This window comes from methane-oxidizing endosymbiont of Gigantopelta aegis (genome assembly GCF_016097405.1).
GTDB lineage: Bacteria > Pseudomonadota > Gammaproteobacteria > Methylococcales > Methylomonadaceae > Methylomarinum.
The window spans coordinates 1,189,831-1,247,501 of the sequence record NZ_JAEHGD010000001.1; the positions used below are offsets into that span (position 1 = coordinate 1,189,831).

The 57,671-nt window shown below is 44.5% G+C and carries 54 protein-coding genes and 5 pseudogenes (1 of these 59 running past the window's edge); 34 read left to right on the forward strand and 25 right to left on the reverse strand.

The features are described 5' to 3' along the window. The 7 genes and pseudogenes from JEU20_RS05970 to fba all read right to left on the reverse strand — a co-directional run. A pseudogene (locus tag JEU20_RS05970) lies at positions 1-937 on the reverse strand (FecR domain-containing protein); the annotation flags it as partial. Between the two features lie 363 nt (positions 938-1,300). Beyond that, complete coding sequence (locus JEU20_RS05975; protein ID WP_214657289.1) at positions 1,301-2,173, reverse strand: DUF7281 domain-containing protein; 873 nt, start codon at positions 2,171-2,173, stop codon at positions 1,301-1,303. After that, entirely contained in the window at positions 2,170-4,965 is a 2,796-nt protein-coding gene (locus tag JEU20_RS05980; protein WP_198244195.1) for a hypothetical protein, read from the reverse strand. The genes JEU20_RS05975 and JEU20_RS05980 overlap by 4 nt, the downstream gene beginning before the upstream one ends. Then, entirely contained in the window at positions 4,962-5,564 is a 603-nt protein-coding gene (locus tag JEU20_RS05985) for a condensin complex protein MksE (protein WP_198244197.1), read from the reverse strand. Before JEU20_RS05985 ends, JEU20_RS05980 begins: the two co-directional genes overlap by 4 nt. After that, positions 5,561-6,805, reverse strand: coding sequence for a hypothetical protein (locus JEU20_RS05990; protein ID WP_198244199.1), 1,245 nt, complete (start codon positions 6,803-6,805; stop codon positions 5,561-5,563). The genes JEU20_RS05985 and JEU20_RS05990 overlap by 4 nt, the downstream gene beginning before the upstream one ends. 37 nt (positions 6,806-6,842) lie before the next feature. Further along, positions 6,843-8,096 carry a glutamate-5-semialdehyde dehydrogenase gene (locus tag JEU20_RS05995; protein WP_198244201.1) on the reverse strand — a complete coding sequence of 418 codons (1,254 nt, stop codon included), beginning with the start codon at positions 8,094-8,096 and terminating at the stop codon, positions 6,843-6,845. Positions 8,097-8,112: 16 nt separating this feature from the next. Beyond that, complete coding sequence (gene fba, locus JEU20_RS06000) at positions 8,113-9,135, reverse strand: class II fructose-bisphosphate aldolase (RefSeq protein ID WP_198244203.1); 1,023 nt, start codon at positions 9,133-9,135, stop codon at positions 8,113-8,115. A 433-nt stretch (positions 9,136-9,568) separates the two neighbouring features. Between fba and JEU20_RS06005 the strand changes: the two genes are divergently transcribed. From JEU20_RS06005 to JEU20_RS06015, 3 genes are read left to right on the forward strand one after another with little or no spacing between them, the layout of a single operon-like run. Then, positions 9,569-10,633: a hypothetical protein gene (locus JEU20_RS06005; RefSeq protein WP_198244205.1), complete on the forward strand. Its 1,065-nt coding sequence runs from the start codon at positions 9,569-9,571 to the stop codon at positions 10,631-10,633. Further along, entirely contained in the window at positions 10,633-11,061 is a 429-nt protein-coding gene (locus JEU20_RS06010; RefSeq protein ID WP_198244207.1) for a hypothetical protein, read from the forward strand. Before JEU20_RS06005 ends, JEU20_RS06010 begins: the two co-directional genes overlap by 1 nt. Next, positions 11,058-13,535, forward strand: coding sequence for an EAL domain-containing protein (locus JEU20_RS06015; protein WP_198244209.1), 2,478 nt, complete (start codon positions 11,058-11,060; stop codon positions 13,533-13,535). Before JEU20_RS06010 ends, JEU20_RS06015 begins: the two co-directional genes overlap by 4 nt. 98 nt (positions 13,536-13,633) lie before the next feature. Here the strand turns inward: JEU20_RS06015 and JEU20_RS06020 are convergent, their stop codons facing one another. Beyond that, entirely contained in the window at positions 13,634-14,038 is a 405-nt protein-coding gene (locus JEU20_RS06020; RefSeq protein ID WP_198244211.1) for a DUF4332 domain-containing protein, read from the reverse strand. A 233-nt stretch (positions 14,039-14,271) separates the two neighbouring features. Here JEU20_RS06020 and JEU20_RS06025 point away from each other — a divergent pair, with 233 nt between their 5' ends. The 11 genes from JEU20_RS06025 (at position 14,272) to JEU20_RS06075 (ending at position 23,338) form a co-directional block, all read left to right on the forward strand. Next, positions 14,272-14,835 carry a hypothetical protein gene (locus JEU20_RS06025; RefSeq protein WP_198244213.1) on the forward strand — a complete coding sequence of 188 codons (564 nt, stop codon included), beginning with the start codon at positions 14,272-14,274 and terminating at the stop codon, positions 14,833-14,835. Next, complete coding sequence (locus JEU20_RS06030) at positions 14,835-15,590, forward strand: COG4648 family protein (RefSeq protein WP_198244215.1); 756 nt, start codon at positions 14,835-14,837, stop codon at positions 15,588-15,590. The genes JEU20_RS06025 and JEU20_RS06030 overlap by 1 nt, the downstream gene beginning before the upstream one ends. Then, a complete protein-coding gene (locus JEU20_RS06035) occupies positions 15,587-16,213 on the forward strand; it encodes a hypothetical protein (protein WP_198244217.1) in 627 nt (208 codons plus the stop codon). The genes JEU20_RS06030 and JEU20_RS06035 overlap by 4 nt, the downstream gene beginning before the upstream one ends. A 4-nt stretch (positions 16,214-16,217) precedes the next feature. Next, a complete protein-coding gene (locus JEU20_RS06040) occupies positions 16,218-18,524 on the forward strand; it encodes an MMPL family transporter (RefSeq protein ID WP_198244219.1) in 2,307 nt (768 codons plus the stop codon). Between the two features lie 87 nt (positions 18,525-18,611). Further along, positions 18,612-19,310, forward strand: a complete 699-nt coding sequence (locus JEU20_RS06045; RefSeq protein WP_198244221.1) for a hypothetical protein — start codon at positions 18,612-18,614, stop codon at positions 19,308-19,310. Continuing rightward, positions 19,307-20,512, forward strand: coding sequence for a hypothetical protein (locus tag JEU20_RS06050; RefSeq protein ID WP_198244223.1), 1,206 nt, complete (start codon positions 19,307-19,309; stop codon positions 20,510-20,512). The genes JEU20_RS06045 and JEU20_RS06050 overlap by 4 nt, the downstream gene beginning before the upstream one ends. Then, entirely contained in the window at positions 20,499-21,041 is a 543-nt protein-coding gene (locus JEU20_RS06055; protein WP_198244225.1) for a GTP-binding protein, read from the forward strand. Before JEU20_RS06050 ends, JEU20_RS06055 begins: the two co-directional genes overlap by 14 nt. After that, positions 21,042-21,701: a hypothetical protein gene (locus JEU20_RS06060; RefSeq protein WP_198244226.1), complete on the forward strand. Its 660-nt coding sequence runs from the start codon at positions 21,042-21,044 to the stop codon at positions 21,699-21,701. 19 nt (positions 21,702-21,720) lie between these two features. Continuing rightward, a complete protein-coding gene (locus JEU20_RS06065; RefSeq protein ID WP_198244228.1) occupies positions 21,721-22,083 on the forward strand; it encodes a roadblock/LC7 domain-containing protein in 363 nt (120 codons plus the stop codon). A 16-nt stretch (positions 22,084-22,099) separates the two neighbouring features. Next, positions 22,100-22,576: a PAS domain-containing protein gene (locus tag JEU20_RS06070; RefSeq protein ID WP_198244230.1), complete on the forward strand. Its 477-nt coding sequence runs from the start codon at positions 22,100-22,102 to the stop codon at positions 22,574-22,576. 15 nt (positions 22,577-22,591) lie between these two features. Continuing rightward, a complete protein-coding gene (locus JEU20_RS06075; protein ID WP_198244232.1) occupies positions 22,592-23,338 on the forward strand; it encodes a phosphate/phosphite/phosphonate ABC transporter substrate-binding protein in 747 nt (248 codons plus the stop codon). Between the two features lie 10 nt (positions 23,339-23,348). Here the strand turns inward: JEU20_RS06075 and ampD are convergent, their stop codons facing one another. After that, positions 23,349-23,927, reverse strand: coding sequence for a 1,6-anhydro-N-acetylmuramyl-L-alanine amidase AmpD (gene ampD, locus JEU20_RS06080; protein WP_198244234.1), 579 nt, complete (start codon positions 23,925-23,927; stop codon positions 23,349-23,351). Between the two features lie 69 nt (positions 23,928-23,996). Between ampD and nadC the strand changes: the two genes are divergently transcribed. Together nadC and JEU20_RS06090 are read left to right on the forward strand one after the other, a co-directional pair. Then, on the forward strand, positions 23,997-24,833 hold the full coding sequence (nadC, locus tag JEU20_RS06085) for a carboxylating nicotinate-nucleotide diphosphorylase (protein ID WP_198244236.1): 837 nt from the start codon (positions 23,997-23,999) through the stop codon (positions 24,831-24,833). Next, on the forward strand, positions 24,826-25,335 hold the full coding sequence (locus tag JEU20_RS06090; protein WP_198244238.1) for a flavin reductase family protein: 510 nt from the start codon (positions 24,826-24,828) through the stop codon (positions 25,333-25,335). The genes nadC and JEU20_RS06090 overlap by 8 nt, the downstream gene beginning before the upstream one ends. A 104-nt stretch (positions 25,336-25,439) precedes the next feature. On the opposite strand, the gene JEU20_RS06095 is transcribed toward JEU20_RS06090, so the two are convergent. The 3 genes from JEU20_RS06095 to JEU20_RS06105 all read right to left on the reverse strand — a co-directional run bounded on the left by JEU20_RS06095 (position 25,440) and on the right by JEU20_RS06105 (position 27,423). Next, positions 25,440-25,859 carry a hypothetical protein gene (locus JEU20_RS06095; protein WP_245395126.1) on the reverse strand — a complete coding sequence of 140 codons (420 nt, stop codon included), beginning with the start codon at positions 25,857-25,859 and terminating at the stop codon, positions 25,440-25,442. An 80-nt stretch (positions 25,860-25,939) separates the two neighbouring features. Next, positions 25,940-26,767: an SDR family oxidoreductase gene (locus JEU20_RS06100; RefSeq protein WP_425356683.1), complete on the reverse strand. Its 828-nt coding sequence runs from the start codon at positions 26,765-26,767 to the stop codon at positions 25,940-25,942. Beyond that, positions 26,767-27,423 carry a DUF4124 domain-containing protein gene (locus JEU20_RS06105; RefSeq protein WP_198244241.1) on the reverse strand — a complete coding sequence of 219 codons (657 nt, stop codon included), beginning with the start codon at positions 27,421-27,423 and terminating at the stop codon, positions 26,767-26,769. Before JEU20_RS06105 ends, JEU20_RS06100 begins: the two co-directional genes overlap by 1 nt. Before the next feature lie 190 nt (positions 27,424-27,613). Here JEU20_RS06105 and pyrE point away from each other — a divergent pair, with 190 nt between their 5' ends. The 5 genes and pseudogenes from pyrE to JEU20_RS06130 form a co-directional block, all read left to right on the forward strand. Beyond that, complete coding sequence (gene pyrE, locus JEU20_RS06110; protein ID WP_198244242.1) at positions 27,614-28,252, forward strand: orotate phosphoribosyltransferase; 639 nt, start codon at positions 27,614-27,616, stop codon at positions 28,250-28,252. Between the two features lie 104 nt (positions 28,253-28,356). After that, positions 28,357-29,736, forward strand: a pseudogene (locus JEU20_RS06115) (dynamin family protein); the annotation flags it as partial. Positions 29,737-29,864: 128 nt separating this feature from the next. Then, a pseudogene (gene istA, locus JEU20_RS15840) lies at positions 29,865-31,403 on the forward strand (IS21 family transposase); the annotation flags it as partial. Further along, the gene (gene istB / locus JEU20_RS06125) at positions 31,397-32,137 is read left to right on the forward strand and encodes an IS21-like element helper ATPase IstB (protein ID WP_198244246.1); all 741 of its coding nucleotides are present in this window, start codon (positions 31,397-31,399) and stop codon (positions 32,135-32,137) included. The pseudogene istA and the gene istB, both read left to right, overlap by 7 nt. A 67-nt stretch (positions 32,138-32,204) precedes the next feature. Further along, positions 32,205-32,792 (forward strand): annotated as a pseudogene (locus JEU20_RS06130) (dynamin family protein); the annotation flags it as partial. Between the two features lie 739 nt (positions 32,793-33,531). Here the strand turns inward: JEU20_RS06130 and trmB are convergent. From trmB to aroG, 3 genes are all read right to left on the reverse strand, one after another. Next, on the reverse strand, positions 33,532-34,218 hold the full coding sequence (gene trmB / locus JEU20_RS06135) for a tRNA (guanosine(46)-N7)-methyltransferase TrmB (RefSeq protein WP_198244248.1): 687 nt from the start codon (positions 34,216-34,218) through the stop codon (positions 33,532-33,534). Positions 34,219-34,222: 4 nt separating this feature from the next. After that, positions 34,223-35,200: a sulfur carrier protein ThiS gene (gene thiS, locus JEU20_RS06140; RefSeq protein WP_198244250.1), complete on the reverse strand. Its 978-nt coding sequence runs from the start codon at positions 35,198-35,200 to the stop codon at positions 34,223-34,225. A 129-nt stretch (positions 35,201-35,329) separates the two neighbouring features. Continuing rightward, complete coding sequence (aroG, locus tag JEU20_RS06145) at positions 35,330-36,400, reverse strand: 3-deoxy-7-phosphoheptulonate synthase AroG (protein WP_198244252.1); 1,071 nt, start codon at positions 36,398-36,400, stop codon at positions 35,330-35,332. A 166-nt stretch (positions 36,401-36,566) separates the two neighbouring features. Here aroG and JEU20_RS06150 point away from each other — a divergent pair, with 166 nt between their 5' ends. From JEU20_RS06150 to JEU20_RS06175, 6 genes are read left to right on the forward strand one after another with little or no spacing between them, the layout of a single operon-like run. Beyond that, on the forward strand, positions 36,567-37,370 hold the full coding sequence (locus tag JEU20_RS06150) for a DUF3450 domain-containing protein (protein ID WP_245395129.1): 804 nt from the start codon (positions 36,567-36,569) through the stop codon (positions 37,368-37,370). Beyond that, on the forward strand, positions 37,367-38,695 hold the full coding sequence (locus JEU20_RS06155; protein ID WP_198244254.1) for a MotA/TolQ/ExbB proton channel family protein: 1,329 nt from the start codon (positions 37,367-37,369) through the stop codon (positions 38,693-38,695). Before JEU20_RS06150 ends, JEU20_RS06155 begins: the two co-directional genes overlap by 4 nt. Further along, a complete protein-coding gene (locus tag JEU20_RS06160; RefSeq protein WP_198244256.1) occupies positions 38,695-39,219 on the forward strand; it encodes a MotA/TolQ/ExbB proton channel family protein in 525 nt (174 codons plus the stop codon). The genes JEU20_RS06155 and JEU20_RS06160 overlap by 1 nt, the downstream gene beginning before the upstream one ends. Positions 39,220-39,224: 5 nt before the next feature. Further along, positions 39,225-39,638, forward strand: a complete 414-nt coding sequence (locus tag JEU20_RS06165) for an ExbD/TolR family protein (protein ID WP_198244258.1) — start codon at positions 39,225-39,227, stop codon at positions 39,636-39,638. Between the two features lie 59 nt (positions 39,639-39,697). Next, positions 39,698-40,273: an energy transducer TonB gene (locus JEU20_RS06170; RefSeq protein ID WP_198244260.1), complete on the forward strand. Its 576-nt coding sequence runs from the start codon at positions 39,698-39,700 to the stop codon at positions 40,271-40,273. Beyond that, positions 40,270-41,451, forward strand: coding sequence for a tetratricopeptide repeat protein (locus tag JEU20_RS06175; RefSeq protein ID WP_198244262.1), 1,182 nt, complete (start codon positions 40,270-40,272; stop codon positions 41,449-41,451). The genes JEU20_RS06170 and JEU20_RS06175 overlap by 4 nt, the downstream gene beginning before the upstream one ends. 145 nt (positions 41,452-41,596) lie before the next feature. Here JEU20_RS06175 and JEU20_RS06180 read toward each other — a convergent pair whose 3' ends face one another. Then, positions 41,597-42,109, reverse strand: a complete 513-nt coding sequence (locus tag JEU20_RS06180; RefSeq protein ID WP_198244264.1) for a hypothetical protein — start codon at positions 42,107-42,109, stop codon at positions 41,597-41,599. Positions 42,110-42,360: 251 nt separating this feature from the next. Here JEU20_RS06180 and JEU20_RS06185 point away from each other — a divergent pair, with 251 nt between their 5' ends. Next, positions 42,361-42,963, forward strand: a complete 603-nt coding sequence (locus tag JEU20_RS06185) for a peroxiredoxin (RefSeq protein WP_198244266.1) — start codon at positions 42,361-42,363, stop codon at positions 42,961-42,963. Between the two features lie 223 nt (positions 42,964-43,186). Here the strand turns inward: JEU20_RS06185 and JEU20_RS06190 are convergent, their stop codons facing one another. The 6 genes from JEU20_RS06190 to JEU20_RS06215 form a co-directional block, all read right to left on the reverse strand. Beyond that, entirely contained in the window at positions 43,187-44,677 is a 1,491-nt protein-coding gene (locus JEU20_RS06190; RefSeq protein ID WP_198244268.1) for a methyl-accepting chemotaxis protein, read from the reverse strand. Positions 44,678-45,283: 606 nt separating this feature from the next. Beyond that, complete coding sequence (locus JEU20_RS06195) at positions 45,284-45,820, reverse strand: DUF2058 domain-containing protein (protein ID WP_198244270.1); 537 nt, start codon at positions 45,818-45,820, stop codon at positions 45,284-45,286. 21 nt (positions 45,821-45,841) lie between these two features. After that, on the reverse strand, positions 45,842-47,521 hold the full coding sequence (locus tag JEU20_RS06200) for an FAD-dependent oxidoreductase (protein WP_198244272.1): 1,680 nt from the start codon (positions 47,519-47,521) through the stop codon (positions 45,842-45,844). 10 nt (positions 47,522-47,531) lie between these two features. Beyond that, a complete protein-coding gene (locus tag JEU20_RS06205) occupies positions 47,532-48,797 on the reverse strand; it encodes an HDOD domain-containing protein (RefSeq protein WP_198244274.1) in 1,266 nt (421 codons plus the stop codon). An 82-nt stretch (positions 48,798-48,879) separates the two neighbouring features. Further along, entirely contained in the window at positions 48,880-49,656 is a 777-nt protein-coding gene (gene speD / locus JEU20_RS06210; RefSeq protein ID WP_198244276.1) for an adenosylmethionine decarboxylase, read from the reverse strand. Between the two features lie 32 nt (positions 49,657-49,688). After that, complete coding sequence (locus JEU20_RS06215; protein WP_198244278.1) at positions 49,689-50,105, reverse strand: OsmC family protein; 417 nt, start codon at positions 50,103-50,105, stop codon at positions 49,689-49,691. A gap of 319 nt (positions 50,106-50,424) precedes the next feature. Here JEU20_RS06215 and crp point away from each other — a divergent pair. Then, positions 50,425-51,077 (forward strand): annotated as a pseudogene (crp, locus tag JEU20_RS06220) (cAMP-activated global transcriptional regulator CRP). A gap of 11 nt (positions 51,078-51,088) precedes the next feature. Next, positions 51,089-51,577, forward strand: a complete 489-nt coding sequence (locus JEU20_RS06225; protein ID WP_198244280.1) for a YchJ family protein — start codon at positions 51,089-51,091, stop codon at positions 51,575-51,577. Between the two features lie 23 nt (positions 51,578-51,600). On the opposite strand, the gene JEU20_RS06230 is transcribed toward JEU20_RS06225, so the two are convergent. Together JEU20_RS06230 and speA are read right to left on the reverse strand one after the other, a co-directional pair. After that, positions 51,601-52,461 (reverse strand): NAD(P)-dependent oxidoreductase, encoded by an 861-nt coding sequence (locus tag JEU20_RS06230; protein ID WP_198244282.1) that lies wholly within the window; start codon positions 52,459-52,461, stop codon positions 51,601-51,603. A gap of 1 nt (position 52,462) precedes the next feature. Continuing rightward, positions 52,463-54,289: a biosynthetic arginine decarboxylase gene (speA, locus tag JEU20_RS06235; RefSeq protein ID WP_198244284.1), complete on the reverse strand. Its 1,827-nt coding sequence runs from the start codon at positions 54,287-54,289 to the stop codon at positions 52,463-52,465. A 152-nt stretch (positions 54,290-54,441) separates the two neighbouring features. On the opposite strand from speA, the gene nudE reads away from it, so the two are divergent. The 4 genes from nudE (at position 54,442) to ubiK (ending at position 57,000) form a co-directional block, all read left to right on the forward strand. After that, positions 54,442-54,993, forward strand: coding sequence for an ADP compounds hydrolase NudE (gene nudE, locus JEU20_RS06240; RefSeq protein ID WP_198244286.1), 552 nt, complete (start codon positions 54,442-54,444; stop codon positions 54,991-54,993). Between the two features lie 21 nt (positions 54,994-55,014). Next, positions 55,015-55,863 carry a polyamine aminopropyltransferase gene (gene speE / locus JEU20_RS06245; protein ID WP_198244289.1) on the forward strand — a complete coding sequence of 283 codons (849 nt, stop codon included), beginning with the start codon at positions 55,015-55,017 and terminating at the stop codon, positions 55,861-55,863. Between the two features lie 284 nt (positions 55,864-56,147). Beyond that, positions 56,148-56,714 (forward strand): MarR family winged helix-turn-helix transcriptional regulator, encoded by a 567-nt coding sequence (locus JEU20_RS06250; protein WP_198244290.1) that lies wholly within the window; start codon positions 56,148-56,150, stop codon positions 56,712-56,714. A 19-nt stretch (positions 56,715-56,733) separates the two neighbouring features. Further along, complete coding sequence (gene ubiK / locus JEU20_RS06255) at positions 56,734-57,000, forward strand: ubiquinone biosynthesis accessory factor UbiK (protein ID WP_198244292.1); 267 nt, start codon at positions 56,734-56,736, stop codon at positions 56,998-57,000. Between the two features lie 83 nt (positions 57,001-57,083). Here the strand turns inward: ubiK and typA are convergent, their stop codons facing one another. After that, positions 57,084-57,671, reverse strand: partial view of a translational GTPase TypA gene (gene typA / locus JEU20_RS06260; protein ID WP_198244294.1) — the 3' end only. It continues 1,227 nt past the right edge of the window; only the last 588 of its 1,815 coding nucleotides appear in the window; its start codon lies off the right edge, out of view; the stop codon is at positions 57,084-57,086.

Genomic DNA, 57,671 nt, shown 5'->3' on the forward strand with positions numbered 1-57,671 from the left:
GGCTGCCCCCCCCGGTTAAGGCGGCACCACCTAAAATAATCGGATTGGTGCTTTGGCCGGTAATGCCGCTGTTGGTCAGTTCAAAATTAAAAATGGAATCGAAATCTTCCCCGACCTGAATATCGACAATTTTCATTTCCAGCATCACCTGCACCTGCGGTTTGTCCAGTTCCTCAACCAGTTTGGTGATTGCTTTTAACATTTCGGCATCACTGCTTCTGACCACCAGCAGGTTATGTTCTTCATTGAGGGTAATGTAGGTCATGGTGCGTTGACCCAGTAACTTGTTCAGTTGTTTTTCATCGATCTGCTTATCGCCACGCTTGCCCGCTAAAGTTTCCAGTTGCTCCACTGTCAGTTCTTTCGTGGCATTGGCGAATTGGTTGCGCCCACCCAAGGCGGATTGCCCACCAAAAGCACCTCTTTGACGCCCGCCGATCCGGCCTCCAATTCGACCGCCACGACCGGCCTGCCGACCTCCGCGGCCACCTCTACGCCCCGCCCGTCCACTCCCGGCACCACCTGCACCGCCGACATCAATACCGCTGCCGAAAGACACGAAAACCCGATTACCATACAAATCCTGTATAGCTGAAGCGATAGCCATAACATTAGGATTGTGCAGAGTAAATACCCGAATGTCGTCATACTGGCCAACAACCAGATCCTTGCTGTATTGCTCTTTGGTCATAATGCGGTAAATTCCACGGCCTTCTTTGTCTTTGCGGTACCATAAGCCACTGATCCGGCACATGGCTTTAATCGCTTCTTCCAGTGTGACATGACGCAAAAATATACTGATGCTTTTGCTTGCTGCCTCAGGGGTGGCGACAATATTGGTGTTTGATTCTTCTGCCAGTACGCGAATAATGTCTTTCAGCTTGGTATGCTTGAACTCCAGCTCGGTAATCCGATAAGCTTTTACATTAAACGGCATCACGCACAACATAACCATAAACCAGAAAACAATAGTATTTTTCACGTATCCGTTTAAGGCTGCTCAGCCCTTTTGAAAACTCTTAAATAAAAAACTGCGGCATGTTGCCATGCCGCAGCCAACTAGTCTTAATAAGTTCGAAACACACTTCTACAACAGCGATCCATGACACATCCTTGTACCATTGACTTACCCTTGCAGCGTCCAGCTTTTTACATAACGTAAGCGTAATTTGTTATCAGGGAAATCAGAAAATATTGTAAACGGAAAAATAGCACCTTAACCAAGGAATTTTTCCTGAAAACAGTAGGAGAATTTCCTACTACTTTTGGGGTTAACAGACTTATTTGGGGCAATGCGCTGTTATAGCCAAACCGCCTCTTGCTCCAAGGACTTGCCTAGCCGTTGGGAAAGACTGGCAAGTTGTTGAAACTTCTCATCCATAGCGCCGATTGCTTGCAGTTTATGACAAGCATTTTCAAACAAGATATGGGTTTTAGCCCAAACTGCTGAGTCACCAAAGGTTTGTAGCTTTTCCTGCCAATTTGCCATCCAGTAAAAATCGGCCTTGGTTTCAGGGTGAATGGATTCCAGCAAGCGGACATAATTTGACAAGCCCACGCCATCGTAATCCGGGAACAAAACAAGCTGCGAACTGCGGGGACGTTCTGCCAGCCATTGCAGCAGGATATCCGGCAGTTGCCCGGCATAATAAATCAGACAGCCCTCGAAACTGTTTTCCAACCAGTCACAGCGGTCAAACAAGGCTTGATTTTCAATCAATAGCAGAGGTTTTTTGCATTGCCAGGCTTGTTTGGTGCTTACTTGTAATGCCGCTAACCCAAATTGACGGGTCATTGTGGCAACATTCAGTTGATCTTTGCCATTCGACCAGATGACGCCATCATCCCAGGCTTTCATCAATAGATAATAGGCATCATGTGTAGATTTGCCTTTTTTACTGTCAGCGTGAAGACCGACATTGCGGCTGCGGTTTGGAATATCAACGGGCAGCTCGGCTTCTGTCAACGGCTGATGCCGGGCAAGATAGTCTGCCAGCGCCGTGACATTGCTGGCGCGATAAAGGGTGCTGCGGCCTTGTTTGCTGATTTCAATCAAACGAGTCTGCTGCGCGAATTGTTCCAATGCCTTGCGCTGCCTGGCCGTCAGCTCGGATTTCATCAGCACCCCTGAGTTGTTCAGCAGCCGCTGGATGATGTTGACTAAGGCATTCATGCCTGGGTCTCGTCGATCGGTTCCAGAATCTGCCAGTTCAAGCGGCTGATATAATTTTTACCGTTTTGCGTGCCGATGGGTACACAGTAGCGGGCGGTGATTTGCGGCTCAGGGGAGGCAAAAATCAGGGAAAAACCAAACTCATTCGCAGTTTCAATTAAATTGCGTTGATTAGCTTGGTCTAATGAGGCCGCTTCGTCCAGATAACAGGCGGTTTTGATACTTTTTCTGGCATCTTGCATTTGATTGAGCATGGCGAGCCCGGTGATAAGCTTGGCCATCAAGACGGTTCCGTTTGATGCTGCACTGTCCAAATCGTCAAATTCAGCGGCCGCTTGGTTTTGCTTACCGATCACAAAAACCAGTCGGAACAGATGCTCGACCTTCAGGCTACCGAGTTTTTCTCCCTGTTTGATTAACAGATCCTTAGCCTTGTTGAGTGCTTTGTCATCCAACACTGTATTATGGTCGAACAAGTCAAACGAGTCGCCAGAATCGACCTGTTCAGACGTAGAAATCAAGGTGCGAATCGCATTGACAAGGGTTTCTTCTTCGCGCGGCTCTATTTTGAAGACTTTCAGGTCGGACAGTTGGCGACGATTGATAATTTTATTGAAGTCGGCCATGCGCCGTTTCAAGGTTTCCAGACTATCTCGCAAATCACGCAGAATGGCGGCAACCTGGACAACGGCCGAACGCGCCTTGCGCTCAATGGCTGCCTGCTCCTGCTTGAGCTGGGTAGTGTAATTGAACAGCGCTTGCAGCTCTTGCTCTGGATCGTCCTGAATCTGGAATTTGTTAATTCCTTCATGATGGAGCTGATTTAGACCGTCAGCCAATACTTTATCCAGATCATGCAATTCCTGACAATTCTGGTTATAGCGCTCGATTTGATCGGCCAGTTGTGCGATGTCAAAGGCTGCGTTTTCCATATAAGGCAGATGTGGCCGCCGCTCGAGATGAGTAAACAATGACGTGTGATCTTTTCGTTGCTGACGGGCTTTATCGATACGCTGGTGTTGCTGCTTGAGCATTTCTCGCGCTTTTTCGACACGGGATAATTCGGCATTGATGGTGTCGAGTTGTCGATCAAACTGCCGCTCTTCCTGCTGTAGTTGTTGCAGTTGATTTTCAAGCTCGGTAAGACGGGTTTGCCGCTCGTCGTGGCTGTTTTGCAATTGCTGAAATTGTTTGTATTTCTCGATGGTTTGTCGACATTCATCAAGCCGCCGGTCAAACTCGGCCAGCTTTTCTTGTTCTTGCTCAAGATGCTCAATCGTTTCCAGCGTTTTTCTCAAACCAGCTTCCTGTTGCTGTAATTCTTTCAGTTCGGCCTGTAATTCGTCGGCAGTTTTGATATGCAGATTAGCCTCCAGTTGGGATAAGTCGATGACCAAGCCGGCCATTTCCAACCGATCACCGTTTATATACTGGCTGAGCTGGCGACCTGCCTGCTGTAGTTGTTCCTCATCCAGCAATTGCACAGTATCGTCTGCCGCCACAGCCGAGCTTAATAGCGGCTTGGCCAATAAGCGACTCAAGGCATCGAAGCTTTCGGTCGACAGCGATTTTTGCAATTGTAGGAATAAGTTGTTATCGAGTGTTTCCAGTTGCCGTTGCACGCTGTTTTGCTCTTTCTGACACTTGTCAATCTGGCGACGAATGACATTTGCATCCTGTTGGTCTTTTGCCTGCATCAATCGTGCGACCAACTGGTCGCGCTGTGCTTGCAGTGTTTGTTGCTCATCTTGTAATTGAGCCAGATCTTTAATGTAAGTAAATTCCAGTTTCAAGTCCTGGTAGCGCTGTTCGGCCTGCTGTTGTGCTTTTTGCTCTGTTCTGACATCAGCCTGAACCTGATAAATTTGCTTCTGTCGCTCTTTGAATTCTATCTGCTGTTCCTGCAATTGTGTCCGTGCTTTAGACATCTCGGCACATTGCCCGTTGAAATAATCTTCCCATTGGCTCAGCATCTTTTCAATCAGCGGTTTTAACACAATGATTTTGCCGCGCAAACGTTTACGCTGCTGCTGCTTTTGCTCCAGTTCAGCAATCAAAGCCTGATTGCGGGAAACGGCATCAAACTGGGATTTGTCATAATTGACGTCAGCGAATGATTTATCCCATTCTTCTTTAAAATTAATGCTACGGTCGAGCAAATCGTTTTTGTAGATTTCCAACAAGTAGGATTTCACCTGCCGACTATCGAGGCTGTCTAGCCGTAAGGTGCGCGTTAAAATGCGTTGATAGGTGCCCGCCTGAGAAGTAAACATGAGCGGGAAAACGGTCAAATCCGGCTCTTCCGAGCGCTGCTTTTGGCGATTGCCATACAACAAGGCTCGTAAATCATGCGATTGATAGATGCGGGCCGATTTACCGCGCGCCAGCAAATGTTCGATCAACTTAGGCTGAGTTACCAGTGTGTTGTCTTGTTGCCGAAAATCATCGACATCCAGGCTTCCCTGGTAAGCGAAGTATTCATAGTCGTGGCTCAGGCCCTTGCCGACGCAACCGATAACGACCATGCCGGCTGGCAATAATACTTCCAGCAGAATATAGGCGCTGTTATCGGGAAAATAGAACTTTCGCGAGCTGTCGATTGAATGTGCACCAAAATCCATCAAGCGCCGGTCAATAATCAGTAAAAACTGCAATGCATTGATGAGGCTAGTCTTGCCGGTGTTATTTGGCGCGATGATGGAAACAGACTGATCCAGCGGTAATTCTGCCCGACTGTAACCGGCACTGTTCAGTAAAACCAGTTTTTGAAAACCATAGTGCGCCAGACTCATGCCTTGTCCCCCTGAAATTCATCCTCGTCTTCTAATTCATCTTCATAGCTTGTTTTCAGTGTTGGCATCAACTCAGGCTTATCGGCCTCTGCCAATTCTTCAAATAAATCCAGATAACGATGAACGGCCGGCAATAGCCAATAGCTGTCATCATCAAACAACACAAAACCGACGCGAACCGCACGATCCAAAGTATCTTTCAAGGCTTGGGTGTCTGACATTTCTTCGACTTCCAAAATGGCATGGTAATGCTGACAAAGCGTTTGCAATAACGCATTATCGATACGCCATTGCTGAAACTGAAACAGATGCAAGCCCTGGTCTGCCTGGTATTCGAATAACAGCATCAAGAATAAGGCAATGCGTTTACTCAGTTTGTTGATATTCGAGCTAGCCTGTTCGGTTTTGAAATAGGCAAAGCCCCGGCCATCCATCACCACAGTAAAACCCAATGCGGAAAACAACTGTTGATACTGTTCATAGAGATTTTCCAGTTCTGTCCACAGCTCGATATCTTGCAATCGATTGATGTGCGCGCCGGAACTTAGTGTTTTGAACAAAGCTTGCAGTTGCGTTAATTGTGTTAGATCAATCGTCATTCAGACTCCATAATATGGCTATGTAATTTAAGCCTGACCTGTTTCAAGGTATGCTGAACCGGGTTTGGATTAGGCGTGGCGTTAATATCCGGCAGTCGAATCAGTTTGTGATAAAGTTTCAGCAAAGTGGTATCCTGATAATCAGCATAGTATTGCAACAACCAGTCCATTAAATCTGGAACCGGTAATGATTGATATAAATGCCGTTGAATAGCGTCTTCGTCAACCTGTTCCAGTGTGACTAACAGCGGCTCATAGGATTGTTCCGGAAAAGAGACCGTTTTAGCCTGATAGCCTCGGGCCTGTTCCATCAGAGTCAACAATTCAGGGCCAACCGCAATGGACAGGCTGCGTTGTTTACGCCAGACCGGTACGCACTGACTGGGAAAGCTGCGATTGAGACCTTTTTTTCGGACTTCCCCAAGTAACTGCCCGATGGCAGCGCTTAAATGATTGTGCCGCCGAACTTCTTCACGTAATGGCATTAAGGTGTTGGTGGCCTGTTTTAACGCGAGCCGGCCTTGTTGGCGAATATCTTTCACCCGAAATCCCACTTGCCGCAGCATCTGTTGATGGCTGTATAAACCGCCTTGCGTAGTCAGGGTTTGCACTAATTTATCCAGCACCGACTCTGCCCTTTCCAACAACGGATAAAAGGTACCGCCAGCGCCGGAATCCATCAAGGCCTCCATCGGCAGTACATAATGGTCATAGGCTTCCAGCACTTCCCGATAACGCTGCGCCAGCGGCATACTCTCATTACTGGATTTGGCGCGCTCGGCAATGGCTTGAATGGCATGACTGTCGCGCTCCAAGGCCTGCAAAATTTCGCGTAACTGTTTGTCGATGCGAATGGCGCCACTTTGCAAGGCGGCCATGTCTCGCTCATCCATCGCCTGTTGCATCTGCGCCAGTCCGTTCTGAATATCATTGATTCTAACTTTTAAAATTTCCGGCAAACCAAGTTCGTGTTCATGCAACAGGCTACTGACAAACTGACTGACAACATCGTTAATTTGTAAACTGTCGCTGTGCGACAGTCTGACCAGCAGTTCGCTGTTGATAAGCTGTTGTAGGCGTTCGATGCCCTGTTCCCGGCTGGAATCCGGGTAGGCTTTTGCCAGCAGGCTCAATACTTCATCCCGCTCAAAGGCGATATGTTCACGTCCTAAGGCCACCAGATATTCAATAATCTCCCAGTGTTTATCCAGGGCGCGAACCAGACTGCGTGGATTGATCATAGTGGGCCGTTAATTTTTGAAGATTGTATTCACAGTCTCATTGCCGTAAATGGCCATTGCCATACGCCACCCATTTATAGGTGGTGAGCTCATCCGGACCAACCGGACCGCGGGCGTGGAGCTTGTCGGTACTGATGCCAACGACCGAGCCTAAGCCATAATCGCCGCCACCGGAGAGGCGAGTTGAGGCATTGATTAGTACCGAAGCAGAATCGACCTGCTGTTCAAATTGCCAGGCTTTATCAAGACTGCCGGTTGCAATGCTGTCGGTATGACCCGAGCCATAGTCGTTGATATGCGCAATCGCCTGTTCAATATCGGTGACGATTTTGACTGCCAGAATGGGAGCCAGATATTCTGTTTGCCAGTCTTCTTCTGTCGCCGCCGCGATACCAGACAGGATTCGCCGGCTTTTCTCGCAACCGCGCAATTCGATACCCTTGTCACTAAAAGCCGTATGTAATCGCGGTAACAGCTGTTCGGCACAGGCTTGATCAATCAATAATGTTTCCAGCGCATTACACACCTGCACGCTTTGGCATTTGGCATTGATGGCCAAAGCAATTGCCTGCTCGGGTTCTGCGTCTGCCGCAATATATAAATGGCAGATGCCATCATAATGTTTGATAACCGGAATACGGGTGCCTGCGGCGATACGCTTGATCAAGCCTTTGCCACCACGTGGAATCAGAACATCGATATAATCATCCATTTGCAGCAGTTGATCGACTGTTTCATGGCCAGATTGACGGATAATTTGAATCGCGTGTTCAGGCAGCCCTGCCCGTACAACACCTTCAATCATGGCATCGGCTAATAGAATATTGGTTTGTAGGGCTTCCGAGCCGCCGCGCAAAATCAGTGCATTACCACTTTTGATACAGACGCCAGCCGCATCGGTGGTGACATTGGGCCTTGACTCGTAAATTATGCCAATAACGCCGAGTGGTACCGATTTTTTATACACGCGCAATCCGGCCGGATTGGTATGGCCGTGTAACACACGATTTAATGGATCCGGCCTGGCAGCAACTTTTTGCAGTCGTGATACGATATATTGAAAGGCCTTTTCATCCAGGCTCAACCGTTTAAGCATGGCCGCAGGCAATCCGGCTTGCCGGGCCTTGTCTACCTCCTTGGCATTGGCCATTAAAATGGCCTGTTTTTGTTGTTGTAAGGCTTCGGCCATATAGCTGAGGGCACTATTGCGCTGTGCCTCGCTGGTCGTCGCTAATTGCCTGGCGGCAGACCGGCTTTGTTGAGCGATGGTTTCGATCGGGTTTATTGTCATGGTATCGATTTTATTTTCAGGATGAATAACGCGAACGCATTTTGGCTAATGAGAAAGGTTTGATTTTAGTCGCATGGCCGGCGCTACCAAATGCTTCAAAACGCGATTGACATAAGTCTTGCATGGCATCGCGGGCAGCCTGGTAAATTTTACGTGCATCCAGTTCGGCCGCATGCGCAGGTTGCGCAACAAATTGCCGGATGGCGCCGGTGGAGGCCATTCTAAGATCGGTATCAATATTGACTTTACGCACGCCATATCGAATACCGGCGACAATTTCTTCGACCGGAACGCCATAGGTTTCCGGAATCTGGCCGCCATAGCGGTTAATAATTTTCAGCCATTCCTGGGGTATTGAACTGGAACCATGCATGACAAAATGCATATTCGGCAAGCGCTGTTGCAGCATTTTCAGGCGACTGATGACCAGCACTTCCCCGGTCGGCGGCTTGCTGAATTTGTATGCGCCATGGCTGGTGCCGATAGCGACAGCTAAGGCATCAATCTGTGTTTGCTCGGCAAAGGCAACCGCCTCATCGGGATCAGTCAACAGGCGTTGGTAATCATCGCTTGATGTTTGATCAATATGCTCCAGCGAACCGAGACAACCGATTTCGCCTTCGACAGACACGCCACAAGCATGCGCCATGGCGACGACTTGTTGAGTAACGCTGACATTGTATTCAAATGAGGCCGGCGTTTTCATATCGTCTAGTAACGAGCCGTCCATCATCACCGAGCTGAAACCGGCCTGTATCGCTTGTGCGAAAATGGCAGGTGTCGGCCCATGATCGCGATGTAAAACGACCGGAATATGCGGATACTGTTCTATGGCAGCAAGCACCAGGTGCCGCAAAAACACCTCTCCGGCATAGCGGTTGGCACCGGCTGAAACCTGCATAATGACCGGACTACTTGAAGCATCCGCAGCCTGCATAATAGCTTGCACCTGCTCCATATTGCTGATGTTAAAAGCGGGAACAGCAAAATCATTTTCAGCCGCATAGTCCAGTAATTGTCGTAGTGATATCAATGCCATATATCGTTTCCATCATGAGTGTTAGCTAAGTTTCTCAGCCCGAAAACCCGCAGGCGAGATTACAGACACCTTGTACGTGTATCTACTCACCCCCTCTAAAAAGCAGGTGTAGGTTGTTGATTTATCAGGCTTGCATAACAGGGATGTTATGCAGAACGACATGGATGTATTCACGTGTCCTGATAAATCAATGACCTACTCCGGCTAAAACACAACCGGGTGAGCAGTTACTTGTACGTTTAATATACCATCAAGTTATTGTGTTATATAGGCTTTTACAGAGTTTCGAGCAATTCGATTCAATATCGGCTGAATGGAAAACGGGAAAACGCCGTGTTGCTTGTAATTCAACCATTACACACCATGTCAGCATAGAATTTTTGGAATTTACCGTCTATAGTAAAATCAACACCGATGAGATATTGCATTTTATATGACCCATAGACAATCACTGAAAACAATATTCCGGTGCACTATTCATAAATTATTAGCGCCTTGCCTGTGCTTATTTTTTTGTCTGTCCCAACAAGCCAATAGCTACACCTTAGGCAATGGCTATACCATCGGTTCTTGGACATTCAGCGGCTATGCGGTAGTTGAACTTGTCGCCCCAATCCATCAGCACCAGGCTGTTGATTTATCCCTGGATGATCTGGCCATGTTTGGACAAGGACGATTCAATCGCTATCTTAATCCGTTTTTTGAGATTGAATATGTTAATCAACCCCTTTGGACAGAAGGCCAGGGCGCTTTTACGCACGCGGGAAAGTTTGATTTAGAGCGCCTTTATAATGACATCCTGATTTCCCATAACCTGACGCTGCGTATCGGAAAAATGCTGGCGCCTGTGGGGGAATGGAACCAAATTCATGCCAGCCCTTTGGTGGCGACAACAATACGCCCATTGACTACCTATTTTAATTTCTCGGAATTTATTTCCGGTTTTTCTTTACTTTACTCGCCACAATCACAATGGCTACCCAATATTGACCTTTATTATCAACCCTGGACGGAATTGTTACCCAAAACTCGCGAACAACGCCCGATTCGCTATAAAAATATCACGGGCATCAATTTACACTATGGCGATGAATTTTCCGGTCAAATCGCATTATCGATGCAGCATGCTGAATTAACCACTCGCCGCGAACGACAAACCTTATTCACTGTCGACGGCTTTTACGATTTCGATTATGTAAAACTCAGCACGCAACTTTTTTATGCCTCTATTTATGGCTCGGAAAGCCGGCGTCGGTATAATCATGAATGGGGCGGCTATCTGCAATGGGTCGCACCTGTCACCAATAGGTGGTCAGTGGTTGGCAGGGGCGAAACCTTCAGTCAACGCGACGCCCTTCAATCGCAACAAAATGTTGTTCTAGGGGTTAATTTTCGTACCCAGAATTCACTGGTCTGGAAGCTGGAATATGTGTTTCATTGGGGAGCCAATCTGGGCATAAACGAAGGTGTATACAGTTCTGTCGGGGTGATGTTCTAATGCGTCCACTCGTTTTATTTTTAACCCTATTAGTTGCCCCTTCCGTTTCTGCTTTAGATGCCAAGATTCTTATTATCGCTCATTTACCGGAAACCCTTATCTTACCGGCATTGCCCAAGGAAAAAATTAAAAACATTTATTTACTCAAACAGCGCGCTTGGTCTGATGAAGCACCTATTATTGTCGTCAACAGACCCTCAGACAGTCGTTTGCGCCAACAGTTTGAACACAAATTAGGACTCAACAGTAAAAAATATGCCTGGTATTTAAAAAAAATGTATTACAAAGGTATCCCATTACCGATAATTCAGAATTCCAAAAAGGCTGTCTTATCCTTTGTCGAACAGGTTCCCGGTGCCATTGCCTATATTGAAGGTAGCCTGCCGGATGAATACCCACACATAACAGTCCTAGGCCAGCTGCAATGATTAAACGCACAATATCCCGCCAGCTCTTTTTAACCTATGGCAGCATTTTTTTAATTGTTTTAGGGTGTTTATTTGGTGCGGCTTCCTTTGAATTGTCTAAATATCTAAAAACCCGCGCATTTGAAGAGCTCCACCTTCTCGCGACAACGCAACGCCAGAAATTGGAATCGACATTAAGCCAATCACTGACCAACCTTAAATCCTGGGCCAGTCTGGTCGTCATGAATGACTTGCTGACAGAAGATGCCGACCTTAGAATTACCCACAGTTTGGAAACCTTTAAAAAATTGCACCACTTACCTGGACATCTCTATGCCCTGTCCCGTTCGGGAAAATTAATTGCCTCAGACCACCGGGTTACTGGGCTAGAAAATTTAAAAAAATACCTCATCGCAATACAAAAAAAACAGCCTTTGATCGATAAACACCTCGACCCCATTACCCATAAACCCATTATTGCTTTATGGCAACCGGTATACGGCAGTTTTGGTTCGAATGCACCGATAGGTTACCTGTTTATGACGTATCCCTGGTCAACCATTGCCGCACAACTGCAGATATCAATCCCCCAAAACCATCTATTGCTATTCAATCATGCTGACGATATTATCCTGAATGGCGACAAACTCCCCAATCAGGCCGCTGTCGATTTACTTAAAGCCGTGCTGCATCATAAAGCCGGCCAACACAATAATACAGCTATGCCAGAAATATCTATTGGCAATGAGGACTATTTTGTCGTCAGTCTGGACAATACGGCAAATACCCCGTTGACTAACTTATGGCACTGGGTTTTACTCGCTGATAGCAGCCGTTTTTATGCCCCCATAAAACATCTATTGACCATCACACTGATTATTGCGGGTATTACCATTTTATTGGTATTGATTATTATTCTGGTCACCAGTCGTAAAATCAGTCAGCCGCTTCAAGCCTTAACCCGAACCGCGGTTGAAATTTCAACCACTTTAGATTTATCCAAACGTGTTCCCCTTGCTGGCAATAATGAAATTTTTCAACTCGGCACCGCTTTTAATGAGATGTGCCTGAAGCTGGAAAAAAGCTGGGCAGCCAAAAACCGCATAACGCGTGAATTACATGCGATCAATCAATCGCTGGAGCAAAAAGTTGCCGAAAGAACCGAACATCTGGCCTGGCAAGCCACTCATGATCCATTAACAAAATTACCCAACCGGGCGTTACTGTCTGAAAGATTGGAACAAGCGATTCTTAGAGCACAACGTAATCGAGAAATGTTGGCCGTTATTTTTATTGACCTTGACGGTTTTAAGGCTATTAATGACAGCTTTGGTCATCAAACAGGGGACTTTTTACTCATTGAAATCGCCCGGCGTTTTGTATCCATCATTCGCGAGCCCGATACGATTGCCCGCCTTGGCGGCGATGAATTTGTCATTTTGATGCATATTGAAAAACCCGATAACCTTACCGCGCCCTTAGAGCGTATAACACAATTGATTAACCAGCCGATTATCACCAAATCAGCACAACTTAAGGTGTCTCCGAGCATCGGCGTGACTATTTTTCCGGATGACCCGTCTGATTCGGAAGCGCTGATCCGCCATGCAGACCAAGCGATGTATGAAGCCAAGCAAAAAGGCCGCAATCAGGTGCAATTTTTTAATGCCAAAATGGACGGTTTAATCCATTCTGAGCTTGCATTGCGCCAAGAGATTAAAGTCGCTCTGGAAAGCAATCAATTCGTTTTATTCTATCAACCGCAAATTCATCTCGACAGCGACAAGGTGATTGGCGCAGAAGCCTTGATTCGCTGGAATCATCCAAATAAGGGAATGATATTTCCCGATGAATTCATCCCGGCTATCGAGGACAGTGAGCTTATGATAGAACTGGGGCGCTGGGTGATTCAACAGGCCTGTCAACAACTGCAGCAATGGAATAAACAGGGTTTAATCTTAAAAATCAGCGTCAATATCGCATGCTGCCATATTCAGCATCCTGATTTTTTTAAAGAGTTGGTACAGTTTTTGGAAAGCCACCCCGATGTTAAACCGGAACAACTCGTATTGGAAATCACCGAATCTGCGGCTATCAAAGATTTTGACATCGCAAAAAACATGCTGCAAAGTTGTCACGATTACAATGTTCGCATCGCGCTCGATGATTTTGGCACCGGTTTTTCTTCACTGACCTATCTAAGACAGCTTCCCATTTCCTTTATCAAAATTGACAAAAGCTTTGTCATTGACATGCTGAATGACCCTGACGATATGGCAATCGTTAAAGGTACAATTGGCTTAGCCGAAAGTTTCGATAAATTGATTATTGCCGAAGGGATAGAATCCGAAGAACACAGCGATATTTTGAAAATGATGAACTGTACCTTTGGGCAAGGCTATGGCATTTCTAAACCTTTAAGCAACGAAGAGTTCTTGCGATGGATTAAGGCAAGACAATCGGCATCTGATGATATGCCAATTGCCCTGCCATAGATGCGCAAAAAGTTGTATCACCTAAGCATCTTTGGTTCGGTCTTTTTTTGGCCACCCCCTTCCATCTTTATTCACGATTTTGTATGGCTTCTAAGGTTTTAATAATTGATAGCACGAGGTAATTGTTTTGCCTGAGCGACCCAGTCTTCGACTTGCGAAACAGATGGAATTTTACGCACCAGGTTTTTTTCCTCATTAATTTCTGCCATTTTAGTCTGTAGATTTTCGGAGTTGCGCTGAGCCAGTTCTGGAACGGTATCGACACCTGCGCATTCTAGTAAATCAGCATATTGAGTGCTAATGCCTTTAACCCGCGCTAAGTCTGCCCGATTTGTCCAATTCAGAATCAGTTTTTCGCTGATACCCGTTTTTTCGGCGATATCCTTACGGCCTTTTTTTTCGCCGCAGGTTTCTAAAAGTGCTTCAACCGAGTTAATACCAGCCTGTTCGAGTTTAGAGGCATACCCTTCGCCGATGCCTTCAATTGCAACAAGTTTTGTCATTTTTTATCCCTTGAGTTAAGTATGTATAAAACTCTAACATTAAACATTAGTTGGTTTAGATCGGCAACCCTTGCTTTGTTTAAATACCCTATCTCATTTGTTATTAAAGGATCAATATGTTTGAATTATCTATTCACACCATGGACCAAAATATATTCTCGCTTTAGCTGTTTGAGCGATTGTCCCTGGCCATCACACCCGCTTTCTTTATCTTCCGACAAGGAGGTTTTGCTATGAAATTGTTTATCCGCAGCCTGATTTTGTTATCGATAGCCATGCTATTGACGGCCTGTAATAAAACCTTGAAACCTGATGAATTACCTGCTCATATCGTTGTCGGTGACGATTACTATACCCAATTTGTGATCCGCTATGAAAAAGGAGTACATTTGACGACCAATTTCCGCCGTGGCGCATCTATTCCGGTCAATACCAAAGTAAGGCTGTTGAAAATAAAGTCAAAAACTATAGAGGTACAGCCAGAGAATATGTCTAAGCCTTTGTTGATCAAAAATGTCAAAAAACACACCGGTGATGATATTTTTGCTGCATTTGACAAGTTATTTGCTAAACGCAAAGTGAATTTAAGGCAATTCAACCGTCTGGAACGCCGCCATATTAAAGAAGGTTCGGTCGGCAAAGGCATGCGTAAAAAAGCCGTACTGGTCGCTATTGGCTATCCGCCGATCACCGAAACACCTAATCTGGATATGAATATCTGGACCTATTGGAGTGGCCGCTTCAACCGCTTCCGTGTACATTTCCGCAATGGCAAAGTCTATAAGATCGTTGATTGATGAGCCATTATAAAAAACGCCGCAAGCGTAAATCGCGTAATCGCAGTACATTGGCGCCCAAACAATCAACAGAAGCGATTATTCAGGCCGGCAATAAACAGATTCAGACTCAATCTGGTTTGAGTCTTGTTGGCATAACGAAAGGCATTATTGTCACCTGTCTTTTTATGGCGTATCCGCTGTTGGTTTATATCGGTATTCAACAACAAATGGCCTGGGTTGCGCCTGTATTGTTTTCGGCAATTTATTTATTACAGGCCGTAAAAGTCCGCCGCGTAAAAGCCAAACTCTATAAAGCCAGCATCGCGGTTACGCTGCTATTAGGCGCTTTTTATGTGCAAACACTAACCGCTAAGGCAATGCCGGTATTGATTCAGTTGATGCTGATGTTTGTGTTTGGCAAAACCTTGTTGAAAAACCACGGCCCATCCTTCATTGAACGCTTTGTACGCCTGGAGTTTCCGCAGTTCCCTCCAGGCGTCAGTGATTATTTAGCCCGGCTGACATTGATCTGGACGCTGTTTTTTGCCTTTAATGCTGTGTTTTGTATTGCTTTGGCATTGTGGGCAAGCGATCAATGGTGGGCATTGTACAATGGCCTGATTATTTATCTGTTAATTGGATTGTTGATGATTGGCGAATACATTTACCGACATGTGCGTTTCCCGGAGCTTTCCATTCCAAACCCTGCTGCCAGTCTGCGCAGCATGGTTGTTAATGGTCGCAAAGTATGGATGGATTTGGAGAAGCAATGAACTATTTTAGCTTGTTTTTGCTGCTGTTCATCAGTTTCTCAGGCCATGCTCGCGATAGCTTGCCTGCGGTATTGAAAAGAATGCACACCGACAGCGCCGTAAAGTTAGCTTATCAAGAGCGTAAGGATCTGGCACTGATGGCGCAGCCCTGGCACGGTGAAGGTTTTTTGTATTCCTTGCCAAAGGCGGGGGTGATGATTAAACAACAGCTTAAACCGGAACCGATATTGATGGCAGTCATCGGGCAGCAGCTTTTTTATTATGATATAAAAAATCAGGTTCACCACCAGGGCCTGCTAGATGACAGCAACCCATTCAGTCTGAATATTGCGGTGTTCAAGGCCCTGATGAGCCAGGATATGCTGCTCCTCGAACGATTTTATCAACTGGATTTTTTGAGTCTGACCAATCGATGGCAGCTGATTTTAAAGGATAAAAATGATCCCGATTCCGCTTTCAAGATTATTATCAGTGGGCCGTTGCAACAGCCGGCTGACCACATCGACATCCAGCAAGCCGATGGCGACAGCAGCACCATGAGCTTGTCTAAAATAGCCGAAGGTAAAGGCGTTGAGCAAGAAATTGAGCAACTCCTTCGGCAATTAACTCAATCCATACGCTAAACGCATGCTATTACGCATTTTATTTTACGGCTTGCCTTTGCTGTTAGCTGCACTGACCTATCACGAAGTCAGCTTTAAAACCGATCTATCCACCTTTATTGTCAGTGGTAAAAATGCCGATGAAGCACTACTCGCCCACAGCATGCAATCAGGTAACCTGTCGCGGCGTTATTTAATTGCCATTACCCCCAACACAAACCAGCCCCTTGAACCACAATTTATCCAGCAACTGATTGTACAATTAAAGAGCATCGACAATGTTACCGATGTCTGGAGACCTGATCAAAAAAAACAGGCACTAAACGCTTTACAGACGTTGTATGTTAATCATGCCAGTTCCATTTACAGCTTGCATCCCGAAGAAGATTTAAACACACTTTTTTCAACACACGGCTTACAACAAAAAGCGCATTTTTTAAAACAGGCGTTGCTGTCACCGCAAGCGGCCTTGATTAAGCCGATTGCCTTGCGTGATCCTTTGTTATTAACTCTGAACGGCTTTCAAAGCCTGGCGAAAAAATTCAAATCCCAACCCACAACAAACTATCAAAATCTGATTTTAGAAACTCGGCCTTCGGGTATGGATACCTCAGCACAACAAACCATTCAACAGGCCATTTTAGCGCGTTTCAAAGCCTTGAATCACAATCTGCACTATCAGTTGGAAATGACCGGCGTACCGGTTTTTGCTGTGGCGACTCAGCGTCTGATTCAAGGTGATATTATCAAAATCAGTATCGTCTCTTCGCTGGCCTTGATACTTCTGTTTTTGTGGGCATTCCGCTCACTTTTTCAAATGTTTCAGGTATTTACCCTGTTAGCGATTGTGATTCTAAGCGCGATTCTGATCACCGCCAGTATTTTTGGCTATATCCACGGCATGACCATCGCCATCGGTGCGACGCTGGTTGGTATTTGTATCGATTACCCGATTCATGCTCTGGTGCATACTCAGCAAACGCCACAGCAACCGCCACAGCAACCGCCACAAACTATCATCGCGCGCATCTGGCCCAGCATGTTACTCGGTGGTGTAACCACTTTAATCGGCTATTTGGCGTTGGGTATATCAGGTTATCCCGGTTTTCAACAAGTCGCTGTATTTGCAGCAAGCGGTATTGTTATCGCTCTACTGATCACGCGCTTCATGCTACCGGCACTGGTGATTCAATCCTCGCAACCGGTCAGAATCATCGGTATTCAACATTGGATACATTTGTGTCAGCGTTATCGTAAAATCGGCTGGGTGATGATTGCTGTATTTTTATTGGCCGCCAGTTGGCCACTGAGCCATCTGCACTGGATGCAGGATATGCAACAACTCACGCCGGAACTTGATTATCTAAAACAGCAAGACCGCCGTATCCGCTCCCGCATGACCAGCATCGAGCCTGGCCGCTTCATTCTGGTGTCAGGTGACACCACAGAATTAGCATTACGCCATGCCGAGCAGGTTTATCAACGCCTTGACCAGCTCAAGCAACAGCAGGCGCTTACCGAATATTTCGGACTTTTCCCCTGGTTGCTATCCAGTCAACAACAGCGTCTGAACCAGAAAATCCTGAAAGCCAAGCTGACGCCGACAAACATAAAACACTGGCAAGAAGCATTACAACAGGAAGGTTTATCCGTCATCAAATTAGGCCATTTGAACTACCCTTTCAATCCACCTTTGACACTGGATGTCATATTTAAAACACCGGTCAAACACCTACTCGACAGTCGCATCATGCAACAGGCGGATAAAACAATTATTCTGATCGGCTTATCGCAACATAGGCCTGAAATCATTCGCCAGGCATTTTCTGATTGGAGCAATGCGCGCTATTTCAGTCAGCGTGATTTATTGAATGCCATGCTCAACGAATATACACAAACGGCCAAAAAGCTGCTGTTGGCAGGCGTAGGCCTGATTATGCTGCTGATGCTGCATCGCTATCGCAGCCTGACGACAACAGTCTCAACCCTGTTGCCGGCCGTGTTAGCCGCCTTGTTTATTTTGTCATCCTGGGCCATTGCGGGTGTTGCTATCAGCTTTCTCCATTTAGTGGCTTTTTTGCTGGTTGTCGCGATTTGTGTCGACTATGGTATTTTTTATCAGGAAAACCGAGGCGGAAATATTTTAGTGACTTATCAGGCTATGGCCGTCTCCATGCTAACTAGCGCACTGGCCTTCGGCAGTCTGCTGGCGGCTGAAAGTACCTCACTGAAAATCCTGGCCAGCGTTGTGTCATTAGGGGTCTTGATCGGTTTTATGCTATGTCCGTTGATTATCCAGCACTCCGAAAACGCATATAAGCCTAAAAATTAGATATAGCTCACATTTTTTAGACTAACTCTTCAAAAAACATCAACCTTAACCTATGCTTAATTTGATTATGTTTTTTAGGGTTTATCGATGCTTAGCCTCTCTGTTATTGAAGAATCTCACAACAGCAGTAAAACGGCTGAAGAGCGGCCTTTTATATTCAGAACTTGTTTTTTTTATGAAAACGCATCGCCTGAGCTGGAAACGATGCTGCATCATATTTCCAGAAAACCAAACGATTTGCTTTGTCATGTTCAACGCATTTATTACTGTTTTGCTCACAAACAAGCCGATCATTTATTCGCCGCCCTCACAGATTTATTAATTATTCTTCATGGCAAGGGACAGGCCTTAATTAAACGCATGATAAGCGGCAGTCACAACCTGTTGTCTGCACAGCAATGTACCTTACTGGAACATGCTTTAGACGTAAATCATCTGCATACGCTACAAACAGTAAAATACAGCCTCTTTGCCACAGGCCGGATAGCAGAACATGAACTTATTACAACACAGTATCAAGCCTCACCTGATGATTCCGACGATACCTTGTCGCTCGCTCATCGTTATCTTGAATACAGCCAGGTCGATCACGCCATGACGCTGCTCGAAGAAGCCCTGTTTACTGATGATAACGAAGACATCCAGCATCTATTACTACAGATTTATCGATCGACCGATAACCGTCAGCATTTTTTAGATACTCTCACACAGGCTGAACAAAAAGATAGACCATTGATCGCGGAATGGCAACAACTGCAACAATACTTTAACGATAACCCGTCATGAATCAGCGTGAGAATAACAAAAGCATAAAAATCGCCATTCACGGCGTTCCACACAGCACGCATAAAATATTATGCCTTTTTTTTAAGCAGATTTCTGAACACATCAAAATTGTAAACGATGCCGATAGCCCGGATGTCGATTTAATTGATATTGATTTTGCAGGTGGCGATAAAATACTTGCAAAACAACGCGCAGAACATCCTGAGCGAATCTTTGTGATAACATCCTTGAAAAACAAGCCAAATACAATCGAATATGATTATCTGTTTCTGAAAAAGCCTTTGACCAGAGAAAGGATTATTCAGATTATCATGCAATGCCAGTTGCAATTAAAGCAACCGACCATACAAAAAAAACAAGTTAAAGCTGCGTCTAAGCCCTCTACACCCCAGGCAACAGTGCTACCTGCAACGGTAGACAAAAAGCCTGCCTCGCCAATCAAGCCACCTGAAAATCACACTCGCCCAGCAGAAGAGTTTAATGAAAAAGGTTTCACCCACTTTATCGGCTTAATACCAACAATCGATATCAAAGATCCTGCGCAAATAGCTCAGGCCTGTTTCTCACCCGAAGATTATTTTTTAGGCTATGTTTATAATGCAATTAAAATTTCTCATCACAAGAAACAGGTCTTGCAAGTCGATGCCAGCTGGCGGCCTTTACTTATCTTTCCTCACAGCCATGAAATCTGGCTAGATGCCAACGAGCATCAATTACGTGCCTTCGCCGGTCTAAAAATTAGCCGTACCTCAGAGGGCAAAGTTCGCATTTTACCGGTCAATTTGCAAAAAACAAAAGTCAACCAAGCCAGCGACAAATTTCAGAATGAAGAAAGTTTTTTATGGAAATTGGCGATCTGGACATCGAAGGGACGCTATCCGCAACAACTCGACCCTACAAAACCGATTGTTTTAAAACATTGGCCTAATTTCACCCGGCTGGTGATTACCCCCCATGCCTTAAGAATCACCGCATTATTGATACAACAACCACAGTCCATGTTGGATGTAGCCAAAACACTTAATATCGGGGCACAGTATGTATTTGTGTTTATCAGCGGCTGCCAGGCATTAAACCTAGTCGCCCAGATAGAGCGAAAACCTGGTCCTGAGGAAAAAACGAAAAAGAAGAACAACGCAAGCGGTTTGTTAAGCAAACTATTAAATAAATTACGCGCTAAAAATCACGATGATACAGCATAAAATAATTTTCACAGGACCTGTCGGTGCCGGTAAAACCACGGCAATCAATAGCATCAGTGATATTGCTCCTGTCAAAACCGATGCAACGGCTTCCGATATGACAAAGGGCCGAAAGGCCGAAACCACGGTTGCGATGGATTATGGTGTTATGAACCTGCCAGATGGTGACAAGATACATTTGTATGGCACACCGGGGCAGGAGCGTTTCGATTTTATGTGGGATATTCTAACCGAGGGTGGAATTGGATTGATCTTGTTACTGGACAATAGCCGTAAAAATCCGTTTCAGGATTTGAATTTTTTCATCAATGCCTTTGATGATTTCATCAAGCAAACCAGTGTCGCTATCGGTGTGACACAAATGGATTTGAAAGCGACACCCACTATCGAACAATACCATCAAGAACTCAAAAAGCTTAAAGCCACGTATCCGGTTTTTGCGGTAGATGCCAGAAATTCTCGCGATGTTTCCATACTCGTTCAATCGTTACTGTTCTCGATTGACCCCGGTATTGAGGGAGATAATTAAATGGCTAAATTGACCTTGGCTGAAGACCTATTCCTTTATCCTTCACCGACCGGTGCCTATTTTTGTGTTTCTGAACACGAAAACAATAAAAGCCGCCAATTCTTACAACATTTACTCAACGAACGCATAACACCAGCCCTGTCGATCGACACTTTAAAACACTTGATGCAAACCGCTGACGAGGAGCACGCTTTAAACGTATTACAGCATTGCCAAAAACTAGACTGGATACAGGGTTTAAAAAAACCTCTGACCGCCCCGGATACAACTTTGGAAGACTTTCTTCCCACTATCTTGGCATCTTTTTCCAGTCAGAAAAAATCACTGCTAGCAGATGAGCAGGGGTTTTACCTTGGTAGTCAAGGGTTCCCGCACGAAACAGCCGAAGAATTATCGGCGCTGAGCGCGGAACTGGCAATTATTCACAAGCGTCGCTCCGGCCTGTTAAAAAACAACTTAGGCCTAGCGAGTCAGGCGTGGGGAATTGTCAATGCCTACGGCAATAATCAACTGGGGTTCTGGCCGCTTTATATTGGTCGTTATCGCTTTATGCTGATCATCGCAGGAACGCCTTTTTTTAATCATCCGGACTTTGTCAGCCTGGTCTGGACATTAAGCATCCGTTATGCAGCAACGACAACAGAATCCACTCACTCATAAATTAAGCAGGAGAAATTAAATGAAATCCGATATGTTGACTTCAATATTGGTTGAATTAAATGGTACATCCGGTGACATTGAAGCTTCCGGGGTTATTTCGACGGATGGTTTAATGATGGCCTCAGTATTACCCGCTGAACTCGATGAAGACCGGGTCGGTGCCATGAGCGCTGCCATGCTGTCATTAGGCGACAGAACCGCACAAGAATTGAATCGCGGTACGCTGGAGCAAGTTTTGATCAAAGGCGACCATGGCTATGTTTTGATGACCTATGCTGGAAACGAAGCCGTGCTCACTGTTATGGCAAAAGCCAATGCCAAGCTGGGGTTGATTTTTCTGGATGTCAAACGTGCAGCACAAAGTATCGCTGAACTGTTGTAAGTCAAGGGGACGCATTATGATTCATGATATGCAACCCGACGATATAGTCGGCGACTTCAAAGAAGTTTATTTACAGCTTTATAACTCAATTAAACGCAGAATCCTTTATACCGATATTGAAACACCTTATCCCGATGGAAAACTGATTGTCTCAACCACTGACTTGGACGGTAATATCACCCATGTCAACAAGTCCTTTGTCGAAATGTCAGGTTATACAGAAGAGGAACTTATCGGTGCGCCACATTCCATTTTACGACACCCGGACATGCCGCCCGCCGCTTTCAAGGACTTATGGGACACCGTTCAAAAGGGTGAAAAATGGCAAGGATTTGTAAAAAATCTACGTAAGGATGGTGGTTTTTACTGGGTAAAAGCGACTGTGATTCCAAATATTCGGAAAGGTGCTGTGGTCGGTTATACTTCGGTACGGCGCAAGCCCTCGCGCAAAAAAGTTGAAGAATGCATCAAACTTTACCCCACCCTGTTTTAAGCTACGGAGTCTGTTATGTCTTATATGTTTACCGTCAGTCCCGACTTTTCTCCTGACCATCTATCTGGCTGGTATATTTTTAATACCTGGCTGCAAAGACAAACCGAACAGGCTATTCATCTGGAAATACTCAATGATTTCACCAGCCTACATAGCGCCATACAAAAAGACCAAATTGATTTGATTTACGCCAACCCTTACGATGCGGCCATGCTGGTACGCGAAAAAGGCTTTCTACCCGTCGCCAAACCGGCAGGTGAATCCGATGAAGCAATTATCGCCGTCGCCGACAGCTCTGATGTTAATATCGTGGAGGATCTGAAACCGGGGATTCGGGTCGCTTACACCGACGACCCAGATGTTCGGCTGATGGGCATGATTATGCTAGAGCCGGCCGACCTGGACAGTGACAATATTACGCCTGTATTAACAGACTCTTATCCCGTTGTTGCCAAACATCTCTTAAAAAATGAAGCCGATGTCGGTATTTTCCTGGCTGAAGCCTTTGATGACCTTTCCAATCTGATTAAAAATCAACTTAAGGTTCTAGTGCGCAGTCAAATCAGCGTCATTCATCACGCACTGATGATTGGCCCTAAGTTTCAGCATCAACGCGAAGCCATGACAGAATTATTAACCTCGATGCATCATGATGAAAAAGGCAGCTCTATTCTGAAAAGCTTAGGGTTTAGTGCCTGGGAAATAGTGGACGATGAAGAAACCGAATTTATGATTGATCTAATGGATACGTTGGCAACTTGAATTTAAGCTGTCATAGTGTAGATTTTATCGAATGCCTGTAAAGCTGCTGATCCAGACAGTCATTAAACCGCGTCCAATCAAAACTGTCTCCGGGGTCTGTTTTTCTGCCGGGTGCAATATCGTTATGCCCGACAATGTGCTGGCGTTGCAACTTAGGATACTCTGCCAATAACACAGCACTCAACTGAGCTAATTTATGATATTGAATAGCTTCATAGGGCGTTCTCTCGTCGCCTTCCAACTCTATGCCAATGGAAAAATCATTACAACGCTCACGCCCCTGATAACACGATATCCCTGCATGCCACGCCCGCTTGTCAAAGGCGACAAACTGAATAATCTCACCGTCACGCCGAATCAAACAATGTGCGGATACTTTTAAGGTATAAATTCCTTCAAAATAGGGATGTTGCTTAGGGTCAAGCCGATTGCAGAAAAGATGCTCGACCGCATTGCCACCAAACTGACCCGGTGGCAGACTAATACAGTGAATGACCAATAAGGAGATATCATCCAGGTCCGGCCGGTCGTCAAAGTTAGGTGATGCAACAACTGTTGCGGGCGATAAATAATGCTGGTTTATAAACACGAAGGTAAATCCGATGTTTGCTTAATAGCGCGTTATAATAATGCAGTTTTAATTCCATTTCAGTCTTTAATGAATATACAACCGACTTCTGAAGAAATCAGCCGCTATCTGGACGAAGATGTTGGCGATGGTGATTTAACCGCTCAAATTATCCCCCCCGAGCAGTTTGCCGAAGCACAAGTTATTTGCCGACAGCCTGCTGTTTTATGTGGACAGGCCTGGTTTGACGCCGTATTTCATCACTTAAACCCAAACATACAGATTGATTGGCACATTCAAGAGGCCACATCCATTCCTGCCGGCACTGTACTATGTACCTTAAAAGGACCGGCCCGAGCCTTATTGACTGGGGAACGTACCGCGTTAAACCTATTGCAAACGCTCTCAGCCACCGCAACAGAATCAAAACGCTATGCCGATGCGGTTGCCAATACCGATTGCAAAATCCTCGATACCCGTAAAACCATTCCAGGCTTGAGAATGGCACAAAAATACGCAGTCAGTTGTGGTGGCTGCTTAAATCATCGCATTGGTTTGTTTGATGCTATTTTGATAAAGGAAAATCATATTCTGGCGGCAGGTTCTATTGCCCAGGCTATTAAAAAAGCCCGGCAAATCGCCGATGTGCAGGTTGAAATTGAAGTTGAAAACCTGACTGAATTTGACCAGGCATTACAGGCAAAGCCTGACAGAATCATGCTCGATAACTTCTCTCTTGGCGATTTGCATACCGCAGTACAACGAAACGCAGGACAGATTGAACTGGAAGCATCCGGCAATATCACCTTGTCAAACATCGGCCAGATTGCACAAACCGGCGTTGACTTCATCTCCATCGGCGCACTGACCAAAAATATCCGCGCCATTGATCTTTCAATGCGAATCAGGATGGAAAACTATGGATAAATCAATAGACCAACTCGTAAAAACCATCAGTCATGGTGTTTATGTTATTGGCGTTAAAGATGACACACGAGAAAATGCATTTACTGCCGCTTGGGTCATGCAAGTGTCTTTTGACCCGGTTTTATTATGCATCAGCATAAACCCGGAACATTACTCCTGGGATATTCTACAACAGGGAAAAATCTGTACCGTCAATGTCCTCGGTAAACAGCACTACCCTCTTGCCGAACACTTCGGCACCACAGGTCTTAAAAATAAAATGGCCGGATTTTCCTGGCAAAAAGCGCAAACAGGTGCGCCGGTTTTATCCGAAAGTGTGAGCTATTTTGATTGTCGCGTCAGCCATTTTTGTGATGCAGGTGATCATAAACTGGCCATTTGCAAGGTTGTTGAGGCAGGGCTGTTAAACCCAGGGCCGGTATTACTTTATAGCGAAACGGATGATTTGGATGGGAGTTCTGAATTGTATGCGGATAAAAAACAGAAAAACGATGGGGCGTAAACTCAGCACCTTGCTCTAAAAAACACATTTCATACTCGCCATCAATAGTGAGGCGCGTTACAAGGTGCTGGGTAAAACCCCATCGACTTGATCAGCAGAACGGTTTAGAGCATGCCTTTTAAAGCTTCGAATTTTTTCTTGGCTTGTTTTAAATGCTCTTCTGCAACTTGTAATTGCTCTTTTTTAGCTTCTTTACGTGCTTTTTTCAAGATACCATTTGCACGTTGACGGTTTCTGTCAACAACATCATTAGCATTGATTTCTTTAGATGCATCGCTGGCAGATTTGATTAAAGCCGCAACGACTTCACCTTCAGAGCCTGAATCAATAGCATCCATCGCTGATTTAATATTTTGTAAAACCATATCAATGGCTTGTTCTGGCGTATAACACGTCCGTCCATCTTCACACGCAACCGCTGATGTTGAGAAAGAGCCTAAAGTTAAAGCCAAAGAGAATGCAACAATTGCACTTTTCAAAATTTTCATATGTAAAACCTCATCATTGTTTTTTTTAATTAGCACTTAAGACATTCAAGAACACCCAATGAGTCAAATGCCTTCGGCGATTCTATCATAATTTTTAAGGATTACCAGCACACACACTATACCGATCTGAGAATAGGATCCAGCCATGCAGCAGGCAGGATACGTTTTAAAAACCCGAACAAATAGGTGGGAAAGGTCACATAGTAATGTAGTTTAGGTCGCTTGGACTCGACCGCGTGAATCACTTTAGTCGCAACAGCCGCTGCCGGCAATGTAAATGGAACGACCGGACCTTGTTGTTGCAAACGCTGTTCAATTTCCTGATAAGCAGACTTGTGAACGCTATTTTCAGCATCAATATTGCGCTTGAACATGCGGTAAGCATTTTGCCTAAACTTGCTTTCAATAGGCCCCGGCTCGATAAGCACGACATGAATACCGGTACCATGTAGCTCCAAGCCTAATGTTGAAGCCAGACCTTCCAATGCAAACTTACTGGCATTATAAGCGCCGCGAAAGCGCATCGGCACAAAGCCTAGAACCGAGCTGTTGTATATAATGCGCCCGTGACCTTGTTGACGCATAACTGGAATCAACAGATTGGTCAGCTCATGGGTGCCAAAAAAATTGGTTTCAAACTGCGCCTTCAAAACATCGCGCGTCAAATCCTCAACTGCACCCGGCTGACCATAAGCGCCATTATGAAATACGGCATCTATTTCACCGTCTGTCATCTTCAATAAAGCTGCAACGGCTCGCTGAATACTGTCAGAGCGCGCTAAATCCAGTTGTATGGCTTCAAAGCCTTCCTTGTTCAAACGCTCAACATCGTCTACTTTTCGCGCAGAACAAATAACCCTGTGACCGCGTTTTTTCAATTCCAACGCAGTTGCATAACCAATACCACTGGAACAACCGGTAATAAAAATAGTTTGAGATGACATTATTTTTTCAGTAATTCGGTTTCGCTAAAATAGAAACTCTTACCACTGCTGCAATCGACAAGCACTATCAGTTTGCCTTTTTTGCTGCGCGGACTCAGTTGATCCGATTCCACCCGCGTGCATTGTCCACTCGCCAGAGCTTTTTGTGCCGCCAGTCTTCTCAGTCTTTCAATATCAGGTAAACGAGGCTTAAATTGTTGGGCGACCGGTGGTAATTGATTTATTTGGTAAGGAGGAATTGCGTAAATAGAAAATTTCTTTGGATTTTTCTGGATCAACGCCAAAGTTATGTCTTGTTCGACTTTTGCTGCTGCACTCCATTGCTGCTCTAGTTGTCGTTTTTTTTGTTTTTCCTGTTCCTGTTGTTGCCGTTTCAATTCCTGCTGCAACTTTTGGTCTTCCTTAGCCTTGACTGCAACATGAGAACCGGTTCTTGTATCAAGGGCATAAGCCCGGCTTTTTTCTCGACATGGCTTAGCTTGATACGAAGTATTCCCCGAGTCATCAGTACATTTATATATTTCGGCATTCGCACTTACCGCAAAACATGCGGCTAAAACAAAACATATTTCTTTCATAATATTCCTTCTTTTCAGTCGCGGGTTCAAATACGAAATAAAAACCAGGAAAGCTGTTAACACCTTGTTCTGGTGCAATATCCGGGTAAAGCAAAAGCCTTTCCATCGATAGTTATACTGCATCAGTATAGTCAGAAACTAGCTAAAATAGTAGCCAAGCGCTGATTATACGCTTCGTAGAGAAACAAGCCTGGTTTTGCATCAACACGTCTGGGCCTGCGCAATTTTCTATTTCGGGTTAAAATGGCTGCTTTTTCAGCGACTTTTTATGCAAACATACAAAAAAGAATTCATTCAATACGCTTTAGATTGTGACGTTCTTAAATTTGGCCAATTTCAACTAAAGTCAGGCCGCATAAGTCCTTATTTTTTTAATACCGGGTTATTCAATACTGGAGCAAAACTCGAACGGCTTGGTTATTTTTACACGCAGGCCTTAATCGAATCGAATATGGATATAGATATTTTATATGGGCCGGCTTATAAAGGTATCCCTCTAGTTAGCACAGTCTCTATCGCCTATGCCAAACAAAAGTACGATATTCCGTTTGTATTCAATCGCAAGGAAGCCAAAGACCATGGCGAAGGCGGCAACCTTGTCGGCTCACCGCTAGTTGGCAATGCTTTAATTATTGATGATGTCATTACCGCCGGAACCTCGGTACGTGAATCAGTCGAAATTATTCGACAAGCTGGCGCTAAACCTGCTGGCGTTTTGATTGCGCTGGATCGCCAGGAAAAAGGCACAAACGAAAAATCGGCTATCCAGGAAGTCGAGGAACAATTTTCCATGCCAGTTATTAGCATTATTTCACTCTCTGATATTGTAAAATTTCTTGAACTGTCTCCCAATTTTCAGGCAAATTTACCGGCAATAAGGCAATATCAGGAAAAATTTGGCGTGTAAAACCTCTCATTGCAAAAAAATTTATGATTTAGGCTACACTTATTGACAACCGGGTAAAACCCGCTCCATTACATTAAATACGGTCCATTTGGAAAAGGCTTGCTATGAGTAATCCGGAATTTACAGATCAGTTACGCGAATATTCCCATTGGCGTGAACAGCTTATTCAAGCGATAGAAATGTACGTTGAATGGCGTATTCGTTACAAACTGAATGACCCTCATAGTACCGAAACCCTACTCAATATATTGAGCGGCCTACAACATGACAAGATCACATTGGCTTTTGCCGCAGAATTTTCCCGCGGTAAAACCGAACTGATCAATGCCTTGTTTTTTTCTGAAACGGGCGTTCGTTTACTACCGTCTTCGCCAGGCCGTACCACCATGTCACCCACCGAGATGTTTTGGGATGAAAAAGGCGGCAGCTATATTCGACTCTTAAACATTGAAAGCCGACTCGAAGATGTGTCCCTGATCGAATTTAAAAACAACCCTGAGCGTTGGACACAAATTGAGCTGGATTGTGACTCGCCCACACAAATGCAAAAGGCCTTTAAAGAACTGGTCGCCACTAAAAAGGTGCCGCGGGAAGTCGCCGAAAAATTGGGATTATGGAATGAACGAGAAGCAGCCGAGCAAGGCATTATCGATCCTGAAACGGTTGAAATTCCATGTTGGCGCCATGCGCTGATCAGCTTTCCGCATCCCTTGCTAAAACAAGGCCTCTGTATTTTGGATACACCGGGCCTGAATGCGCTTGGCACAGAGCCTGAACTCACATTGAGCATGTTGCCAAATGCACAAGCCATCATTTTTGTGCTGGCCGCCGATACGGGGGTAACGAAAAGCGATCTTGAAATGTGGAAGAATCATGTTTGTAATTCTCGCGGACACAGCAAACAGGGCCTTGCTGTCGTCATGAACAAGATTGATGCCATGTGGGATGATCTGGCCGGAGAAGAAGGTTACGAAGACGCTATCGATAAACAAGTCGAAGCATCGGCCAGCATTTTAGGTTTAAACGAAGATGTCATCTTCCCGGTCTCGGCCAAACAAGCCTTACTAGCCAAAATAAAATCCGACCCTAAATTGCTGCAGAAAAGCCGACTGGACAAGCTGGAGCATTATTTATCTAATGACATCCTGATGCAACGGCGCGATATCTTACTGCAGACTATCAGTAATAAAATTGGTTTTTTGGTGAATGAATCGCTAAACCTATGTAACACCAAACTCGAAAATGCAAGCAAACAGCTGGAAGAATTCCAGAAAATGGATTTTGAAAACCATGAAATGACGGCCAAATTGATGGCCGAAACACGGGACCAGCAAAATGCATACATGAGCAACGTGGAAAATTTCCAGGCCAGCCGGAAGGTATTTAGCGTCCAGGCTAAAATGTTAGTCGAGTCATTTTCCAAGGAAAAAATTGATGAGATCATCAAATCATCACGACAGGAGATGAGCAAAAGCCTGACCACTGTTAATGGCCATTTAAACTGAGCCAAAACTGGCCATTAATATTGAGCCACTTTTCCAGACTTTCTTTTTTATATTAAAGCTGTAACAGTCCCTCTATTTATCTAGGGAACGTTATGAAGGAGTGGATCGTGATTCATCAGATCAAAGCATTACACAATCAAGGCAATGGTTTATCGAAGCGTAAGATTGCCAAACAATTGGGTGTTTCTCGCAATACCGTCAGTAAATATCTCAACATGCCAGAAACAGAAATTACTGAGATATTGTCCGATACCGATAGAACTAAGAAACTAGATGAATATCGGGACTACATTATTCAACTGCTGCAAACCTATCCCGATTTATCAGCGGTTAAAGTGTTACGTAAACTGAAGGCCAAGGTTGAAACACTGAGCGTGTCAGATCGTTCTGTCAGACGCTATATTCAAGCACTGAAGCAAGAAATCAGTTTTAAGCAAGCCCGTTACTATGAGCCTGTCATAGATATGGTGCCTGGCGAACAATGTCAGGTTGATGGCGGTGAACTGCGTGGCGTGATGATTAATGGTGTTGAAACCACCGTTTATTTAATGGTCTTCGTATTGTCTTATTCTCGTTTAATGCATGTATCTTTATCAAATAAGCCGATTAATACCGAGATGTTGATCAAACAGCATGATGTCGCCTTCCGTTATTTTGGCGGCATGCCTGAGGAATGTGTTTATGATCAAACTAAACTGGTGGTTATCAGTGAAACCTTCAGGGAATTAAACCTTAATCAGCTTTTTTCTCAGTATGCAACCGCCGCTGGATTTCGTATTCATGCCTGTGAAGGCTATGACCCAGAAAGCAAGGGCAAGGTTGAAGCAGGTGTAAAGTATGCCAAAAACAATGGGCTCTATGGTGAAAGCTTTGCCAGCTGGCATGAATTAGAACAGTATTTTTCTGACTGGTTGGATAATACCGCTAATCAACGTGTTCATGGCAGCACAGGTAAAAACCCAGAGAATATTATGATCAGTCAGAACAGGCTCATATGCAGCCTTATTTGACACCTTCCTGTATAGCGTCTTATTCAGCAAGTACTGTCGCTACACGTAAAGCCGATAAAACAGGACTTATCGCTTGGCAATCCAATAAATACTCCGTGCCGATGGCCTATCAAAGTGCCCGTGTCGGTGTCAAAACCGAAACAGGTCAGTTAATCATCAGTGATTTAGAAACAGGTAACAAAATTGCTGAACACCTGATCAGCATCGAGAAAGGTCAAGTCATCAAGAACACCGATCATTACCGTGATAAAGCCCAGAGGATAAAAGACTTAGAAGCTGAGCTTTTACACATTTTAGGTGACACAGAGCAGACTCAGGCTTTATGCGCCTTACTTAAAACGACCTCACCCAAAATATATAAAGACCAGCTTTTGGGCGCTAAACAAATAGTCAGCGCGTATTGCAAACAATATGGTGCTATTGAAGCAGAACATTTATCACGATTGATCAATACACCGCGCTTAACAGCAACAGGGTTAAGAGAAACGTCTGCTGGCTTTCCAACAAAACCCAGAGAAAAATAACGACTCACAGAGTCAGCAAGTCACACAGGATCAAGTTAATCAGGGTAATAGTGCATTAGCGCATTATGCTGCGCTAAATGGCCACCCTGGCGGTCAAGGAGAGCCATGTCATCCATTGATCAGGTCACCCAGAAATTCCGAAGCCTACGCATGTCAGCCATTGCAGAACATCTTGAGCCGTTATTAAGCCAAGCTGAGGCAAATGAAAGTTCTTATCTACAGTTTGCACAAAGTCTGGTTGAGTATGAAGAAAATCAACGCAACAGTAAACGTATTGAACAAAACAGACGGCGATCAGGTTTTCCCTTGCATAAAAGCCTGGAAGAGTTTGACTATCGCTTTCAGACCACGATCAGCAAGCGTGAAATGAATAGCCTGTGTGACTTTAACTTTATTGATAATCGAGATAACGTCGTCTTTATCGGGCCGCCAGGTGTGGGTAAAACGCATCTGGCTATTGGTCTGGGGCTTAAAGCGATTGATGCAGGCTATAAAGTCAGCTTCAACACGGCTTTGGCTCTTATGGAAATATTGGAATTAGCTGAACTCAAAGGCGAGTTGAAAAAGAAAATCAATCAGCTACTCAAATTTGATGTGTTGATCATTGATGAGCTCGGTTATCTACCGATGAATAAACAAGGTATGCACAACTTGTTTCAATTGATCAATGCGCTCTATGAATACCGCTCAATCATCCTGACAACCAACAAAGAATTTACGAATTGGGGTGAGTTCTTTTTCGACAACAATGTGGCCGTGCCGATTGTAGATAGGCTCATCCATCATTCACACATTTTTATGCTGGGAGGCGAAAGTTATCGACTGAAATCTAAACTTAACAAATAACTATTTCTCTGGAAAAGTGGCTCAATATTAATGGCCGAAACTGGCTCAATTATTTTGGCCGTTGACAACCACTTACGGCATGAAACAAAGTATGCGTAAATTATTTGATGAATTACGCGATTTACTCCAGGACTCTGTCGATATTACCAATGAAACACGCCGCCTGGTGCGAGCAATCCACAAGAAATTCCAGGATGAATACGGCTTTAAAGAAATAGAGCCGCAACTGTTTTCCATCAAACAATATCAATTTGAACTAGAGCAGATTTTTGAAGAAGGCGAAGCATTCCGCAACAGCACAAAAACGACCTTGACCGAGCAAAGTATTGTTGTCAATAAGCTCTATAGCACATTAATTGCCAAAGCACGCAAGATCATGCAACAGGCGCAAAAAGATGCCGCAAGCTGGAGCAACAGCGTGTTGACACCGTTGATGCACCAGATCAAAGATCATAAGAAACAAATTGAAAACCGTTTACAAATGCTGCGTAGAATTACCGAGTCGAAAGGCAATGTAGAAGAAAACATCAACCAGCTCAAACAAGAATTAGCGCAATTAAAAACTCAGCGCCAGGAACTTGCCACTATCATGAAAACCATGCACATCAATGACCTGCCTGATACGCAGCAAGAAAAAGAACTCGCTTTGCATTAAATTAAAAGGTAATAGATGAGAATGGGTAAGACTGCATGGATGCAGAGCAAAAAGCCATTATCAAGAGACGGGAGCCGAAACCCATCCCACAGATACTATATTTATTGGTAACTACTCGCCCCTTCAGAAGCACTGGGCGTAGGGTATTGATTTTTCAGGCTTGTGCAACAAGTACAGCACCATTTTTCATTACCAACTGATGTTACGCAATAACTCTTCCCTCATTCCCACGCTCCTGCGTAGGAACAAATATAGACACTTCAGACCACTGAGAACACAGAGAATGAAACCGTGCGACAAGGATGAGCAACAAATGTTTCTACAGAGTCGTTAATAACTAAATGAATCCAGATCAGTCAATGGAATTAAACGATACAAACGATAACTCTGTGTGCTCTGTGATCTCTGTGTCGATAAAAGATAGAAGCCAGCAGCAATTCCCGCTGAAAATTTGACACTACCCAGCAATGGAGTGATCTTCGCAAAAAGTTTACGAAACATATTTTTTCAATCTCTTATACACCAAGGTTTACAAGACGAGCGGGAATTGCTGAGAAGCTAGAGATGACTTTTTCTTTCACGGTAATGGTGAATGGAAAATTATGGGAATGAGATTGAAGTGCCGCTGCGTAACATCAGTTAATAAATCTTAGATACAATTTTTGACTCATTTCCAGATAAAACTACACCTGAATCCACAGCTCCCATAATCTTGACTCTGTAATATGGTACAGCCCTACTAAAGACGGGTAAAAATCAAATCCCAAACCCCATGCCCTAAGCGTAAACCCCGTTTTTCAAATTTAGTCAGTAGCCGGTAATCCGGGCGCGGACAAAAACGGTTGTCTTCAGCCATATTTTTCAGCCGTGTACTGGCCGACAAGGTTTTCAACATCTCTTTAGCGTAATGCTCCCAATCGGTCGCCGCATGAAAATAGCCACCGGACTGTAATTTTTTTTCCAACAATTCAACAAACGAAGGTCGAACGATACGTCGTTTATGATGCCGGCGTTTATGCCAGGGATCTGGAAAAAATAAATGTATGCCAGCTAAGGTGTTATCAGGAATTTTTTGTTGCAAAATATCAATCGCATCGTGATGGAAAACACGCACATTGTCGATATTTCTCTCGGCCAGTAAACGCAACAAATGACCGACACCTGGACGATGAACCTCAATTCCCAAATAGTTATTTTGAGGATTGTTTTCAGCCATTTGCGCCAGGCTTTCACCATTGCCGAAGCCAATTTCAACAATAATCGGTGCGGTATTAGCGAAAGCCGTTTCCAAATTTAATGGTTGTTGAGGATCCAGGCAATAATCATCCCAATAGTATTCCAATGCCATTTTCTGCCCCGCCGTCACCCGTCCTTGTCGACGGATAAAACTGCGGATACGCCACTGTTCAATCGGTTTATCCGACATGATGTTATAAAAATAAACCGTCAATAGGCGAAGAAGCTGACGCAAAACGTTTGCGTGGCATACGGCCGGCTAGAAAGGCCTCACGCCCGGCTTCAATGCCCTTTTTCATCGCCGACGCCATCAGAACGGGGTTTTGCGCCGCCGCAATCGCGGTATTCATCAGTACGCCATCACAGCCCAACTCCATCGCAATCGCTGCATCTGATGCCGTTCCTACACCGGCATCAACCAGAATTGGAACATTAGCATTCTCAACAATAGTCAGAATATTGTAAGGATTACGAATACCCAGCCCAGATCCAATCGGCGCCGCTAGCGGCATCACCGCAACACAACCAATGTCTTCGAGTCGTTTGGCGGCAATCGGATCATCGTTGGTATAAACCATGACATCAAAACCATCTTTAACCAGCTGTTCTGCAGCGACATAGGTTTCTGCGACATCTGGAAACAAGGTTTTCTGGTCGGCCAGCACTTCTAGTTTGACCAGTTTATGACCACCCAATAATTCACGCGCCAACCGGCAGGTTCTAACCGCATCTTCCGCCGTAAAACAGCCGGCCGTATTGGGCAGAATAGTATATTTATCCGGCGAAATGACATCCAGCAAATTCGGCTCGTCTTTATTCTGGCCAATATTGGTACGCCGAATGGCCACGGTGACGATTTCCGCACCACTGGCTTCAATCGCCAGACGGGTTTCTTCCAAATCTTTATATTTACCCGTGCCCACCAGTAACCGCGACTGATATCGCTTGCCCGCAAGGGTGAAGCTATCATCCTGTCCACCACCGATAGCCTGAACAATTTCCAACCTGTCGCCATCATTCAACAGATGCGCATCATATTGATCATACGGCACAATTTCCTTATTCAATTCAACCGCAATCCGTTTCCCTTGTAAGCCTAATTCAGAAATGACATTAGCGATGGTGACTTTTTCAACATACGATTTAGTTTCACCATTTACAGTTATTTTCATCTTTATTTACTCATTGCTCATTTAAATCCATACATATTTACCCAGCACCTCGTCATTAATAGCGGGGATGAAAAGGTGCAATTGAAATTTCCTTAAGAAAGCCTTGCCCTTCAGAACGAGGTGCTGGGTTTATGCCGCAACCGTACGCCTTTTTCGTACCTTCTCCGCTATATATTTCAGCAGCGTTTCCGAATCATCCCAACCCAGGCAGCCATCGGTAATACTTTGACCATACGTTAAAGGCTGTCCTTCAATCAAATCCTGACGACCGGATTTAAGGTGGCTTTCAACCATAATACCAATGATCCGTTTATCACCACTGGCGATCTGTTCCCCCACATCTTCGCCGACGATCATTTGCCGTTGAAATTGTTTCAAACTGTTGGCATGGCTGAAATCAATCATAATATTGGCTCTTAAATCAGCCTGCTCCATACCTTCGGCCACTTTTTCCACATTCACCGCATCATAATTAGGCGCATCGTTACCACCGCGCAGGATGATATGAGCATCCTCATTGCCACTAGTGGAAAAAATAGCGGTACGACCTTCTTTAGTCACTGACAAAAAATGATGCGGACTCATTGCTGCTTTGATAGCGTCGATGGCAATTTTGAATGAACCGTCGGTTGCATTCTTAAAGCCGACTGGACAAGACAAACCCGAAGCCAATTCACGATGTACCTGACTTTCTGTCGTTCGTGCGCCAATTGCCCCCCATGAAATTAGATCGGAAACATATTGGGGCGTAATCAAATCCAGATATTCGGTCGCCGCGGGCATACCCAGGTTATTGATTCCCAGCAAAACCTTGCGTGCCATTCTCAGGCCTTTATTGATATTGAAGCTGTTATTGAGATCAGGGTCATTGATCAAGCCTTTCCAGCCCACGGTTGTGCGGGGCTTTTCAAAATATACGCGCATGATGATCAGCAAATCATCTTTTAATTCTGTTTTCAGCATTTTGAGTTTCTCGGCATATTCCAGCGCCGCATCCGGATCATGGATAGAACATGGCCCGACAACAACCAGTAGCCTGTCATCTTCCCCACTTAATATTTTATGGGTTTCGGCACGCGCATCCATCACGGTTTGCACGGCCCTATCGCTGATGGGTAATTCTGAATGGACCTGTGTAGGGGTCACAACTTCTTGCGTTTTGATGATTCTTAAATCATCAATATTGTATCGACTGGACATGGTTGTTTATTGATAAATTCAAAGATACAGAGTAATAAAATGGCGTTAACTGGCGCTGATGACCAGACAACTCTCCAACAAAGCCCTCTATTTTACCTGTTTTATTCAATTTATGTTGTTTTAAAAGCGACAAAATGTAGCATCACAATTATGATTTATGTTAGTCTTGACTTTTCCTAAATTTGACTATTTTGATATGGACTTCTTAACAACACGTCGCTTCAATTTGGCGCTGATATTCACATCGCTCATAGCGCCGACCTTATCAGCCAACCCTTTATCACAAGCCGTCCAGGTCGAAACCAAAACACTGCAAGCTGCAGCCAAATCGCAACAAAAAATTGACCGCATCAGTGATAAAACGCAAAGCATGCTAAATCAATATCGCGCAGCATTGCATCAGACCAAAAGCTTGAAAGTATACAACCAATATTTACAAAATATGCTGCAGTCGCAACAACAAGAACTCGCCTCTCTGCAGCAACAGTTACACAATATCGATACGACTCAACAGGAAATCGTACCGCTGATTTTAAACATGCTTGATAATTTGGCACAATTTGTCGCATTGGACTTACCCTTTCTGCCTGAAGAGCGCAAACAACGCATTGAGCGTTTGCAGCAAATGATGCAACGTGCCGATATCAGCAATGCAGAAAAATACCGCCGTATTCTGGAAGCCTATCAAATTGAAAATGAGTTTGGTCAGACCATCGAAGCCTATCGGGGTGACCTTACCTTGAACGGTAAAACCAGTTCGGTCGATTTTTTACGTTTAGGCCGGGTCGCACTTTATTTTCAACGACTCGACGGCAGTGAAACCGGCTTCTGGAATAAAGAAACCAAACAATGGCAGATTTTGGACAGCAAATATCGCAGCCCGGTCAGCAAAGGACTGCGTATTGCGCGTAAACAAATGGCGCCCGATTTACTCACTCTACCGGTTCCTGCAGCGGAGGCGGCACAATGAAAATTATTCTTTTTATTGTCCTCAATGTGTTAACACTCTCCGCCTCGGCCAAACACCTGGACTTAGATCAATTACTGCAAAAAGTAAAGCGGGAACACAGTAGCGAAGCCAAGATAAACCAGCAACGTGAAGCTCGCTTTCTGGCAGAAAAGGCTCAGCAGCAGGCATTACTGAAAAAGGCCCAGGCACAGCTGAATTATCAAAAATCCTTGAGCCAGAAACTCAAGGCGCAGCTAGAAGAAAATGAAAAACGCCTGGCCGAGCTGGAAAGCCAACTCAATGACCGCAGTGGTGAATTGGGCGAATTATTTGGCGTGGCGCGACAAGCTGCAGGCGATTTAGCCGTTGATTTATCACATTCTGTCATTTCAGCGCAGCTACCTAGACGCCCGGAAAGATTGAAACAACTGGCCGACAGCAAAGCCCTGCCAACCATTACACAACTCGAAGAACTCTGGTTCTTGCTGCAACAGGAAATGACCGAATCCGGCAAAGTGGTTTATTTCGACAGTGAAATACAAACGGCAAGTGGTGAAACCCAACAAAGTAAAGTTTATCGTATCGGTGTATTCAATATCCTGGCCTCGAATGGTCATTATTTGCAATACGATTACGACATTCACCGTTTACTCGAATTAGCCCGGCAACCGGGTGAGCAATATGTCGATCTGGCTAAACAATTCACCCAGGTTAAAACAGGCCCAGTTGCCTTAGGCATTGACCCGACCCGCGGCGTCATCCTCAGCATGCTGGTGCAAGCACCCAATGTTCTTGAGCGCATCGATCAAGGCGGCATTATTGGTTATATCATCCTGGGACTTGGTGCCTTCGGCTTGGTTTATGCCTTGTATCGTCTGCTGATGCTAGGGCTGATTGGCAAAAAAATAAAACAACAGCTGCTTACCGAAAAAGTACACGATGACAACCCGCTTGGCCGTATTTTACAAACGCTTGAACAAAATCAACATGAAGATACCGAAACGCTGGAGCTGATTCTCGATGAAGCGCTTACCCGTGAAGTACCGAAATTAGAAGAAGGGCTATCGTTGGTTAAATTATTGACCGCTGTGGCACCATTGTTAGGGCTGCTCGGTACCGTAACCGGCATGATTGCCACCTTCCAGGCCATCAGCCTGTTTGGTACCGGCGACCCAAAATTGATGGCTAGTGGTATTTCACAAGCCTTAGTGACGACGATGCTCGGTTTGTGCGTCGCCATCCCCTTATTGTTTTTACATAGCCTGATGGTCGCGCGTAGTCGTGTATTGGTTCAGATTCTTGACGAACAAAGCGCGGGTATCATCACCCGCAGACTGGGAAAATAATGCAGTTTTTGTTTGAACAAATTGAATTGATTCGTGAATTTTTACAGGCCGGCGGTATCATCCTGTCCGTAATTTTATGGGTGTCCTTTCTGTTATGGTTTTTGATTATTGAACGCCTGTTATTCTTCAAACTCGATTATCCAAAACGTTATCAGCAGTATTTAGAAAGCTGGCAGCAGCGGCATGATAAAAAATCGCCGTATGCCCGCTATTTCCGTCGTTACCTGATTTCCCAGGCGGTGGTCGATATGCGTAAAACCATGCCCATTATTAAAATGCTGACGGCAATAAGCCCACTGCTAGGTTTATTGGGCACCGTCACCGGCATGATTCATGTTTTTGACACCATGGCCATCACTGGAAATGGTAACCCCAGAGCTATGGCCGCCGGTATCTCCCAAGCTACGATTACCACGATGGCGGGCATGGTCATTGCCATTGGCGGGCTGTATTTCAACCGCTTGCTCGAGCAACGCATCGATGACGAGACTCATCACTTAACCGATTCCCTTCAAACTCACTGATCCTTATGCGTCGTAAATCTTATCGTTCTAATGGTGAACAAAATGCCGACATCGACATGACGCCGATGCTGGACATTGTATTCATCATGCTCATCTTTTTTATCGTCACGACATCCTTTGTTAAAGAATCCGGTATTGACGTGAATCGCCCAACGGCGCAAACCGCAACTCGCAAAGAACATGGTCATATTATCGTTGCCATCAAAGCCAATGGCGATGTCTGGATTGATAAACGACAAGTAGACATTCGTGCCGTCAGAGCTAATGTCGCCCGTTTGCATGCGGAAAATCCACTCGGTTCGGTCATCATTGCCGCTGACAAGAACACCACGGTTGACCGACTGACACAAGTCATGGATCAAATCCGTCTGGCGGGTATCACCAACGCCGCCATTGCAACCGAGGTCGGTAACCCGTGAAACGCCTGTTGCTTGCCTTCGGTCTCGGCCTAATTCTGGCATTTTCATTGTTTTGGTTAATGCAATGGATGATCCAGGCCGACCAGCACAAAACCCAAAAAGTCGTCGATTTGCAGATGACCGAGTTTGTCCGTCTGAAAAAAGACAGCAAGCCGCAGACCAAACAGCGCAAACTGAAAGAGCCGCCACCTGAAAAACAACCGCCTCCTCCGCAGCCGGTCGTCAACACCGTTCAAAGCAATGCCATCAATACCCAGGCCACTCCGCTGCAGATGAATATGCCGGCGTTGAATATTCCATTGGATAGCAGTCGTTTTGCAGGCTCCGTCGTGGCTGGCATACACATGGGGCAAGGGAAAATTAGCACTAATGTCATTCCACTGGTCAGAATCCCGCCGCGTTACCCCATGCGTGCCGCTCGGCGAAAAATTGAAGGCTGGGTAAAAATAGAGTTTACCATTACCGAACAAGGCACGGTCAAAGACCCTATCGTGGTGGCATCACAGCCGGCCGATATTTTTGATCGCGCCGCACTGAACGCTATTCGTAAATGGAAATTTAAACCCAAAGTTATCGACGGCGTTGCCTTTGAGCAACGTGCGGTACAAATCCTCAAATTCAAATTAAAAAAATGAGAACTCGGCTGTTACTGCTAGGCTTTTTCATCTGTTTCAATAGCGTGGCCGCAAAGCAAAAAGCGCCCTCTGTTTCGCCCTATGTCTATAAAAAATTATCTCAGATTGAAAAACAGATTGGTAAGAAAGCTTACCCAAGCGCCAAACGAGAACTTAAACAGCTACTGAAAAATATCGATGGCTATGAAAAAGCCGTTGTTTTGCGCTCACTCTCTTCACTATACGCTCTACAAGACAACTACAGCATGGCTGCCAAATATCTTAAACAAGCCTTAGCCCTAAATGTCTTGCCGCCTGAACAAACCTTGCAGGCTAGACTTAATCTAGCCCAGCTGTACATGGCGACCGGGCAGTACGCACTGGCGATTAAAACTCTGCCCCAAACCAGCGATCTTGACGCTGAAACCTCTGCCATGCTGGCCAATGCCTATGCGCAGCTCAAACAATACCGCAAAGCTTTACCGCATATTAAGCGCGCCATTCAACAAAGCAAAAAGCCCCCCCAATCCTGGTATCAACTGAACCTGGCGCTCTATTATGAATTGGATGATTACCGAAGTGCCGCCGGACTCTTAAAAAAACTGATGCAACTGTATCCTGACAATGATGACTATTGGGCACAATTCGCATCTGTTTTACAACAACTCAAACACTATAAAAAAGCCGCTAGTGTGCAATATTTACGTTACTTGAGCGGACGCTTAAAAAGCGAGAAAGAACAGTTGAACCTCATCAACCTCATCACCTATATCGGCGCCCCCTATAAAGCTGGCAGACTGCTGCAACAAGGTTTTAACCATGGCAGCATCCGACAAACAGCTAAAAACTGGGAAACCCTCGCTAACCTCTGGCAAATGGCCAAAGAATCCGATTTAGCGATCACAGCGCTTAATAAAGCCTCATCGCTGAGCCCGAAAGGCAAACTTTATCTACAATTGGCGCAAATCTATGTCGAGCAGGAAAACTGGCCGAAAGCCATAGTAGCCACCCAAAAGGCTCTGCAAAAAGGTGGACTTAGAAACCCCGGCCAAGCTTATGTGTTGTTAGGTATCAGCCAGTATGAAGCCGGTCACCGGCAAGCCGCGCTCAAGGCGTTTCAACAGGCGGCGAAATATCGTAAACAAAAAAGAGTCGCCCAGCAGTGGATTGATTATTTACGATCAGAAAAATCTCTGTAACTCTTTTAAAAAATACACGCGTCACATATGGACTCGGCACAGCCGTGGCTCATTGTAAATCAAAGTCGAAACGAAAATGGCCGCCTTCCAGGTGTGAAGCCTATATCAGTCATCGCCTATCCCTGTTCATGATTAACGTCCACGTCTAATACACCGCATTCAGCGTTGCATCTTCGTACAAGCGTTTTTTCTTCCAGCCGGCAAAAACACTGTCATCAAATTGTAAATCGTGATCGATGGCGTGCTCGTAACAATGGCGAAACAAACGGGCAGTTCTGAAGGCGTGCAGTTCATCGTCTGCGGTGACGGTTTCGACATTCCCGACCTGAAAGGTCTTATTGCGCGATTTATTGTCTTTAACCCAGAAAACGGTATAGCAAAGATAGCTTTTATCTTTACGATGATCATATTTGATGGTTCTGGAAACACCCGTAATACCGGTTGTGGTTTTGTTTTTAGGTGGCTTTAAAAAACGTGTTCGACTCCCCTTTAAAACTACGAGCATTTGATCACGCCAGGCGATTGCCGCCTGCAGGGATTTATTTTTGTTACCCCACAGTTTGTGTGAAAAATAGCGACTGTTTTCTTTTCCGCGCCTTACGATTCGAACTTGATAGCCGAACGCATCCGGCTCAGTAATATGTTTTACTTTTGCCATAGTATTTATATCTTTTTTATAATAACAACCACGTTGGGTTGACGATGTTAAGTAAAAGCAACTGACTTCTATTGCTATCTTTGTAATTTATTGACTACAAATTATCGCCAAAAAACGAAAATAATCAAGTAAAAATTGATTTTTTGTGCGCTAATCCCTACTATTTTGGTGTAGAATATTGAAATCGCATACAGGTACTTATGCGAATATGCTGTAACTCATTGTTTTGTAAATTTAATTGGAGAGAGTAAATGAGCGTTCTAGTAGGTAAACCCGCCCCTGATTTTACCGTTCCCGCAGTCTTAGGTGACGGACAGATTGTTGATTCATTCAACTTTGCTGAAGCAACCCGTGGTAAATATGCGGTTGTTTTTTTCTATCCATTGGATTTTACCTTTGTTTGTCCAAGTGAATTGATCGCATTGGATCATCGTATCGATGAATTCAAAAGCCGTGGTGTTGAAGTCATCGCTGTTTCTATCGACTCTCATTTCACCCATAACGCATGGCGTAATACACCTGTCAACGAAGGTGGTATTGGTCCTGTCCGGTACACTATGGCGGCCGATATTACCCATGAAATTTGCAAAAACTACGATGTCGAAGCTGAAGGTGGCGTCGCTTTCCGTGGCAGCTTCCTGATCGATCAGAACGGCGTTGTCCGCCACCAAGTTGTCAACGACCTGCCATTAGGCCGTAACATGGATGAAATGCTGCGTATGGTTGATGCCTTACAGTTCCATGAAGAACATGGCGAAGTGTGCCCAGCCGGTTGGCATAAAGGCGAGTCTGGTATGGATGCAAGCCCTGAAGGTGTTGCGAAGTACTTGGCTGAAAATGCCGACAAGCTGTAAGCTTTTAAGTATCTAATGCGTCCGTAGAAAACGGAGCGTTGTTAATACAAAAAAGGCGCATCTTGATGGTGCGCCTTTTTTGTGTCCGCTATTTACCAACTGATGAATTATCCTTGTTTTTTATCACCCTCAATCGGGATGATGGGGCGATTAATCTTTTCAACTCCCTGTATCCGCTCAAATCAAAACCAATTCATTTAATTCATAGCGGCAATCTATTGCTTTAGGTTGTAAATCTGTTGACTAATTCCTGTAGTTGATGAGCTGAATTAACCAAAGTCTCACAAAATTTAGACAGAGAGTTTGCCTCGTTTGTTGTTTCATTCGATGCCTTAGCCATATCATTAATAATGGTCTGCAATTCATTAATCACTATTTCTTGCTGTTCACCGGCATTGAAAATTTCGGAATTCATTTTGCTAATGAAAGCGACTGATTGTGTAATAGAATTGAATACTTCATTTGTTTTAGAAACTTGATCAACACCTTCATACGCCAGTTTTCTACCATCCGTCATGACATTAACAGCATTTTTAGCCTCTTCCTGTAGCCTTTCAATCATTTCTTGAATCTCTTCCGTCGACTTTTGAGTACGACTTGCTAAAGTCCGAACTTCGTCTGCGACTACTGCAAATCCGCGACCTTGTTCTCCAGCCCGTGCAGCTTCAATAGCGGCATTCAATGCCAACAAATTAGTTTGATCAGCAATCCCTTTGATCACCTCCAGAATAGTACCTATTGTTTCGGTATGAGATTCAAGTCTCTGAATTACCTCGGAAGATTCATCAACACTCCCAGCTAAATTATCGAGAACTGTCATGGTTTTCTGAACCACTGTCTCTCCGTTTTCGACCAGTTTGTCAGCCTCTTTTGTCGCTGATGACGCTTCTGCTGAATTTTGAGCGATCGTTTGAACCATGTCAGCCATTTCATTAATACCCGACACAACTGAAGCCGTATTTTTATTTTGTTCCAAAATACGTTGTTGAGTGTTCTGGGTTAGAGTATTCAACTGGTTCGCAGTACCCGATAAGTCAGATGCCGCTTGTTGACTACTCTTGATTGCTTCATGAACCATATGCATAAAATGATTATAATTAATCGCAAAACTACTTTGAGCCTCAGGTTGACGACAGCTCAAATCAATCATGCCATTAATCGTTTTAAAATGAGTACTAATTTCCTGAAGCTCAACGTTTTGGATTGCTTCTTTCTTTCCTTGAATAGCCATATAGATTAAAAGACCCGCTTCAAACACCACATACGCTGCATGTGTAAATACCATAGTTAAAGAAGCACCATTGGCAAAGACATATACAGGATAACCGGAGCCTTGTAGATAATTAAACAGTAAATGATGTACTGCGATAATTCCTGCCGCCACAACAATCACAATCCAGTCTCGGTAATACAGCAAAAAAGCCAATAAAACGAAAATACCAAAATGTAGTTCAGTGACACCTTGTGCCTGTTGAATATGCAAAGCTGAAAAAACCATAAAAGAGATGGCTACTGACAGGCGAGTGATAAACTGGCCTGGCATTATAACTATCAACGAAACAGGAATTGCGGTAGCAAGCCCGCCCACAATAAAAGCGAGTAGCCATGTATCATGCCAGCTAGAAAGCGCTAGCGAAAATAAAAAAAGAAACACGATGACAAATAACATGGTTTTGTCACTACGTGCATGTAAATCTTGTAATTTGTTTTGCATTTATAAGAAATCCTAAAAACTAAAATTAAGTGCTAACTTGCCTTTATTGGAAAGTTTCAATGTTAAGTTTAGCTAAAAAAGTCGTGGATTCAACGCTGAAATGCAATTGCAGAGATTACAAAGCCTCGCGTTAGTCATTAAAGAGATTCTAATTGATATCTGATGTTACTCGCAGCAACCCCAGATAATTGATAAAAATTAAGGACAAATCGAAAAGATAATCACCTGAGGCGACATTGCATTAGACAATAAATAAGCAGTACACGATTGACTAAAAAGCTACAAACAGAAAGTCTTGTATTCGACGTATCGTTACAAACAAAGACAGCAGCACCAGCACAATCAATCTAATATGCAAATGTAGATGCAGTGCTTTAACCACAATGGAAAAACATTACAACGACCTATCAGAAGCGATGAGTAGTTGAAGCATTCTATCAAATTACTGACGCGCCCCTACCCCACAAAACAATCATGTTTTTATGTCAATTATGACGATCTTCAAATTTAGAATACATCAAAATAAAACACCAACCCCCATCCTTTTGCTTTGAAGGCAATGCTATACATTAAGATAATCCGGCAGACTTTTACCGATAGCATCAGTTACCAAATCAAATCATCGGGAATTTCATAATCTTTATACGGATCATCTTCTACGTCATTTGGTTTCTGTTCGGTATTATCAAATAATACAACGATCACAGATGCATCACATTGGCGAATTTTCTCGGCGACTTCTGAGGCAACAACCTCATAACGTTGACCTGCACGGACGATAGCCAACCTGCCCGAGATAATCTTTTGCCGAATCGTCTCGCTGACATAAAGCGCCTTGACTTTATTATCATCGGTAAAGCGATAGGGGATACCATCTCCGTCTTGGGCAAGTTTGTTGGTTTCAATCAACTGCGCAATCTGATTGGCCTGTTGGCGTTTTTCAAATTCCTTATTACGCAGTTGATTGAGCTGCCGATCCTTTTCAATTTGCTTAGCGCGCGTCTCTTGCGCAAGCCGTTGTGCTTCTGTCTGATCGGCTGATTTATTTTTCTGCTTGGCCTGTTTGCGCTTTTGTGCCTTCACTTGCTTGGCTTTGTGCTGATTAACCAAGCCAGCTTTTAAAAGTTGATCTTGTAATGACATAGAGGTTGTGTGTTGAAGATTCTAAGATTCGAGTATGCCCACATCGCAAAATGTACGCCAAGTTTGCATACCACCGGATAAAATTTTGACATCAAAGCCCTGCTGTATCAATAACCTGACGGCATAATAGGCACGTTGGCCGACTCCGCAAATCACCCAAACAGGCTTGTCTTTCGCTAACACGCTGTATTTTTCTCTGAGTTGCTCCAATGGGATATTGATGGCGTGTTTAATGTGTTCAGTCTGATATTCCGCTTCTGATCGAACATCAAGTAATTGATAATTGCCCCGATTAAGTTCTCGCCAATCTGCCAACTGCAGATCATGCCGCAAGTGATTAGCGGCAATCATACCAGCCAGATTGATGGGATCTTTTGCGGCGCCAAATTGTGGCGCATAACATAATTCCGCCTCTTCCAGGTCAAATACTGTTCCGCCCATTTGCATCGTCATGGCAATCACATCGACTCGGCGACTGACACCGGCCTCGCCAATGGCTTGAGCACCTAAGATTGTACCGTCGCTTGAGCTATACAACAGCTTGAGATGAATCGGTTTGGCACCGGGAAAATAGCCGACATGATGCCCCGGATGTAAATAAATGGCTTGATAAGGAATTCCATTGCGTCGTAAGTTTTTTTCATTAGCGCCGGTCAAGGCGATCGTCTGTTCAAATACTTTACAAACGGCCGTGCCTTGCACACCGCGAAAACTTTGCTTTCTTTGTGCTAACGGTTGGAAAGACTCTAAAATCGAGGCTGCTGCGATTCGACCTTGCCGGTTGGCAGGCCCCGCCAAAGGAAGCGGATGATAGTTATGCAATACAGTATCTTCATTTTCGACGACATCACCGACAGCCCAGATGGCAGGGTCACTGGTTTTTTGTTGCGCAGTCACCCGAATCCCTCCCGAATCGCCTAACACTAACCCCGCCTGCCGAGCCAGCTCCGATGCCGGCTTCACACCGATGGACAATAACACCATATCGGTTTCAATCGGCGTTTGATTCTCACAATGCACCTGTAATTTACCGAGTACCTTGCTGAATGCCGTTACCTGCGTATTCAGTTTCAAGGTCACCGCATTGTTAGATAGACAGTTTTTAACATAACTGGCCATTTCTGGGTCTAATGGCGACATCACTTGATCACCACGCTCAATCACAGTGATGTGAAGCCCCTGTCTTGACAGGTTTTCAACCATTTCCAGGCCAATAAAGCCGCCGCCAATAATCACGGCGTGCTGTGCCTGCTCCGCCGCCTGTTTGAGGCGCTGACTGTCCGGGATGGTTCTGAGGCTGTATATTCCAGGTAAATCAATGCCTTCCAAAGGTAGCTTGACAGGATTTGCACCGGTCGCCAGCACCAAAGCATCATAGCTCAATTCAAAGCGGCCACCTTGTGTAAGATTATTGCCTCGGATGATTTTATGCTGACGATCAATTTCAGTCACTTCATGGCGAGTTTTGACCCGAATATTGAAACGCTGTTCAAATCTCTCAGGTGGTGCGACAATCAGATCTTTACGTTCCGTAATCACATTCCCGACATAATAAGGTAAACCGCAATTGGCAAATGAAACATATTCTCCCTTATCAAGCAGAGTGATTTCACACGACTCACATAAACGACGTAATCTTGCCGCACAAGAAGCGCCACCTGCGACACCACCAATAATGAGAATTCTTTTTTTCTTAACCATTGCCTTAGCCTTATCTACTCTGTGGGAATATTTGCATCGCCTGACGGACTTGTTGCTGTGCATCCACCAGTATCTTCAGTGATTTATCTGCTGTTAATGCTCCGTTTTTTAAATGTGAAAAACTAGGTAATGCGGTAATTGGAGGGAGTTTTGTCTTCAATGAGCCATCGAGCAAACCATGATAACGCGCTAGCAACACAATATCGGCTAATTGTATACGTTCTGATGCTTCAATTAAAAACCAGTCTTTGATTTGCAAAGGCAAATTTTTGATCTCATCTGGAAATCCCCATTTTTCAAGCACTATCTGACTAATTGAGGTAATGACAAACGGCAAAGCCGCTGTAACCTCACTAAGATCAATTTCATTATCGGCCACACTATCAACGTAGCGTAAAAATGGAATAACCCCGATTTGACAGGTTAAGCCCGCTAACATGGCCTCATCAGGATTACAGACTTTAAGTTCTCGTGCCAAGACATAGCTCAACGCGCCTATTTTGACACTTTGTTGCCAATGGTAGCTTGCTATTTTGTCAATCCCCCGATGCTTTATGCTATAAAGCTGTGACAAACTAATACTGGTAATAATATTTTTGGTGGCATTTAAACCAATTCTGTTGATAGCCGCTAAGCAACTTGAAGTCGGAGAAACGCCGCGATAGAGTGGACTATTGGAAACTTGTATCAACTTAGCCGAAAGAGAAGGGTCCAAATTGATAATTTTTACAATGCTAGGCAAATCGGCATCGTCTTCAATCGCACGTCTAAGCTTAAAAACGACATTAGACAAAGCGGGAACTTTAAGGTTGTTACTGGACAAAAATCCCCGCAAGACCGAATTATTTTTTAACGATTCCGGAATTTTTAATTTTTTCGTCTGATTGGACTGATAGATTTTCCGACAAACTGAGAGCGCTTGTACAGGCAACTGTAAAATTTGAGCATCTTTCTTGACAATCGCGGTTACATTATAATACTGGCCGGTCGCGAGCGGATACAAAGCATAAAAGGTATCGGCCTCAATCTGAAATGCTTTTTCACCTTCGCCTTCTAAATACAATTCTCCCGCCATCAAATAATCCAGAGACTCAATGATTTCACCTCGATTAAAAACAACCTGGCCTGCCTTAAAATTTTTAATTCTAACGGGTAATTTTTCAAGCTGCTGTTGATTTAACTGTGCAATTGGAATAAGCCGCTGGAGAGAGGAAATAGTGATAGAAGGCTGTGGACTCTTAGCCGAGTTTTCTTTATTTTTATTAAAAAACTTCATATTTACACTCGCCTAAACTCATGCTGAAATCCTGTAAAAAGGATTTCAGCCCATTGAAATGTTCACAACATCTAATTCGATATCAGATATTCCGCCCATAAAATATTTCTTTCATTTCTTTTTCCAGCTGCGCCTGGATCCTTTGCTTTTCTGCTTCGTTCAAAGCTGTTTGCTTCTCAAACAAGTAATTTTCAAGACTCGTTTCTTTTAACATCATTTTGGTATGAAAAATATTCTCTTGATACACATTCACATCTATCATCTGATAGCGTTCCTTAGTATCTTCAGCAATGTAGTTCTGAATCGAATTGATTGTGTGATCAATAAAATGTTTATGCCCAAAAACATCGCGTGTAAACCCCCGCACCCGATAATCCATGATAACGATATCGGATTCAAAACTATGTATTAGATAATTCAAGGCTTTTAATGGCGAAATCTGGCCACATGTCGAGACATCAATATCGGCACGAAAGGTACTGATACCATTATCTGGATGACTTTCAGGATAAGTATGAACGGTAATATGGCTTTTGTCTAAATGCCCTACGACAGCCTCAGGCAGAGGGCCAGGCGATTCTGTCAACATGCCGGAAGGAATCACCTCATCTTCAGCAATCAACAAAGTGACACTGGCCCCCTGTGGCTCATAGTCCTGATGTGCGATATTCAGGATGGTGGCACCAATAATTTCGGTAACATCCTTTAAAATTTGCGTCAAACGATCGGCGTTATACGCTTCATCAATGTATTCGATGTAATCTTTCTGCTGCTTTTCAGGCGCATAACAAATATCATAGATATTAAAACTCAATGACTTAGTTAAATTGTTAAAGCCATGTAATTGTAATTTTTTCAACCTTTATCTCCGCTACCAATGCCACCTACGCGTTATTGTTCAACGACCTCATAACTATGCGTAATGTCGACAGACTTAGATAACATAATAGAGGCGGAGCAATATTTTTCCGCCGATAATTTAACCGCACGTTCAACGGCGGCAGGCTTTAAGTTATTGCCCCTTAGTTTAAAATGTAGGTGGATTTTGCTGAATACGCTGGGTACGGCATCGACCCGTTCGGCGGTCACTTCCGCCGTGCAATCGACGATATCATGACGTCCTTTCTGCAAAATTTCCACCACATCGAATGATGAGCAGCCACCTAAGCCCAATAAAATCATTTCCATAGGTCGAATTCCCATATTACGACCACCATGATCCGGCGGGCCATCCATAACCACAGCATGACCACTTCCTGATTCGCCGACAAACATACGGCCATCAACCCATTTAATTGTTGCTTGCATAGATTTTCCTGTAAAAAAAGATTATATACTCTCAACATATAAAATTTAGTCACTCCAGCGCTCCTTTTTGCCGCTTGCTGCATCGAAAAAACTTGCCTTAGACAAAAAATTAATTACTCGTATGCCAAAATTTCATATGCAAAGGGTATAATTTTACAATGACTTGAGTGTTTTTATTGCTTTTTTCAGATGAATATTGCAATGTATCCCAAAAACCGGGATATTAACGCATTCCATACGCTTTAAACAAAACACAGCCACATCAAAAACTCTGCAAAAAACGAGTAATCTGCTATTTATTAAACGGTAATAAACATTTATGGCTCTGATAACTGAAAATATGATCAACACTGAAGCTTTAGAACAGTTTTTACGACTCTGCCATACCCGTTCATACCCGGCTAAAAAAACCATTATTCGTCCGGGCGACGAGGGTGATAAATTATTATTTATCCTCGATGGCTCAGTCAGTGTCAGCGTAGAAGATGAATCCGGCCATGAATTGATTTTGGCATATCTGAACAAGCATGAATTTATTGGTGAGGTCGGGGTTTTCAAAGGTGGCGAAATCCGTAAAGTCACCGTTAAAACCCGATGCAAATGTCAACTCGCAGAAATCTCCTATGATCGCTTCCATCTCGCCTTAAAACGGGAATTGCGTGACTATGCACCCGATATCCTTTATATGCTGGGTGAACAAATCTCCTCTCGGTTGTTGATTACCAGCCGTAAATATCGTGACTTGGCCTTTATGGATGTTGAAGGCCGCATTGCTCGAACCTTGATGGACCTGGCCAAAGAACCCGATGCCATAACCCACCCTGATGGCATGCAAATTTACATTACCCGTCAGGAAATTGGTCGCATTGTCGGTTGCTCCCGAGAAATGGCGGGGCGTGTATTAAAAGATTACAGGACAAAGGTATGATCAGCGCGCACGGCAAAACCATTGTTGTTTATGGGACACGATAAGGTATCATTGAATGGATAATCTAAGCTGCCTATGTGGTTCAGGCATAAACAGCTCTGACTGTTGTCAGCGCTTTATTGTGTCCGAAGACCATCCAACAACTGCCGAAGCGCTGATGCGATCGCGCTTTACCGCCTACGCTCAGAAAAATGAAACCTATTTACTGAGCACCTGGGATGACAGCAGTAAGAAAAAACCCAAGTATATCGACTTTTCCAAAGAAGGCGATGTGGTGTGGACACAGCTGGACATTATTCAATGCAAGAAGGGCGCGAAAAACGATAAAAAAGGTATTGTCGAATTCAAAGCGCATTACACACTGGATGGTAAACCGTATGTGATGCATGAAATCAGCCGTTTTGTAAACAAGAACGGACGTTGGTTCTATCTGGATGGCCTGGTCAAATCTGTTGCCCGTGCCAACCAACAAGTCAACGAAGGTAAGAACAAACCATGCCCTTGCGGCAGCGGTAAAAAATATAAACGCTGCTGCGGAAAATAGCATAGTCGTTCTAAGATTCGGCGTTATTTCGGCTTTTGCTGCAAGCGGTACAAGGCAGAAATATCCTCTTCGCCAAAACCCTGCGCGATCAAATCTTGATAATCCTGAAGTGTTTTTTCAAGCAATGGCAAGGTCAATTCTTGCTGCTTGGCCATTTGCCGACAAATGGTCAAATCTTTATGATGCAAAGCCACTTTAAAACCCGGTTTAAAGCTATTTTTTATCATTGTTGGCCCGCGATGTTGTAAAAACCAGTTACCCGCGGCACCGCCTGAAATAACATCAATGACCTTATCCATATCAAGCCCTTGGGTCTGACCAAAACTTAAGGCTTCTGTGACGGCCTGATTGATGCCGGCCGCCATAATCTGATTCACCGCCTTCGTCGCCTGCCCACTGCCGGTTGGCCCCATATAAGCGATACGCTGACTCATCGCCATGAGCAATGGCTTAACCTTATCCAATACATCTTCGTCACCGCCCACCATCATCATGAGTTTGGCGTTTTTAGCCCCTTCTACGCCACCTGAAACGGGTGCATCAAGAAAGGAAATCTGTTTTTTAGCCAATACTGCAGCAGCTTTCCTGGCCGTTTTGACACTCACCGTGGACATATCCACCACAATCGTTCCAGGCTTAGCCGCCTGCTGAATTTGCTCGACAACGCTTAATACATCGGTATCGGTAGAAATACACAGAAACACCACATCGCAATCGGCGGCCAACTCAGAAATATTGACATAATGATGACAAGCCAATGTTTTAGCCCATTTTTCGGCCTTGTCTTGAGTGCGGTTATAAACACCCTGCAAAAAACCGGCCCGCGCCAGATTGCTGGCCATGCCAATTCCCATAGCACCGAGTCCAATCATGCCTGCTTGCATCTTATTTCTCCAGATAGGTATAGGCTTTTAAAGCATTTAACAATTCGTTCAGATAACGGGATTTTTCGGCAACTGACACTGCACTGGACTGCAGTTTTTCTGCATAGGCCTGCTGCAAAGTTTTACGATTGATATGAACATAATCTAATAAATCACTCACATGCTCGCCTTCCAAAAAATCGGCAATAGTATAACCATCTTTTGTCAGTTCAATATTAAGCGAATGAGTATCGCCAAATAAGTTATGCATATCACCCAGAATTTCCTGATACGCCCCCAGCATAAAAAAGCCGATCAAATACATTTCATTGGGTTTAAGCGTATGTACCGCCAATGTTTTTTCGATATTCTGCCGCTCCACATAAAAATCCACTCGCCCATCGGAATCACAGGTTAAATCCTGAATCACTGCCCGCCGCTCGGGTTTTTCATCCAGTCTGTGAATCGGCAAAATCGGGAATATCTGCTCGATACCCCAGGCATCCGGCATCGACTGAAATAAAGAAAAATTACAGAAAAGCTTGTCGGCCAGCTTTTCATCCAATTCCTGCAAAATTTCACGGTGACTGTAAATCGACATATCCAGCGACCGGCGAATCCGTTGTATCGCCTGAATATACTGCTGTTCATGTTGCGCCAGCCTGTGCAAATCAATATCGCCCTGTACAAACATTTGCCGTACCTCGCTGATTTCGAACTGCACGTTATGCCAGGTTTCCAACAGATTAGGCTGGGTGTAGGCGTTATTTTGTGCCGTTTTTTCGGGATAACGTTCCACATCGGCGACATTGGTAATCAATACCGCATGATGTGCCGTGATGGCGCGCCCCGACTCGGTAATGATATCCGGTTGTGGTAATCCCTGTTTTCGGCAGCATTCGGCAAAGGTAGCGACGATATTGTCGGCATATTCTGCCAGGCTGTAGTTTACCGAGCATTCCCGGCGTGAATGACTGCCATCATAGTCAACCCCCAGGCCACCACCGACATCAATCGTTGCAATCGGAACACCCAATCGCCGTAACTGCACAAAAAACTGGCTGGCTTCTTTCAGCGCCAATTTAATATCATGAATATTAGCGATTTGTGACCCCATGTGGAAATGGATCAAACGTAAGATATCCAGCTTTCCGGCCTGTTTTAAACGCTCGATTAGAGCCAATACATCAACCGGATGTAAACCGAATTTGGATTTTTCACCACCGCTATTTTGCCACTTTCCCGCGCTGATGGTGGAAAGCCGAATTCTTATGCCTAAGCAGGGTTCAACGCCGAGTTCAGCCGCTTGTTGCAAAATAAGCGTCAGTTCCGATGGTTTCTCGATTACAATAAATACCGTTTGCCCCATTTTCTGGCCAATTAAGGCCATCCGGACATAGGCTTTGTCTTTGTATCCGTTACAGACAATCACACCCTGACGGGATAAGCCCAAAATCGCCAGTAACTCCGGTTTACTGCCCGCTTCCAGGCCGATATTTTTGGCCGCTATGATATTTTCCACCACCGTACCCTGCTGATTAACCTTTATCGGATAAACTGGCAGATACTGCCCATCATAATCATAGCGCTGGCAGCTTTCTTGAAATGCTTTGTGCAATTGAAAAATTCTGTCACGCAATATATCGGGAAAGCGCAGTAATACAGGGAATGACAGTAGCCGTTTTTTTAAGGCTTGAGCTACCTCAAACAAATCAATTTGAATTTCAGAATCTTGCCGTGGTTTAACGCAAACATGGCCTGCCGCGTTAATCGAAAAATAACCCTCGCCCCAGAATGGAACGGCATACAAGCTCTCAGCGTCTTGTGTACTCCAGTCGTTTGTAGTCACAAATAATCCATTGATGTTATCGGTTGATTATGCTGTTATATTGTACCTGAAATACTTGATTTGAATGCTGATAACGCCGGCGGAGTCATGCGTTTCGTGGCTATAAAATCACCTATACAATGCCCGCTAATGGCAAACAAAAACAATAATTGATGTCCGAAAAACCTAAAATTTTACACCGAAAAACCATTGCCAAAAGCCAGCTATTTCATGTGGAATCTCTGTCCCTGGAATTTCAAAATGGTGAACAACGCGAATACGAACGCTTGATTCGCGGAAAAGGCCATGGTGCCGTCCTAATCGTGCCCTTGCTTGATGCAGAAACCGTTTTACTCGTCAGAGAATATGCTGCCGGCTTGCACCGTTATGAACTGGGCCTACCCAAAGGCAAGCTCGATGCGGGGGAGGACTGCCTGGCCGCCGCTAATCGGGAATTGCAGGAAGAAGTCGGTTATGCGGCACATAAACTTCATCACCTGACCTCATTATCACTGGCGCCAGCCTACATGGAGCACTGCATCGACGTGGTCATCGCCGAAGACCTGTATCCCAGCAAATTAAGCGGTGATGAACCCGAAGAACTGGAAGTCGTTCCCTGGAAGCTGGATAATCTCCCTGCATTACACGCCTCTGGCGAATGCACCGAAGCACGTTCGATTGCGGCATTGTATTTATGCCAGGATTATTTAAAAAACAAAACTTAACCCATTTTCAGGAATTAAAAAATGCTTGATGAGTCATGGTTTACTGAACCTGTCCCCAGTGAAGGTTCAGCTTTCTCACTTAAAATCAAACAAAAATTACATGAAGAACAATCGGATTTTCAATTTCTGGAAATCTATGAAACCGAAAAATTCGGCAATTTAATGGTTATCGACGGTTATGTCATGCTGACTGACCGGGATAATTTCTTCTATCATGAAATGATGAGTCACACCGCACTGTTTACCCATCCCGACCCTAAAAATGTCTGGATTATCGGCGGCGGCGACTGTGGCACCTTGAAAGAAGTTCTCAAACACCCAGGTGTTGAACGCGTCATTCAAATCGATATTGATGAGCGAGTAACGCGACTGTCTGAACAATATTTCCCGGCGCTGTGCGAATCGAATCACGACCCCCGTGCAGAACTTAAATTTATTGATGGTATTCAGTGGGTTAAACAGGCTGCACCGAACAGCGTCGATATTATCATCGTCGATAGTACTGATCCGGTAGGCCCAGCCGAAGGACTGTTCAGTGAAGATTTTTATCGGGACTGTTTTAATTGTCTGAGTGAAAACGGCATCGTAATTCAGCAAAGTGAATCACCCCTATACCATCTGAAACTGTTAAGCGATATGCGCAGCGCGATGTACAACGCGGGATTCTCTCACTTACAAACCCTGTTTTTTCCGCAATGTGTCTATCCTTCTGGCTGGTGGAGCGCCACCTTGGCGGGAAAATCAGATTTATCTGATTTTCGTCGGCACGATGCCGAACAAAAAACCTTTCCCACCCAATATTACAATGCTGACATTCACCAAGCCAGCAAGGCGCAGCCGGAGTTTTTTAAGCAGTCTATTCATATTTAACTTAAGCTTTGCCGTAACTACTCACATGGTAATCATTTAGTGGCCGTAGGGTATTGATTTTTAAGGACGCGTAGATACATCCATGTAGCTCTGTGCAACATCCTTGTTGCACAAGCCTGAAAAATCAATACCCTACGTCCAGTGTTTCTGAAGGGGTGAGTAGTTACGCTTTGCCAACAACGCAACGTGTCAATATTGTAAGTTATTGATAAATAATATATAGATTTATGGTGCTGCGATGGCAAGGCTAGGTTAAGTATTTTCTTTTATGCTAAAATATGAAAATGCATGCAAGAAAAACTTTATATTTAATTGAACGAATCAGCACCTTGATCCGTTCAGAAGAGCGTAAACAATTTGCTGTTTATGGACTGCAACCGGTCCACGGTCAAATTCTGGAATACCTGGCTCAATGCAATAAATTCAGCGATACGCCGGCGGCAATCACCGAATACCTAGGATTGACCAAAGGGACCGTGTCTCAATCCATTCAGATTCTGGTACGAAAAGGCTATATTGAAAAACGCACAGACTCTGACGATTTGCGCGTTGTCCATTTATCGCTAACCGAAGCCGGTCAGCAACTGGTGGCAAACTTTTCTTCAATTGAATTGTTTGATCGTATCGATAAAAAAATTGCAGCCGAAAAATTTACAACGATTGAGGATGCCTTGGTGAAAACCTTGACTGCTTTGCAACAGGCAAATCAATCGAAATCGTTTGGTCTATGTAAAACCTGTCAATATTTTGCAGAAATTGACAGCCATTACCACTGCAAACTGACTGAATTACCATTAACCCCCGCAGAAACCGAAAAAATCTGCCGGGAACATTTGCCCCCAACAACTTAACTTCACGACGAGTAACATTATGTTTGATCCAAAAGCGATAGAAGACATTGCCACCAAATTGAGCGGCGCTTTACCGCCCGGCTTGAGTCAATTCAAAGATGAAATGGAAAAAAGTTTCCGCGCCATCCTGCAATCTGCACTGGACAAGCTCGATTTGGTCACGCGAGAAGAATTTGAAGTACAGAAAGGCGTGCTGGCAAAAACGCGAAGCAAGCTAGAAGCCCTGGAAAAACAAGTCGCCGAGTTGGAAAAACGTTTACCGGTATCAACCGATCAAGAGACCTGATCCATCTCTTTGGCGGTATAAAAAGGCCCAAATGTTTTTAAGCATTTGGGCCTTTTTAATGCCTACTGTGAATCGTTCAGCGATTAGCTAGATCGGGAGGCGCGTTTGCGTTCGTTTTCGGTCAACAATTTTTTGCGCAAACGGATCGATTTTGGTGTCACTTCCACCAGCTCATCATCATCGATAAATTCCAACGCCTGCTCCAAAGTCATTTTCTGAATCCGCGTCAAGGTCAATGCCTCATCGGTGCCAGCCGCTCGAATATTGGTGAGCTGTTTAGCCTTAGTCGGATTAACGACCAAGTCGTTGGCGCGAGAATGAATGCCGACCAACATGCCTTCATAGACTTCATCGGCATGCTCAAGGAATAATTCACCCCGCTCTTGCAGATTGAACAAAGCATAGGCCAAGGCTTTGCCCGTCACCATGGAAATCAACACGCCACGCTGCCTGCTGCCGACTTCACCCGCTTTCATCGGGCCATAATGATCGAAGACATGATAAAGCAGACCAGAACCTGAGGTTGCCGTCATAAATTCTGTCTGAAAACCGATCAACCCTCGTGACGGCATCATGTATTCCAGCCGAATCCGGCCTTTACCATCCGGCACCATGTTAAGCAAGTCACCTTTTCGCTCACCCAGTTTTTCCATGATCGCGCCTTGATGAAT

Coding starts and splice junctions, on each gene's coding strand:
- JEU20_RS05990 (WP_198244199.1), bottom strand. CDS start 6,805: ATGATCAATCCACGCAGTCTGGTTCGCGCCCTGGATAAACACTGGGAG.
- JEU20_RS06010 (WP_198244207.1), top strand. CDS start 10,633: ATGCGTCCACTCGTTTTATTTTTAACCCTATTAGTTGCCCCTTCCGTT.
- JEU20_RS06230 (WP_198244282.1), bottom strand. CDS start 52,461: ATGCAAGCAGGCATGATTGGACTCGGTGCTATGGGAATTGGCATGGCC.
- JEU20_RS06070 (WP_198244230.1), top strand. CDS start 22,100: ATGATTCATGATATGCAACCCGACGATATAGTCGGCGACTTCAAAGAA.
- JEU20_RS05975 (WP_214657289.1), bottom strand. CDS start 2,173: ATGAATGCCTTAGTCAACATCATCCAGCGGCTGCTGAACAACTCAGGG.
- JEU20_RS06155 (WP_198244254.1), top strand. CDS start 37,367: ATGAAAATTATTCTTTTTATTGTCCTCAATGTGTTAACACTCTCCGCC.
- nadC (WP_198244236.1), top strand. CDS start 23,997: ATGAATATACAACCGACTTCTGAAGAAATCAGCCGCTATCTGGACGAA.
- JEU20_RS06035 (WP_198244217.1), top strand. CDS start 15,587: ATGAACTATTTTAGCTTGTTTTTGCTGCTGTTCATCAGTTTCTCAGGC.
- JEU20_RS06045 (WP_198244221.1), top strand. CDS start 18,612: ATGCTTAGCCTCTCTGTTATTGAAGAATCTCACAACAGCAGTAAAACG.
- speE (WP_198244289.1), top strand. CDS start 55,015: ATGCTTGATGAGTCATGGTTTACTGAACCTGTCCCCAGTGAAGGTTCA.
- JEU20_RS06175 (WP_198244262.1), top strand. CDS start 40,270: ATGAGAACTCGGCTGTTACTGCTAGGCTTTTTCATCTGTTTCAATAGC.
- JEU20_RS05995 (WP_198244201.1), bottom strand. CDS start 8,096: ATGACAATAAACCCGATCGAAACCATCGCTCAACAAAGCCGGTCTGCC.
- JEU20_RS06055 (WP_198244225.1), top strand. CDS start 20,499: ATGATACAGCATAAAATAATTTTCACAGGACCTGTCGGTGCCGGTAAA.
- nudE (WP_198244286.1), top strand. CDS start 54,442: ATGTCCGAAAAACCTAAAATTTTACACCGAAAAACCATTGCCAAAAGC.
- JEU20_RS06180 (WP_198244264.1), bottom strand. CDS start 42,109: ATGGCAAAAGTAAAACATATTACTGAGCCGGATGCGTTCGGCTATCAA.
- JEU20_RS06195 (WP_198244270.1), bottom strand. CDS start 45,820: ATGTCATTACAAGATCAACTTTTAAAAGCTGGCTTGGTTAATCAGCAC.
- JEU20_RS06170 (WP_198244260.1), top strand. CDS start 39,698: ATGCAATGGATGATCCAGGCCGACCAGCACAAAACCCAAAAAGTCGTC.
- JEU20_RS06225 (WP_198244280.1), top strand. CDS start 51,089: ATGGATAATCTAAGCTGCCTATGTGGTTCAGGCATAAACAGCTCTGAC.
- JEU20_RS06025 (WP_198244213.1), top strand. CDS start 14,272: ATGAAATTGTTTATCCGCAGCCTGATTTTGTTATCGATAGCCATGCTA.
- JEU20_RS06075 (WP_198244232.1), top strand. CDS start 22,592: ATGTCTTATATGTTTACCGTCAGTCCCGACTTTTCTCCTGACCATCTA.
- fba (WP_198244203.1), bottom strand. CDS start 9,135: ATGGCATTGATATCACTACGACAATTACTGGACTATGCGGCTGAAAAT.
- JEU20_RS06165 (WP_198244258.1), top strand. CDS start 39,225: ATGCGTCGTAAATCTTATCGTTCTAATGGTGAACAAAATGCCGACATC.
- thiS (WP_198244250.1), bottom strand. CDS start 35,200: ATGAAAATAACTGTAAATGGTGAAACTAAATCGTATGTTGAAAAAGTC.
- JEU20_RS05980 (WP_198244195.1), bottom strand. CDS start 4,965: ATGAGTCTGGCGCACTATGGTTTTCAAAAACTGGTTTTACTGAACAGT.
- JEU20_RS06200 (WP_198244272.1), bottom strand. CDS start 47,521: ATGGTTAAGAAAAAAAGAATTCTCATTATTGGTGGTGTCGCAGGTGGC.
- JEU20_RS06190 (WP_198244268.1), bottom strand. CDS start 44,677: ATGCAAAACAAATTACAAGATTTACATGCACGTAGTGACAAAACCATG.
- JEU20_RS06005 (WP_198244205.1), top strand. CDS start 9,569: ATGACCCATAGACAATCACTGAAAACAATATTCCGGTGCACTATTCAT.
- JEU20_RS06160 (WP_198244256.1), top strand. CDS start 38,695: ATGCAGTTTTTGTTTGAACAAATTGAATTGATTCGTGAATTTTTACAG.
- JEU20_RS06040 (WP_198244219.1), top strand. CDS start 16,218: ATGCTATTACGCATTTTATTTTACGGCTTGCCTTTGCTGTTAGCTGCA.
- aroG (WP_198244252.1), bottom strand. CDS start 36,400: ATGTCCAGTCGATACAATATTGATGATTTAAGAATCATCAAAACGCAA.
- JEU20_RS06090 (WP_198244238.1), top strand. CDS start 24,826: ATGGATAAATCAATAGACCAACTCGTAAAAACCATCAGTCATGGTGTT.
- JEU20_RS06065 (WP_198244228.1), top strand. CDS start 21,721: ATGAAATCCGATATGTTGACTTCAATATTGGTTGAATTAAATGGTACA.
- trmB (WP_198244248.1), bottom strand. CDS start 34,218: ATGTCGGATAAACCGATTGAACAGTGGCGTATCCGCAGTTTTATCCGT.
- istB (WP_198244246.1), top strand. CDS start 31,397: ATGTCATCCATTGATCAGGTCACCCAGAAATTCCGAAGCCTACGCATG.
- pyrE (WP_198244242.1), top strand. CDS start 27,614: ATGCAAACATACAAAAAAGAATTCATTCAATACGCTTTAGATTGTGAC.
- JEU20_RS06100 (WP_425356683.1), bottom strand. CDS start 26,767: ATGTCATCTCAAACTATTTTTATTACCGGTTGTTCCAGTGGTATTGGT.
- JEU20_RS06050 (WP_198244223.1), top strand. CDS start 19,307: ATGAATCAGCGTGAGAATAACAAAAGCATAAAAATCGCCATTCACGGC.
- JEU20_RS05985 (WP_198244197.1), bottom strand. CDS start 5,564: ATGACGATTGATCTAACACAATTAACGCAACTGCAAGCTTTGTTCAAA.
- JEU20_RS06030 (WP_198244215.1), top strand. CDS start 14,835: ATGAGCCATTATAAAAAACGCCGCAAGCGTAAATCGCGTAATCGCAGT.
- ubiK (WP_198244292.1), top strand. CDS start 56,734: ATGTTTGATCCAAAAGCGATAGAAGACATTGCCACCAAATTGAGCGGC.
- JEU20_RS06060 (WP_198244226.1), top strand. CDS start 21,042: ATGGCTAAATTGACCTTGGCTGAAGACCTATTCCTTTATCCTTCACCG.
- JEU20_RS06215 (WP_198244278.1), bottom strand. CDS start 50,105: ATGCAAGCAACAATTAAATGGGTTGATGGCCGTATGTTTGTCGGCGAA.
- JEU20_RS06185 (WP_198244266.1), top strand. CDS start 42,361: ATGAGCGTTCTAGTAGGTAAACCCGCCCCTGATTTTACCGTTCCCGCA.
- JEU20_RS06020 (WP_198244211.1), bottom strand. CDS start 14,038: ATGACAAAACTTGTTGCAATTGAAGGCATCGGCGAAGGGTATGCCTCT.
- JEU20_RS06205 (WP_198244274.1), bottom strand. CDS start 48,797: ATGAAGTTTTTTAATAAAAATAAAGAAAACTCGGCTAAGAGTCCACAG.
- JEU20_RS06250 (WP_198244290.1), top strand. CDS start 56,148: ATGCATGCAAGAAAAACTTTATATTTAATTGAACGAATCAGCACCTTG.
- JEU20_RS06015 (WP_198244209.1), top strand. CDS start 11,058: ATGATTAAACGCACAATATCCCGCCAGCTCTTTTTAACCTATGGCAGC.